31 protein-coding genes are annotated in these 40,398 nt (G+C 61.4%); 17 read left to right on the top strand and 14 right to left on the bottom strand.

Translation table 11 applies throughout. The features are described 5' to 3' along the window. Positions 1–25: 25 nt before the first annotated feature. On the bottom strand, positions 26–2,131 hold the full coding sequence (locus ROSMUC_RS09005) for a ParB/RepB/Spo0J family partition protein (protein ID WP_037272038.1): 2,106 nt from the start codon (positions 2,129–2,131) through the stop codon (positions 26–28). A 426-nt stretch (positions 2,132–2,557) separates the two neighbouring features. On the opposite strand from ROSMUC_RS09005, the gene ROSMUC_RS09000 reads away from it, so the two are divergent. The 6 genes from ROSMUC_RS09000 (at position 2,558) to qatD (ending at position 10,327) form a co-directional block, all read left to right on the top strand. Then, entirely contained in the window at positions 2,558–3,595 is a 1,038-nt protein-coding gene (locus tag ROSMUC_RS09000) for an SIR2 family protein (RefSeq protein ID WP_037271932.1), read from the top strand. Next, the gene (locus ROSMUC_RS08995; RefSeq protein WP_037271929.1) at positions 3,592–5,343 is read left to right on the top strand and encodes an ATP-binding protein; all 1,752 of its coding nucleotides are present in this window, start codon (positions 3,592–3,594) and stop codon (positions 5,341–5,343) included. Before ROSMUC_RS09000 ends, ROSMUC_RS08995 begins: the two co-directional genes overlap by 4 nt. A 30-nt stretch (positions 5,344–5,373) precedes the next feature. Beyond that, on the top strand, positions 5,374–7,332 hold the full coding sequence (qatA, locus tag ROSMUC_RS08990; RefSeq protein WP_037271926.1) for a Qat anti-phage system ATPase QatA: 1,959 nt from the start codon (positions 5,374–5,376) through the stop codon (positions 7,330–7,332). A 290-nt stretch (positions 7,333–7,622) separates the two neighbouring features. After that, positions 7,623–8,216, top strand: coding sequence for a Qat anti-phage system associated protein QatB (qatB, locus tag ROSMUC_RS08985; RefSeq protein ID WP_206018436.1), 594 nt, complete (start codon positions 7,623–7,625; stop codon positions 8,214–8,216). After that, the gene (qatC, locus tag ROSMUC_RS08980; protein WP_037271924.1) at positions 8,213–9,562 is read left to right on the top strand and encodes a Qat anti-phage system QueC-like protein QatC; all 1,350 of its coding nucleotides are present in this window, start codon (positions 8,213–8,215) and stop codon (positions 9,560–9,562) included. The genes qatB and qatC overlap by 4 nt, the downstream gene beginning before the upstream one ends. A gap of 9 nt (positions 9,563–9,571) precedes the next feature. After that, positions 9,572–10,327: a Qat anti-phage system TatD family nuclease QatD gene (qatD, locus tag ROSMUC_RS08975; protein ID WP_037271921.1), complete on the top strand. Its 756-nt coding sequence runs from the start codon at positions 9,572–9,574 to the stop codon at positions 10,325–10,327. On the opposite strand, the gene ROSMUC_RS08970 is transcribed toward qatD, so the two are convergent. Then, the gene (locus ROSMUC_RS08970) at positions 10,320–10,967 is read right to left on the bottom strand and encodes a hypothetical protein (protein ID WP_102105906.1); all 648 of its coding nucleotides are present in this window, start codon (positions 10,965–10,967) and stop codon (positions 10,320–10,322) included. The two genes, qatD and ROSMUC_RS08970, sit on opposite strands and share 8 nt — an antisense overlap. Positions 10,968–12,130: 1,163 nt before the next feature. On the opposite strand from ROSMUC_RS08970, the gene ROSMUC_RS08965 reads away from it, so the two are divergent. The 6 genes from ROSMUC_RS08965 to ROSMUC_RS08940 all read left to right on the top strand — a co-directional run bounded on the left by ROSMUC_RS08965 (position 12,131) and on the right by ROSMUC_RS08940 (position 19,165). Further along, a complete protein-coding gene (locus ROSMUC_RS08965; RefSeq protein ID WP_037272033.1) occupies positions 12,131–13,936 on the top strand; it encodes a fatty acyl-AMP ligase in 1,806 nt (601 codons plus the stop codon). After that, positions 13,933–14,892, top strand: coding sequence for an NAD-dependent epimerase/dehydratase family protein (locus tag ROSMUC_RS08960; protein WP_037271915.1), 960 nt, complete (start codon positions 13,933–13,935; stop codon positions 14,890–14,892). The genes ROSMUC_RS08965 and ROSMUC_RS08960 overlap by 4 nt, the downstream gene beginning before the upstream one ends. Continuing rightward, positions 14,882–15,148, top strand: a complete 267-nt coding sequence (locus tag ROSMUC_RS08955) for an acyl carrier protein (RefSeq protein WP_037271912.1) — start codon at positions 14,882–14,884, stop codon at positions 15,146–15,148. The genes ROSMUC_RS08960 and ROSMUC_RS08955 overlap by 11 nt, the downstream gene beginning before the upstream one ends. Then, positions 15,145–16,359 (top strand): serine palmitoyltransferase, encoded by a 1,215-nt coding sequence (spt, locus tag ROSMUC_RS08950; protein WP_037271909.1) that lies wholly within the window; start codon positions 15,145–15,147, stop codon positions 16,357–16,359. Before ROSMUC_RS08955 ends, spt begins: the two co-directional genes overlap by 4 nt. Positions 16,360–16,413: 54 nt before the next feature. Continuing rightward, entirely contained in the window at positions 16,414–17,376 is a 963-nt protein-coding gene (locus ROSMUC_RS08945; protein ID WP_037271907.1) for a metallophosphoesterase family protein, read from the top strand. Between the two features lie 73 nt (positions 17,377–17,449). Continuing rightward, positions 17,450–19,165, top strand: coding sequence for an ABC transporter ATP-binding protein (locus ROSMUC_RS08940; protein WP_052115293.1), 1,716 nt, complete (start codon positions 17,450–17,452; stop codon positions 19,163–19,165). 119 nt (positions 19,166–19,284) lie between these two features. Here the strand turns inward: ROSMUC_RS08940 and ROSMUC_RS08935 are convergent, their stop codons facing one another. The 4 genes from ROSMUC_RS08935 to ROSMUC_RS08920 are packed head-to-tail and all read right to left on the bottom strand — an operon-like array spanning position 19,285 to position 23,044. Further along, a complete protein-coding gene (locus ROSMUC_RS08935) occupies positions 19,285–20,412 on the bottom strand; it encodes a mitochondrial fission ELM1 family protein (protein ID WP_037271904.1) in 1,128 nt (375 codons plus the stop codon). Continuing rightward, complete coding sequence (locus tag ROSMUC_RS08930; protein WP_037271901.1) at positions 20,405–21,358, bottom strand: lysophospholipid acyltransferase family protein; 954 nt, start codon at positions 21,356–21,358, stop codon at positions 20,405–20,407. Before ROSMUC_RS08930 ends, ROSMUC_RS08935 begins: the two co-directional genes overlap by 8 nt. A gap of 43 nt (positions 21,359–21,401) precedes the next feature. Beyond that, entirely contained in the window at positions 21,402–22,049 is a 648-nt protein-coding gene (locus ROSMUC_RS08925) for a sterol desaturase family protein (protein ID WP_037271898.1), read from the bottom strand. 26 nt (positions 22,050–22,075) lie between these two features. Continuing rightward, positions 22,076–23,044, bottom strand: a complete 969-nt coding sequence (locus tag ROSMUC_RS08920) for a lysophospholipid acyltransferase family protein (protein WP_037271895.1) — start codon at positions 23,042–23,044, stop codon at positions 22,076–22,078. 163 nt (positions 23,045–23,207) lie between these two features. Between ROSMUC_RS08920 and ROSMUC_RS08915 the strand changes: the two genes are divergently transcribed. Continuing rightward, a complete protein-coding gene (locus tag ROSMUC_RS08915; protein WP_102105905.1) occupies positions 23,208–24,359 on the top strand; it encodes a GNAT family N-acetyltransferase in 1,152 nt (383 codons plus the stop codon). Positions 24,360–24,400: 41 nt separating this feature from the next. Next, complete coding sequence (locus tag ROSMUC_RS08910; RefSeq protein ID WP_037271892.1) at positions 24,401–25,198, top strand: nucleotidyltransferase family protein; 798 nt, start codon at positions 24,401–24,403, stop codon at positions 25,196–25,198. A 228-nt stretch (positions 25,199–25,426) separates the two neighbouring features. On the opposite strand, the gene ROSMUC_RS08905 is transcribed toward ROSMUC_RS08910, so the two are convergent. Beyond that, positions 25,427–26,356: a sulfotransferase domain-containing protein gene (locus tag ROSMUC_RS08905; RefSeq protein ID WP_245875145.1), complete on the bottom strand. Its 930-nt coding sequence runs from the start codon at positions 26,354–26,356 to the stop codon at positions 25,427–25,429. A gap of 137 nt (positions 26,357–26,493) precedes the next feature. Between ROSMUC_RS08905 and ROSMUC_RS08900 the strand changes: the two genes are divergently transcribed. Beyond that, positions 26,494–27,591: a mitochondrial fission ELM1 family protein gene (locus tag ROSMUC_RS08900; RefSeq protein WP_245875144.1), complete on the top strand. Its 1,098-nt coding sequence runs from the start codon at positions 26,494–26,496 to the stop codon at positions 27,589–27,591. A 12-nt stretch (positions 27,592–27,603) separates the two neighbouring features. Here the strand turns inward: ROSMUC_RS08900 and ROSMUC_RS08895 are convergent, their stop codons facing one another. The 7 genes from ROSMUC_RS08895 to ROSMUC_RS08865 form a co-directional block, all read right to left on the bottom strand. Continuing rightward, positions 27,604–28,554 (bottom strand): hypothetical protein, encoded by a 951-nt coding sequence (locus ROSMUC_RS08895; RefSeq protein ID WP_037271886.1) that lies wholly within the window; start codon positions 28,552–28,554, stop codon positions 27,604–27,606. 188 nt (positions 28,555–28,742) lie between these two features. Further along, entirely contained in the window at positions 28,743–29,690 is a 948-nt protein-coding gene (locus ROSMUC_RS08890; protein ID WP_037271883.1) for a hypothetical protein, read from the bottom strand. Between the two features lie 71 nt (positions 29,691–29,761). After that, complete coding sequence (locus ROSMUC_RS08885; protein WP_037271880.1) at positions 29,762–30,760, bottom strand: diacylglycerol/lipid kinase family protein; 999 nt, start codon at positions 30,758–30,760, stop codon at positions 29,762–29,764. Position 30,761: 1 nt separating this feature from the next. After that, on the bottom strand, positions 30,762–31,913 hold the full coding sequence (locus ROSMUC_RS08880; protein WP_037271877.1) for a mitochondrial fission ELM1 family protein: 1,152 nt from the start codon (positions 31,911–31,913) through the stop codon (positions 30,762–30,764). Continuing rightward, positions 31,914–32,894, bottom strand: coding sequence for a sulfotransferase domain-containing protein (locus ROSMUC_RS08875; protein WP_037271874.1), 981 nt, complete (start codon positions 32,892–32,894; stop codon positions 31,914–31,916). Positions 32,895–32,996: 102 nt separating this feature from the next. After that, positions 32,997–34,946 (bottom strand): acyltransferase family protein, encoded by a 1,950-nt coding sequence (locus ROSMUC_RS08870; protein WP_037271871.1) that lies wholly within the window; start codon positions 34,944–34,946, stop codon positions 32,997–32,999. Between the two features lie 47 nt (positions 34,947–34,993). Next, the gene (locus tag ROSMUC_RS08865) at positions 34,994–35,671 is read right to left on the bottom strand and encodes a class I SAM-dependent methyltransferase (protein WP_037271867.1); all 678 of its coding nucleotides are present in this window, start codon (positions 35,669–35,671) and stop codon (positions 34,994–34,996) included. Between the two features lie 567 nt (positions 35,672–36,238). Between ROSMUC_RS08865 and ROSMUC_RS08855 the strand changes: the two genes are divergently transcribed. Further along, complete coding sequence (locus tag ROSMUC_RS08855; protein ID WP_037271861.1) at positions 36,239–39,151, top strand: calcium-binding protein; 2,913 nt, start codon at positions 36,239–36,241, stop codon at positions 39,149–39,151. 152 nt (positions 39,152–39,303) lie between these two features. Next, the coding region (locus tag ROSMUC_RS08850) for a calcium-binding protein (protein ID WP_037271857.1) at positions 39,304–40,398 on the top strand (1,095 nt) is incomplete at its 3' end.

Raw genomic sequence — 40,398 nt, 5'->3', positions numbered from 1 at the left:
CCGCTGGCGCGGCCCCGGTTCGTCATCATTCCGCCGCGACGGCGAATGGCTCGTCTTCCATGGTCCCGGCGCTGTCGGCTTCCGGCATGGCGTCCGCCATGGCGGGGACCTGCGGCTGCTCGTCGGCCAGCCATGCGGGCGGCTCGGTGCGCAGCACGGGCGGCAGCCAGCCGGTTCCGGCCAGAAGTTGCTCGGCTGCTTCCGCCATTTCCTGCTTCTTCTTACCCGCGATCCGCTCCGCCGCCTCGTCGCCAAGGGCATCGCGCACGGCGGCGAGGATGTGCGCCTTGGTGACGCGCCCGAGATAGGCGCGAACCGTGGGCGTCCAGTGCGCCGTCATGTCGAGCGCAACCGCCGTCGCCAGCCTGTCGGCGGTGGCGAGGGCATGGCGCTTGTGGGTTTCCCACGGCTGCTTGACGGCATTGACGGTCAGCGACACGCAATGCGCGAACAGCGCCATGACGCTCGCCTGATCCAGCCCGGCGATGAAGCCCCACAGGTCCGCCACGTCGCGCGGCATGTCCGCCGCCCATCCGGCATGACGGTCCTCCAATGCCTTCGCCGTCGCCGTGTCCTCGATCCCGTCCGCGTGGCTGGCGAGATAGGCGCTCGTCGGGCGGATTTCGAGGCAATGGGCATCCCCGCCGCCGCGATAGAAGGTCTGCGCGGCGAGCGCATGGGCGACGGCGATCAGCGCCATGTCCGGCTGCTCGCCAAGGGCGAGACGCAGGGCAAGGGTGCGATGCGCGGTCAGGTCGCGGATGAGCGAGTCCGACAGCGGCTTGCCGTCTTCCTCCGCGTCCTCGTCCTCGGGCTCATGGTCGCAAGCGGGATGGCCGTCCCCGCCATGTTCGCCACCGTCCATGACTTCGCCATGGGCGTTGACGCGCACCCCGTCGATAACGGCGCTGCCGTCCGGGCTTTCGTCGTCCTCCGGCTCCGGTGCCTCATCCTCGGGGCGGATGAACCCGCGCTCGATCCGGGCTTCCCCGTCATGGTTCAGAACCACGAACACGCCACCGCGCGCGATCTCGTCGGCCTCATAGGCATGGCGCTTGGCGTCGATGCGCTCGATTTCGGCTTCAAGTTCCGCGAAGCGCTGATCCACTTCCGGCGGCAGGTCTACGTCCGCGTCCTCCCATTCCACCGACAGGCGTTCAAGTTCCTCCTGCGCGGCGTCGTGGGCGGTTTCGTCTTCCTCCGAAAGCTCCACCGGCTGCGGATAGATGCGGCGCAGGCCGTGGGCGTGGGGCCAGTCGATATGGGCCGAAACCCATTTCCACCCCTCGGCCTCCTGAACCTCGGCGGCGATCCTTTCCAGCTTTTCCAGCACAAGCCGGTCCAGCAGCGCGGCGTCCTCATAGAAGCCGCCGCGATCCTCGGTGAACAGGTCGCGGATGATGGTGCCGCCTGCCTCCGTATAGGCTTCCGCGCCGACAAGGATCGCGCGCCGGTCGGTCGCCGCCACGTTGCTGGCGGTCAGGTCGCGGCGGATGGTCCACGGCTCGCGGTTATAGGACAGGTTTTCGTAAACCTGTTCCTGCCGGGCATGGTCCTCGGTGATGGCGAAAGCCATCAACTGATCCAATGTCAGATCGCCGTCGCGATAGACCTGCATCAGCTTGGGGCTGACCGCGCCAAGGCGAAGCCGCTGCTTCACCACATGAGCGGTGACGCCGAAGCGGGCGGCGATTTCCTCCGCGCCCCATCCGCGCGTTTCCGCAAGCTCGCGGAAGCGCTCGAACTGGTCGGCGGGGTGCAGGTCTTCGCGGGTCACGTTCTCGTCAAGGCTGATCTCGGCGGGATCGTTCGCCGTGTCGATGACGCAGCGGATCGGCTCGGTCCGCTTGATCTCCTTGCGCTTGGCGCGCAGCAACTGCGCCAGCCTGCGGCCTTCTCCGACGCTGACGAGATAGCAGCCGGTTGGCTCGCCCTCCGCGTCAAGTTCCGGCTCCACCACCAGATTTTGCAGGATGCCCTTGGCCGCGATGCTCGCCGCCTTCGCCTCAATGGACGCCTCGCTGTGCGGGGTCTTGCGGGCGTTCTGCGGGTGCTTCTTGAGCTTGTTGAGCGGGATGAAAACCGTTTCGCCATGCTCGGGAACGGTGGGGGTCTGTGTCTTCGTCGTCATGGTCTTTCCTTTCATGGGCTTGGGTTGGAGCGCAGCGCTGCGCTGCAACCCTGCCCGTCGGCGAGACCGGGGGGTGCAAGGTGCAAGGGCGGATGGGTGGAGGGGGATCACCCGGCCTGCACAAGCGGATCGAAGTCATGACGAAGGTGCGAGAGCACGCATCCGCACGGAAGGCTGGGGATACCGCCCGGCCGCCCTTGTGCCGCGCCAGGGGGCAGCGCCCCCAAGCCACCGGCCCGGTAAGACGCGAAGCGGCGGCCGGGCACATGGACTGGATCAGGATATGAGAAACCGAATGGCCGAAAGCCCTGTCATCCTGATCGCCATTCTTGTTATGTTGCAGAGATATATTCGGTATCGATTGGCATTTGAACTTCAGACATATTGGCCGAATCGGTCCTCTGAGAAGCTGGTGAGAAGAAACGCTTGGATATCCACGAACTTAAACTGCTGCTGCAACAGCATCTGACAGACGGGCTGGTGACGATCGTTGGCTCTGGTCTGTCATGCGCTGAAGGACTTCCGGGCATGGTCGAGTTGGCGACCCACCTTGATGCAACAGTGACAACCGACTTGGCGGCGGCGGATGTCGATCGGTGGAACGCGATTTCACCGCACTTGCCGGCAAAGGGTCTCGAAGCGGCTCTTCTGGAGACGCCTCCGACACCGGGACTGGAATTAGCGATCGTCGCGCGCACGGCCGAACTAATTGCTATGCGGGAGCGCCAAATCGTTGCCGAGGTATTTTCGCGGACACGGACCTTGCGCTTCACCCGGCTCGTTAAGCAGTTGTTGAAACCTTCCACCGGGCTTCCTGTCGTTACGACGAACTATGATCGTTTACTTGAGGTTGCCGTAGAGGAAGCATGTCTCGGCGTTGATACATTGTTTGTCGGCCAATTTGCCGGAGAGTTGAACGAGCAGGAAAGCCGCCTTAGCTTCTGCCGGGAAGTAACCCTTAAGGGTGGGCGAGTGCAGTATCGCTACCGTCCCCGCGCCAATATCTTCAAACCGCACGGCAGTCTCGATTGGTATCACCGGGAAGGGAAGCCCGTCCGCTATTCCGGCGACCTCGATCTACCGCGGCTCATTATCACGCCCGGGTTGAACAAGTTCCGTAACGGCTACGAAAGCCCGTTTGATCGTCATCGAGAACGGGCAAATTCAGCGATAGACCGTGCCAGTCGGTTTCTCGTGATCGGCTATGGCTTCAACGACGATCATCTGGAAACGCACCTCACGCCTCGCATTCGCAGTGGCGTGCCCACACTCCTGTTGACTTATGGGCTTTCGGATAACGCGGTAAAGCTCGTCCACGAGTGCAGCAATGTCATCGCGATTCAGCGTACCGAACAAGGTGGCGCTTCCGGCTCCGGTGTTTTTGTCGCCGGCGTCGAGACTTTCTTTCCCGGCCTGGATCTGTGGGATCTAGGCTCATTCGTTGCCGAGGTGCTTGAACCATGACTGAAGCCGCTCTCCAATTTTCCGAAGACGACAATATCGGCCGCGTCGCATCGGTCGATACGAGCCGTGTCGCGATCGACGTGACCAACTCTGTTCTTCTCACGCGGATCGGTATCGGACAGCTTGTTGCCATTCGCGGCGCGACGGAGCGAGAATATCTTATCGCTATGACCGAGCGCGTTACCCGCAACATCAGGGAGGAATTACCCAGCCCGGACGATGAAGATGCCGATGGCGCGCTTTTGGCAACTGTGCCAACCGATTTGATCCAGGGTGTATTGATCGGCACATTCAGGACGGTGGAGGGTGATCGGCGGAATACCTTCAAACGCGGCGCCGATAGTTTTCCGCAGATTGACCGAGACTGCTTCGTCATCGAAGGCGGAAACCTTCAGCGCTTCATGGGCATCTTGGGCGCGGGCTTCTCTGCCGATGAAAGACTCAAGTTGGGCACTTTCGTCGCAGATCGGACGGCCGACGCAATCGCCAGTGGCGACAAATTCTTTCAACGACACGCAGCGATCCTCGGAAGCACCGGATCAGGCAAAAGCTGGGCGGTTGCGCTGATACTCGAACGAGCTGCCAAGCTGAAGTTTCCGAACATCATCGTATTCGACATGCACGGTGAATACGCCCCCTTGGCGAATAAGTCGAACGGAGGATTTGCTACGCGCTTCCGCATCGCTGGCCCCGGCGACCTAGAGAATCCGGGTGATGACACGTTGTTCCTGCCATATTGGCTGCTCAATCGCGATGAAATGCTGTCGATGATCCTTGATCGCAGCGACCAGAACGCGCCCAATCAAGCATCACGGTTCACATTGCATGTCCGCTCTCTAAAGGGGCAGACGCTCGATGCCGAGGGTAAGGCGGACATCAAGAAAACGTACACTGTCGATTCACCGATACCTTACGATGTGAAGGAGTTGGTAGGACTACTGAACAGAGACAATACGACAAAGGGGGTGGGTAAATCCGGACCGATAAAGGGCGAATGGGAAGACAAGCTGACACGCTTTCTGTCTCGCCTCGAAGCGAAGTTGGATGATCGTCGCTACGGCTTCATGTTCGCACCTCCACCCGCTGCGATGAAATACGACTGGCTTGCAGCGCAGGTGCTTAAGTTGCTGCAATCTGGCGACAACACGGGGATCAAGGTTATCGACTTCTCGGAAGTGCCGGCCGATGTGCTTCCCGTGGTGACCGGGACATTGGCCAGACTGCTCTACGATGTTCAGTTCTGGATGAACGGGAAGGCCCGGACGCCTGTTACGCTGCTGTGTGACGAGGCGCATCTCTATCTTCCGGTTCGCGATGACGCCGATGTGGTTCAGCGCCAGGCCCTCGGATCGTTCGAACGGATCGCCAAGGAAGGCCGAAAATATGGCTTCTCGCTGCTCGTCGTGAGCCAGCGCCCGTCGGATGTCAGCCGGACGATACTCAGCCAGTGCAATAATTTTCTTGCATTGCGTCTGACGAACGAAACCGATCAGGGCGTCATCAAACGCCTGATGCCGGACTCGTTGGCGGGGCTGACAAGTATCTTGCCATTGCTCGATACGGGTGAGGCGCTGTTGTTGGGCGATGCAGTCCTGCTTCCGACGCGGATCAAGCTCGACATGCCCAAGGTGGCGCCGGATAGCGCCACGCGAGATTTTTGGAAGGAATGGGGATCGGCCAAACCGGACGATGCAGCCATTGCATCGGCAATCGAATGCTTGCGTGGTCAATCGCGCAACGGCGGCTGAAGCTCGCCGGGAGCAAATGGGGGAGGCACAGTGATTCTAACGGACAATGAGACAAAGGTTGATCTCCTCAACAACGAGGCTATCGCCAAGACCATCATCGAGTTGCTGCGCGAAAAGCCCGAGCGCGCCTTGACGATCGGAGTTCATGGCGATTGGGGCGCCGGCAAATCAAGCATCCTGGAGATGATCGAAAACGGCCTCAGTTCTGATGAGGACGCGCTCTGCATCAAATTCAACGGCTGGCGCTTCCAGGGTTTTGAAGATGCCAAGATCGCGCTGATCGAGGGTATCGTCACCGGCCTTATCGAGAAGCGTCCCCTGCTCACTCAGGCCGGCCTAGCCGTAAAGGACATCTTCAAGCGGATCAACTGGCTCAAGATCGCGCGGCACGGAGGCGGTCTCGCTTTAACCTCATTCACTGGCATCCCCACAGCCGATCAGGTCGGCGCGGTGGTTGGCACCTTGAAGGGAATCTTCTCTGATCCCTCGAAACTCGCCACGCAGGAGAATTGCGACAAGGCCATCGACGGTGTGCAGGGTCTCCTGGAACAAGGAGAGTCGAAGAACGTCCCCGAAGAGATCGAGGCGTTCCGCAAGGCTTTTGACGACCTGCTCAAGCAGGCGGGCGTCACACAACTAATCGTCCTCATTGACGATCTCGACCGCTGCCTGCCGGACACCGCGATTGAAACCCTCGAAGCCGTCCGGCTGTTCGTCTTTACCGATCGCACCGCGTTCATCGTCGCGGCCGACGAGGCGATGATCGAATATTCGGTGCGCAAGCATTTTCCCGAGCTACCGGATACGACCGGTCCTCGTGACTACGCGCGGAACTATCTCGAAAAGCTGATCCAGATACCATTTCGCATCCCAGCTTTGGGAGAGACCGAAACCCGTATCTATGTCACGCTGTTGCTCATTGGCTCCGAGCTGGGGGAGGACGATTCCGCTTACTCGGCGCTCATCACCGTCGCGCGTGAATTGCTGAAACGACCTTGGCAGACGGCCGGGCTCGATGCGCAGACAGTCAAGACCGCCTTGAGGGAGAAAGCCGGCAAGGTCCAGAACGCGCTCACCCTGAGCGATCAGATCGGTCCGATCCTGGCCAGCGGCACTCAGGGAAATCCGCGGCAGATCAAACGCTTCCTAAACACCCTACTGCTGCGCCATCAGACTGCGCTCGCTCGCGGCTTCGGGGAGGAGGTCAAGTTGCCCGTTCTGGCGAAGCTTATGCTTGCCGAGCGATTCCTCTCCAGATTGTTCGACCAGATCGCCAGTGCCGCCGCTCGCGATCCGGACGGGCGCTGTGCAGATTTGGCGGCGCTCGAAGCCACCGCGTCGGAGGAGAAGCCAGTTCGCAAAGCGAAGCGGTCAGGGTCGAAGATTCGTTCCACCGATGACACCAAGCCGACTGCTTTGCTGGACTTCAAGGACAGCGCCATCCTGACTGAATGGAAGGCGGCCGACGCGATACGGGCCTGGGCGCGATTGTCTCCGGCCTTGGCCGAGGTCGACCTGCGTCCCTATCTGTTCGTGACCAAGGATCGGAAGGATTATTTCGGCGCGGCATCGGTCCTCGGGCGCCTCGCCGCGGTGGTCGAAAAATTGCTCGGCCCAAAACTAGCCGTTCAGGCGTTCGAAGGTGAACTCAAGCAGCTCGTTCCGGCTGAAGCCGCTCAGGTCTTCGAAGAGCTGCGCGGGCGCGTCATGGGAGGCGATGCCTTCGATACGGCGCCTCCCGGCATAGATGGCCTCGCCGTGCTGGTTCGCGCGCACCCGACACTTCAAGCCAATCTTCTCGACCTGCTAGAAGCCTTACCGGCCGATCGGTGCGGGCCGTGGCCCGCGTCGGGTTGGGAGGGCGTCGTCAAGGATTCCGACGCCGTGGTGCGCTTCGAGAAGCTACTCCAGGGATGGTCAACCTCCGGTTCGTCCTTCTTGAAGCCGACGGCGAGCGCCGCGCTCCGCACGCGGAAGGGTGGGCGCTGATGGGCACCTCGAACGCCTATGGGGGTGCGGGCGGAGGCACGCCGCTCATTCCGAGTTGGTTGCAGGGCGACGGCGACGGCGGGTCCGGCTCGGGCGCGGGGGATGGCGACGGGCCGCTACCCTCGTCACCTGATGGAACACCCCCGGCAGTTCCTCCGGCACCAGCGCCTCGGCCCACCGCGCCAGCAGGTGCATCGGATCGGTTCACGTCGGCGCGAAACAATTTCACGCGCTTCGTAAGCTCGGGTGGCAGCGACCATCGGAGCCTCGGTCGCGCGGTCTCGCAATATGTGTCCAAATCGGCAGGCGGTTCGCGCCAGGCTGCGCAGCGTATGGGCTCATCGCGCGGCGCCGGCGCCGGGCTCGTCCGGTTCCTCAACGACGCTAGCGCCAATGGCGTTCGCAAAGCGCTGCGAACGCTTAATCTGGAAAGCCTCGCCGGGCGGCCGATCGAGGAAGTGTTCGCCGGCCTCGCCGACTATATTTGCCCCGAAGGCGGGTCGATCGATGAGGGCATCGCACGAGACGCCTTCGTAGAGACGATCGCCGACCTCGCTGGCGCGGGCATCACCGACATTGACGCGCTCACGCCGGGCCAGATTCAGACTGTCTTCGAGCTATACGCCACCCATGCGATCGAGGCCCGCATCTGCAACGACATCGGCACAAAGGTCGTGACCTTGCCCGCTGATCCGCGCGCGGCCGAGAGGGTTCAGGCGCAACTGCGTGATTTCATCCAGCGTGGTGTCAGCGACGCGATCAACGCCGCAGGTGTCAACATCCAGTCGCTGACCCCTGATGCGGTGATGGACTTCGTGACCGACGTCTATCAATCCGCCTTCGACGTGTTGCAGACGATGGGCGACGGGGAGGCAGCGAAATGAGGCGCCATGTCATCATCGGCCGTTTCGGGCCGGACGATAAGACCCGCGTCCCGAAGGCACGCGACGAGGTTGCATCAACCTTGCAGCTGGTGGCGGGCAAGCGTCTCGATCACGGGATCAGTCGCGCCTTGGCCGACCTTAAGGCGCTGCATCTGACCCCGAGCGAGATCGGCGCGGATATGCTCGTGGTCGCTGCCCATGTTCACGCAGCGGACACCCGCATCTCCCGCTCAACAGAATCGCAGGATGCCTGGACGCGCGAGATCCGTTTGGTCGTCCCCGTGAGCGATCCCGTGCGATGGACGGCCGCCGCGCCGATCCTGGTCCGCGCCCTGAATTTCCTGACAGGCGACAGATGGGATGTCGGATTCCGCAAGCGGACGAAGGGTTATGCAAAGCTGGTTTCTCCTGCCGCGCCCACCCTCATTCCCGCCCCGTTCGACGGAGTGAGCTTGTTCTCCGGCGGCTTGGACAGTTTGATCGGCGCGATCGATAGCCTGAATGTCGGCGAGACGCCGCTTCTGGTCAGCCATGCCGGGGAAGGACTGGTAAGCAAATCACAGGAGCAGTGCTTCGACGGTTTGAAAGCCGCTTACAAATCATCCGCCTTCGATCGGCTGCGGGTGTGGATGAGCTTCGATAGCGGGCTGGTCGAGGATGTCGGATCGGAGGACACCACGCGCGGCCGCTCCTTCTTGTTCTTCTCCCTGGGCGTCGCGGCAGGCACCGCGCTCGGCCGCGACTTCGTGCTCAAGGTTCCGGAAAATGGCCTGATTGCGCTCAATGTGCCGCTCGATCGGCTCCGGCTCGGCGCGCTCAGCACCCGGACGACGCATCCTTTCTACATGGCCCGGTGGAACGATCTGCTGCGCTCGCTCCGTATCGGAGGGAAGGTCGAGAATCCCTATTGGGACAAGACCAAGGGGGAGATGGTTGCCCAATGCGCCAATCCGGCCCTGTTGAAGCAGCTCGCCCCGCTGTCGCTATCATGTTCGTCACCGACGAAGGGGCGCTGGACGAAGAAACCGCAGGGACATTGCGGATATTGCCTGCCGTGTCTCATCCGGAGAGCATCGCTACGAGGCAAGGATGCGACAGCTTACGGAGTGCCCGATCTGAAGGCTGCCACGTTGGATACCAGGCAGGCCGAGGGACAACAGGTCCGATCCTTCCAGATCGCTATCGCACGCCTGTCGAAACGCCCAGAACTCGCCAAGACCCTCATCCATAAGCCGGGTCCGCTTTACGATGATCCTTCGCGGCACGATGCTCTGGCCGATGTCTATCGTCGCGGGTTGGAGGAGGTTGGGCGGTTGCTGACTGGCGTTCGCGCCACACCGTCGTAAGAGGCCCCCATGGGACCGGCTCTCGTTGATTTTCATTGCCACCTCGATCTCTACCCCGACCACGCGGCCGCGGTGGAGCGTTGCGAGCGCGACGGAGTGTTCACCCTCACGGTCACCACCACGCCCAAGGCTTGGCCTCGGAACCACGAACTTGCGGCCGCCACCCGTCACGTTCGCGTGGCTCTCGGCCTGCACCCGCAGTTAGTTGCCGACCGCGCTCATGAGATCGGGCTGTGGGAAGAATATCTGCCGCGAACCCGCTATGTTGGGGAGGTCGGGCTGGATGCTAGCCCACGGTTCTATAAGTCCTTCGACACCCAAAAAGAGGTCTTCGCTCGCATACTATCGCTCTGTGCGGCGGCGGGGAACAAGATCGTGTCGACGCATAGTGTCCGTGCGACTAAAGCTGTGCTCGATATGATCGAGCAATACATGCCGCCCTCGCGCGGACGGGTAGTGCTTCATTGGTTCACCGGCACCGCAGCGGAGGCCAGGAGAGCCGTCGATCTCGGTTGCTATTTTTCGGTGAACGCGGAAATGCTCGCGAATGAGAAGCGCGCGGCGATAACCAAGGTGCTGCCGCTGCATCGTGTTCTAACCGAGACCGATGGGCCGTTCACACAAACTGGCGGTCATCCCGCCACGCCGAGCGACGTTAGGGTAGCTGTAGAGGGATTGGCACGTCTCCACGGAATTTCATTTAACGATATGTCCGCGACGATCCTGAGCAACCTCAAAGGCCTACTTGCGGAGGGGATTAGATAGGCTGCTCATCGTTACATCCGGTGACATTGGGTTGCACTGCATCGCTGGCGATTGCGGGCGCGGGAAACCAGGGCTCGATTTGCAAAGCAGCCCGTAGAGGAGTTTGGATTAAGTCCGGTGCGTTCCAAACATAAGTTGCGGCCATAGACCTGCCGTCCTTAGTCAGAGATTGGAGGTGACTGATTGCCTCTGCGACTGAGAATTCCCTGCCGGTTTCATCCCTGAAGTTGCTGGGCAGCCCTGTCCAGACCACCACATCATACCCTTTGTCGGCGGCCCATGCGGCCATTGTTTCGGGCACAGGCGGAACGCAAGTCCGGCTGCCATCGCGAAAATAGAAGCCCATCCGCCTCATGACCGTACCTTCGCGGCAGCGCAGATCGGCAATCGCGTCGTCGGGGGCGCTGCGTGCACTGAGTGAGTAGGCGACTCTGCACGGCGCACCATGCTGAGAGTCGATGACGAGTGTGAGTGCACCCTTGCGGCTTTCCGATATGCGTGAGAACTCAAGTGGCAGGACCGGACCGTCAGGTAGCCACTCATCGTGATACCTATCGAATTCAGGCCGCACATCCCAGATCAACGAACCCCATCCCAAAATGGCTATTTGAGGCGGCTTCCCATTTTTCCGTCCCGTCATTGACCATCTCCGCCCAGCACGTAGCGAGAGTATATCGGTATTAATCTACAGGCGACAGACAAGAAGGTTCGTGCCCATCTCTCATTTGCGATTCTGGGGCGCTATGCCCGCAATTGAAGTGTGGGGGCGACTAACTCGTTTCAAGTAAGCGAGCGCCGGAGCGGCATACACCAATGTCGACCTCCCGAGTAAAGCACAAATGAAGTACCGTCCATTTCCGCAAGATAGTAAATATTAATTTATTTTCAATAAGTTGAACGTCGTCAGGAAGGCTCAATCGGTAGGGCTATAGAGTAGATGTCGTGCCCACCGGTATCCCGCATGCCCCGCCACAGATCAGCCCTGAGGTCATACCACGGAACCCGCAAGGGTATTTCGGGTCAGTCTAAGGTTAGAGTGCTTTCGTCCGAGGGGCAGGGCCGGTACCGTGGGATTGATCGCGTTCGGCGTGCTAAGTCTGACCCGACTGCTGCATCTTGTGAAGATGTTACGACTTGGAAACCAAATGTGACATCAGGGGCAAGTTGTTGCCGATCCTGTTTTCGCGCCGTCCGGGGTGAATTCAAGCGGTTCCGCCGCACCGGCACAAGGGCAGGAATCCTCGGGCGGCCTTGTCTCGGAACAGGGGCGCGCGATAGGGCAGGTGGAAGAGGATTGAGGATCAAATCGCATGGGCGCCCGCCGATCGTGCAAGGGTGATCGTGTCAGGCGCGCGCGCGTGGCTCCGGCGCGATGAGAGGCGTGCAGGACTTGTCAGCAATGCGCTGTAATCTATTATTATTAATGGATTAATTGTGAAATCTCGCAAAGCATGCGGCGCCGGGTCACGCCCGCATCGCGCACTGAATACGATCGCAGGCAGCAGCAGGGGCACACTGGCGGGGCGTGCAACACGCGCCGCAGAGTGCTGCCGCATCTCGATGCTTAACCTGCACTCGAACAAAGGCGAGACTATGGCCCTGATCCCGGCCATCACGAGGGCGCAATTGGCACTGGTTGAGGCTCTCGGAGCCAAGCCAGAGCGCCTTTGCGAGGCACGGCGGCGGCTGGCCAAGTCCTTGACCTGAAACGCCAGCTTGTGCCATCAGACCGCCAAATGCCATATACTTGGTATGGAAAAGGGCAAACCGACAACAGTCGGAAGCGAAACAAGGAAAAATGGGATGCAGGCGACAGGCAGTTCGCACAGTCTCGCGCTGCGGCGCGGAGAGTTCACGACGTTGATCGAGGCGCTCGACTATGCCGCCGAGGGCGACACAGGCGTCAACTTTTACAATGCGCGTGGCGAGCTTTATGCAACCTCCACCTATGCCGATTTGCAGACCGATGTGATCGCACTCGCGCAGCGGCTGCTGGGGCTTGGTCTTGAGCCGGGCGCGCGGGTTGGTCTTGTGGCCGAAACCTCGCCGCATTTCGTGCGGTTCTTCTGGGCTTGCCAATATGCCGGGCTGGTGCCGGTGCCGCTGCCGGCCACGATGCATATCGGTGGCCACGCGGGCTATGTCGCGCAGCTGCGCGGCCTGATCGAGAATTGCGGCGCGGCGGTGGCGATGGCCCCCGTGGAATGGATGAGCTTTCTGGAAGAGGCGACCACTGGTTTGACGCTGAGCTTTGTCGGCGCGCCCGAGGATTTCGACCATCTGTCGCCTTCGACCGCGACCTTGCCGACTGTAACACCGGACAGCATTGCCTATATCCAGTACACTTCCGGCAGCACCCGCTTTCCGCGCGGTGTGGTAATTGATCACAAGACCGTGCTGGCCAACATCAACGACATGGCGACCAACGGTCTCAAGATGACCGATCTGGATCGTTTCGGATCTTGGCTGCCGTTCTATCATGACATGGGCCTTGTGGCCTTTATCATGATGCCGATGGCAACACAGCGCTCTGTCGATTTCCTCGGTACGCAGGACTTTGCGATGCGTCCGCGCAAGTGGCTGGAAATGATGTCGGCCAATCGTACCACGATCACCTCCGGCCCGCCCTTCGGCTATGACCTCGCCGCGATGCGCGTGCGCCCGAGCGACGCCGCGCAATGGGACCTCAGCGCGCTGCGCGTGGCCTGTGTGGGGGCCGAAATGATCAACCCCGAGCCGCTCAAGCGTTTTGCCGAGGCGTTGGCACCCTCGGGTTTCAAATCCACCGCATTCCTGCCTTGCTATGGCATGGCCGAATGTTCGCTGGGCATCAGCTTTGCCGGGCTCGATGAAGAGTTGCAGATTGACTATGTCGATGCCGAACAGATGCAGGAAGATAGCGTCGCCGCGCCGCTCGACCCGGAAGAGGCGCAGAAATCCAAGCGCCGCGTTGCCCGTTACGTGGATTGTGGCGCGTTGCTGCCGACCTTCGAGATTTCGATCCGAGATGAGCATGGCAACGACCTGCCCGAGCGTCAGGCCGGTGTGATCCACCTGCGCGGCCCCAGTGTGATGAGCCACTACTTTCAGGAAGAGGCGATCACGCGCGAATGTCTCAGCGCGGATGGCTGGTTGGATACCGGCGATATCGGCTATCTCGCCAACGGGCGGCTCTTTGTCACCGGACGGCGCAAGGACATGATCATCATCCATGGGCGCAACATCTGGCCCGAGGATCTGGAATATCTGGCCAAGACGCAGCCGGGTGTGAACTATACCGACGCTGCTGCCTTCTCGGTGCCCTCTGATGTGGATCAACAGGAAACCGCCGTGCTGGTGGTGCAATGCCGCGAGCGTGACGAGATCAAGCGCGCGCGTCTGGTCAAGACCATCGCGGGCCTTGTCCGGTCGGAATTCGGGATCGACGTCATTGTCGAACTGGTGCCGACCCGCACGTTGCCGCGCACCTCGTCGGGTAAACTGGCGCGTGCACGGGCGCGGCTCGATTACCTTGGGCGGCGTCAGGCGGCCAAGATGCAGCATAAGCCAGAACCGGCCAATAGCCTGCCCGTGGACGAGGCGATGCCGCAGGTCCGTTACATCGCATGACCGACCCGGTGGCGGTCACGGGCGCCTCCGGCTTTGTCGGGCGCGCCCTGATCGGACAAATGCTGGAGGCGGGCCGTCCGGTGCGGGCACTGGTGCATCGTCAGGGGCTGGGAATCTCGCATCCTCTGCTGGAAACAGTGACGGGGGGGCTGTCGGATAAGGCGGCGTTGGCCAAGCTTATGGCAGGCGCACATGCGGTCATTCATGTGGCGGGGCAGGTGCGGGGACGCGATCTGGCGGATTTTCTGGGGGTCAATGCCGATGGCGTGACCCATGTTGCAAAGGCCGCGCAGGCGGCTGGCGTGCGCCGCGTGATCCTCATTTCCTCGCTTGCGGCACGGGAGCCGCATCTGTCGCCCTATGCTGCCAGCAAACGCGCGGGCGAAGACCGGCTGGCGCAAGCGGCGCAGGGCGCAGATTTCACCTCTGCTATATTGCGCCCGCCTGCGATCTACGGCCCCGAGGACCGCGAACTTGTGCCGCTCTTTCAGACCATGGCGCGGGGCATCGTGCCATTGCCGGGTGTGGCCGGTGCACGGGCGTCACTCTTGCATGTCGATGACCTTGCGTGTGCCATCGTCAAACTTCTGGACAGCGCGGCAGAGGCTACCTATGAACTCGACGACGGGCATGAGGCAGGTTACAGCTGGGACGAGATCGCGACCATTGTCGAACGGGTTGCGGGGCGCGGGCGCGGCTGGCGCGTCAAACTGCCGGGCGGCATTTTGCGGGCGGTGGCCACAGGCAATCTGATGGCCTCAAAGATCTTGGGTTACAGCCCGATGCTCACGCCCGGCAAAGTCAATGAACTGCGCCACCCCGACTGGGTGTGCGACAACACCGAAATCAGCCGCGATACCGGATGGAAGCCGCTGATTTCTCTGGAAAATGGGCTATCCTCGATCTTGCGCGGGACGCCGTTGAAATCTGATAGGGGCATCACCAATGTCACATGACACCCAAGACCTTGAACAGGAAATCCTCGACGTGCTGTTCGAGCGTCTGTCGAAGTTTCCGGTGAAATCCGGCGCTTTGACCGCTGAAACCAGTCTTGTCGCCGATATGAGCCTCGATTCCGTCAACATGATGGAACTGCTGATGGAGGTGGAGGACACGTTCGACGTGAGCTTTCCGCTCAACATGATGGCCAATGTCGACACGGTCCAGAACCTAGCCGATCAGATCAAACTGCTTGTGGAGAAAAAATCATGAGCATTGCAGACCGTTTTGCCGAACTGGCGCATCTGCGCGATGCACTGGGCGCCGAAGAGGCCGATCCAACCCGGATCGTGATGGACCGCATCCTGTCGCCGACAGAGGCGATGATCGGCAACCGCCCGACCATCCTTGTGGGCACCAACAACTATCTCGGCCTGACCTTTGATCCGGCCGTGTTGGAGGCTGCAAGCGCCGCGCTGCACGAGCAGGGCAGCGGCACGACGGGATCGCGCATGGCCAATGGCAGCTTTGCCTGCCACGCGGCGCTAGAGCGATCCTTTGCCGAGTTCTACGGCGTGCCGTCGGCCATGGTGTTTTCCACCGGCTATCAGACCAATCTGGGCCTTTTGATGGGCATCCTGCGCCCCGGCGACAAGGTCGTGCTGGATAGCCATAGCCATGCCTGCATCTATGACGGCTGCCGCATCAGCGGGGCCGATTTCCTTGCCTTCCGCCACAATGACCCCGAGGACCTGCGCAAGCGGTTGCGGCGCCTGGGCGAAGAGGCCAAGGGCGCGCTGGTGATTGCCGAAGGGCTCTACAGCATGTTGGGCGATACCGCCCCTCTGGCCGAGCTTTGCGCCATCGCCAAGGAATATGGCGCGTGGTTCATGGTGGATGAGGCCCATTCCTTTGGCGTCTACGGCGAGCGCGGTTTGGGTCTCTGCGAAGAGGCGGGCATTCTAGATCAGGTGGATTTCATCACCGGCACCTTCTCCAAGAGCCTCGCCTCGCTGGGCGGCTTCTGTGTGAGCCGCCATCCGGAGCTGCAATTGCTGCGCTATGGCAGCCGTCCCTATATCTTTACCGCCTCGCCCAGCCCTGCCAGTATCGGGGCTGCGGCTGCGGCGCTGGAGGCGATCCGCACGCGGCCCGAACTCAAGGCAAGCCTCTGGGCCAATGCCACCCGTCTGCATGATGGGCTGAGTGCGGCGGGCTATGAGTTGGCCGCGCCGGTGAGCCCGGTCATCGCGGTGCGCGTGCCTTCGCGCGAAGAGGGCGCGCGGATCTGGAACGCACTGATGGAGCATGGCGTTTACGTCAACCTCGTGCTGCCGCCTGCGGCACCCGAAGGGGCCGCGCTCTTGCGGTGCAGCCTGAGCGCGGCGCATAGCTTTGACCAGATTGACGCCATCATCACGGCCTTCAAGACGGTCGCGCCCGAGGCGGCCACGGGCGGTGCCCAGAGCACGGCGGCACAATAGAATGGCGGGCCGGGTCCTGCCCGGCGTGCCCAACCCAAGACGGACATCAGATACATGACAGGGCAGGGGCGATCCGACCCAGAGACATGTGGCGCCCTCACGCTGGCACATCTGTCCGACCCGCATCTGCCGCTACCTGCGCCGGTGCCGTGGCGCGCCGTGCTGAACAAGCGGGTGCTCAGCCTCTTGTCGTGGCACCGCAAGCGCCGACATCACCACCGGCCTGAAATCCTGGCATCGCTCATTGCCGATCTAAAGACGCATCATCCTGATATGATCGCGGTGACGGGGGATTTGACCAACCTTGGACTGGCGCAGGAATATCGCGCGGCGCGGCTCTGGCTGGAAAGCTTGGGCGAACCGGGGCGGGTGATGGTCATTCCCGGCAATCACGAGGCATTGATTGCGGGCGCGTGGGAGGCGGGTGCGCCCGAGTGGCGGCCCTATTGGCAGGGGGATGACGCGTCTCAGGGGGCGAGTTTACCCGATGCCTTTCCGGCGCTGCGCCGACGCGGAGGATTGGCGCTTATCAGCCTATCCAGCGCCATCGCCACGGCCCCGGCCTTGGCCAGCGGGGCGGTGGGAGCGGGGCAATTGGCACGGTTGGCCCCCATGCTGCGCGCGGCGCGCGATGCGGGCCTGTGCCGGGTGCTGATGATCCATCACCCGCCGCTTGATGGCACGGTCTCGCCACGCAAGGCCTTGCGGGACGGGGCCGCCCTGCGCGCGGTGTTGCAGGCGGAAGGCGTTGAACTGGTGCTGCACGGTCATAGCCACCGCAGTCACCATCAAACGCTTGAAACCCGCGATGGACCGGTGCCGATCATCGGCGTGCCCTCTGCCTCGTCGCGGCATCCCGAGGCGGCGGCCTATCATCTTTATCACATCCATCCCATCGCGGGGGGGTGGGAAATTGACGTTGCGGCACGAAGGCTGGGACCGGCAGGCGAGATGGAGCCGGGGCTTCGGACCCGGTTGACACTGCCACGTGCGCATGCAGATTGCGCGCCGCTATGATAGACAACACCCAAGACCTCGGCCCGGCGTATCCATCGCGCATACCGTCCTGCAAGACTATGAAAGACTGCCAATGCGTTTGATGCTGAACCTCTTTCGCGCCTATCCGATGGCCAGTTTCCTCATGGTGCTGGCACTGTTCTTTTCGGGTCTGGCCGAGGGGTTGGGCCTGTCGGCGATGTTGCCGATGCTCAAGATCGTGCTCAATGCCGATCCCAATGCCACCTCGACAGAGCCGCCGGGGCAAATGGAACAGACGGTGCTCGACGTGCTCGACTGGGCCGGGATTCCTGTCACGTTGGGCGCCTTGCTGATCCTGATCGTGATTGCGGCCACGTTCAAGGCGGTGCTTCTCCTGATTGCGCAGCGGCAGGTGGGCTATACAGCGGCCCGTGTCGCCACCGATCTGCGTCTACAGATCCTGCGCAACATGATGCGTAGCCGCTGGCATTTCTTTCTGCATCAACCGGCGGGCAAGCTGGCCAACACGCTGGCCACCGAGGCGCAGCGCGCGGCGGATGCCTATATGAATGGCGCAACCGCGCTCACCTTTTTCATTCAGGCGCTGGTCTATACCTCGGTGGCGTTGGTGATCTCGTGGCAAGCGACTCTGCTCAGCGTGATTGGCGGCATCGTGATCATTGGTCTGTCGCATTTTCTGGTGCGCATGACCCGCAAGGCGGGCAAGAAACAGACCGAGCTTATGGTTTCGCTCATGTCGCATCTGACCGACACGCTGCAATCGGTGAAACCGCTCAAGGCGATGGCGCGCGAACACCTGGCGGACGAACTGCTCAAGCACGAGACTAACCGCCTCAACAAGGCGCTGCGCCGTCAGGTTCTGGCCAGCGCCGCGCTCAACTCTGGTCAGGACCTGATGTTCATCATGGTCATTGCCTTTGGCGTCTATCTGGCGCTTGGCGTGCTGTCGATGGATTTCGCCATCGTGCTGATGCTGGCGGTGACGCTGGGGCGCGGATATAATTTCCTCGGCAAGGTGCAAAAGCAGTATCAAAAGATGGTGCAGAGCGAGAGCGCCTATTGGTCGCTCATCGAAACCAACCGACGCGCCGAGGCGGAGCAAGAGCATCTGGGCGGCCATGTCACGCCCGCGCTGACCCGTGGCATCACCTTGCGCGACATCGGGTTTTCCTATGATGGCAACACGGTGCTCTCTGGTCTTGACCTTGAAATCCCGGCGCATCAGATGACCACGCTTGTCGGCCCTTCCGGCTCGGGCAAGACCACGATCATCGATCTGGTGATCGGTCTCTTGCGGCCCGACGCAGGTCAGATCACCATTGACGAGCGCCCGTTCGAAGAAATCGACCTCAAGGCGTGGCGGCGGATGGTGGGCTATGTGCCGCAGGAAACCGTGCTGCTGCATGACAGCATCCTGCACAACGTCGGGCTGGGGGATCCACAGATTTCCGAGGAGCGCGTGGTGGCGGCGCTGAAACAGGCCGGGGCGTGGGATTTCGTGCAGGACCTGCCCGAGGGCATTCATACCCTCGTGGGCGAGCGTGGTGGGCGGCTATCGGGCGGCCAACGGCAACGGGTTGCCATCGCGCGGGCATTGATCAACGGGCCGCAACTCTTGATCCTCGACGAGGCGACCAGCGCGCTTGACCCCGAGAGCGAAGCCGCGATCATCGAAACGCTGCGCGGCTTGCGGGAACAGCTGACAATTCTTGCCATCACCCACAACAGCAGCCTCTCGGATGCCGCTGATCTGGTTCACCGGCTGGAACCCGTGGCAACGGTCAGGACTGAGGCCGCTGAGATCTAGAGCGTTTTGTGCCCCACCGAAACCACAACCGTCCAGGACTTGATCCGGGACCTCGCCAAGGCAGGGCATAGGCTCCGGCTCGGGGACCAGGGCGGTGGGACCTTGATCGGGCGCGGCGGTTAATCCCGTCCCAAAAGCGCTTTGATCCGCGCCACGGCGCGGGTCATGTCGCTGGGCGGGGGCGTGTCGGACGCGGGGCGCGCGGCCTCTCCCAGCCAAGTCATACGGCCCGAGCGCGCCAGCCGCAGATGCATCTGGCTTATGTCGCGCGACAAATGCTTCCATCCCCATCGCATCAGCGCGCGATAGGCCAAAGAACCTAGGCTCAAGTCAGAGCGATCAGTGTCCTTCCGCGCCAAGGCGCGCGCCTGTGCGCTTTCTCCGACGGCCACCAAGGCATCGTGCCGCATACTCAGCGATCCGGCACCCAGATCGAACATATGCACCGGCTTGCCGGTGGCATAGGCCTCGGACAACATGGAGATACTGTCGGCGGTCACGATGATCTCATCCGCGACCGCCAGAAACCCCAGATAGGGGTTGTCCGGATCATTGGGTTGAAAGCGATAGAACTGCATCGGCACGTCCGTTTGCGCGGCAAAGGCGGCGATGGCCTCGGGCGGGGTCCGCGCGCTGGAACTGACAAGCAGCGATCCACCCCGCGCCCGCGCCAGAGCCAGCGTATCGCGCAAGAGCCGCGCAGAGGCCCGTGCGCCAAAGGCATAGGGCCCGCTTGGCCCCCCGATGTTCAGGGTGAGATACGGGCGGGGCAGGTGGGCCAGCTTCGGCTCCCAATGCTCCCGCGCCACCTCCAGCCGCTCGAGGGTCAGGGGATGCAAGGGCAGGGCGTTGCGCAGCACGTTAGGTCGTTCGGGAACCCGGTATTGCGGTGTCGTGATGACCAGATCAAAATGCTCAGGGTCCGCCCAGAGCCGCCCCAAAAACACCAGCTTGGTCCGCCCGCCGGACTGATCCCGGACCCAGCGCGCCACAGGTTCGTTGCGCATTCCCATGGAAATCACCAGATCAGGCCAAGGGGCCGTCAATGGGTCAGAGTGGGGCAGGTCCACCCCGCGCAAATCGCGCCCACGAAAGAGCGTCGTGCGGATTTCGGCCTTGCGATAGGTTAGGCTCTTTATCTCATAGGGCCAGCCCAGCCCCTGCGCCAGCGCGCGCACCTGCGTTTTCTCGCCAGAGCGGTAGGCGTCCAGCACCCAGACACGCGGGCTTTGATCCGGTTCAGGCATCGGGCGACTGCGGATCGGTGGCGCGGACCTTGGCCCAGCGGCGTTTCATGCAGATCCATTCGCCGGGATATTCGCGTATCCAGTCTTCGAAAATCAGGTTCAGACGATGCGTCATGTCGATAATGCGGTCCTTGCGCGGCAAGTCAGGATCGGGTGGCGCGAGAGGGGCGAGAACCTCGATCCGGAAACGCGCCTTGGGCAGGCGCACGGTGCGAATGGGCACAAGCGGATGACCACGCAACGCCAGCATGGCGGGCAGGGTGCTGGTGGGTGTGGGCGTGCCGAAAAAGGGCACCATCTCGCCCTGGTCGATGCGCGTGTCAAAGGCCGCGCCAACCGAGTGGCCCTTGCCCAATTCGTGCAAGAGTTCGCGCGCGCCACCCGCGCTTTGAACCAGCGGTCCGCCAAAGGCGCGACGGAGCGAGAGAAAGAATCCATGCAGCCAGGGGTTCGGTTCGGGCGTGTAGATCACCGAAATCGGGAGATCCCGCTCGCGCCCGATGAAATTGCAAAGTTGCCATGCGCTGACATGAGCGGTGGCAAAGACGATCGCCTCTTTGCGCGCAATGAGTGCCTCGGCCTCGGGGTGCACGGAAAATTCCAGATGGCGTGCGCGGTGCCGCCAGAGGCGTTCAAGCAGGAACAATTCCGCCGCGGCAAGCCCTGTCGAGCGAAAGATGCTGCGCATGATCGCGTCGCGCTCTTCCTCGGTTGCCTCGGGTAGCACGTGCAACAGGTTGCGCCCGACCGTGCGGCGCTTTTGTGCCTTGCGATAGCCCAGCCATCCCAGTCCTCGTCCAAAAGTTGCGGCCACGACGGAAAAGGGCAAAAGCCGCGCAAACCCGAGCAAGAGATAGAAAACGCCCGCCTCAATCATCCAAGCCGGGGTCTGAACCCACGGAAACCGCGCGATCAGCCCCTTGGGCGTGAGGAAAAACTTGGCCATGCGCTATTCGGTCCCGGACTGAGGGCGCGGAGAGACCCCGCGCCTAGGACCGTTCGGACCGCTCCGGCTTGGTCGGGTAGGTGCGAAAGATCATGTCCCAGAGCGGCGAGCTGACCCCATAGCGTCCGGCGTCATCCGAGAAATGGTGCCGCATGTGGTAGTGCTTGAGGAATTTCAGCGCCGGATGCCGCATCGGGAAATGATGCGTGGCATAGTGGATGTAGTCGTAGATCAGATAACCCACGATGAAAAAGCCGGTGAACGGCTCGGCCCAAGGGTAGGGCAACACCAGGTAGAACATGAGATAGAGCACTGCGATGATCGGCAGCGCGCCCGCGGGCGGCATCAAGAGGCGTGTCTTGTCCTGCGGCGTGTCATGGTGCACGCCGTGAAAGAGATAAATGAACCGGCGGCCCATGTCGGTCTTGGGCTCAAAATGAAACAGGTAGCGATGCAGCAGGTATTCGGCCAGCGTCCAGGTAAAGAGACCGGCCACACCGATCACCGCCATCCCGCCCCAGCCGATGCCATGCACCGTTGCCGCGCGCGCGATCAACCAGATCGCAACCGGCCCCCAGACCAGCAAGGGAACGATGGGGTGCACATGGCTCAGCTTCTCAAGAAGCGGGTTCTCGAACAGCCGAACCGACTCGTCGACGCGATGCGTGCGACTGGGTTGATGACTTGTCATTTTAGGCACTCCTGATCTGCGCCGATTTATACGTCTTCATATATGTCGGTTCTTGCCCGAAGAATAGAAGACGGCCAGATTTTGCTCGTGCAAAGCCAATCACCGGGCTTTGCCGTTATCCATTGCTCGAACTTTTCGTTGATCTGGCGTGCAAGGTCAACTGTCTGATTGTCGCGGTCCATCGTCGGATCACTGGGCACAAGCGGCGGATGAAAGCGGACACGAAAGCGCGCGCCGGGCAGTCGTTCGGCCTGAACGGGCACCAGCGGCACGCCAAACCGCAGCGCCAGTCGTGCGGGCAGCAGCGAGGAATCCTTCTCCTCGTCAAAGAACGGGATCGGCTTGCCGCCGTCTACACGCCTGTCGGTCAGCATGATCGGCGAGCGGCCCGATTTCAGCGCATCGACAAAGGCACGCAGCCCTTCGGTGCGCGACACCAACTCGGCCCCCAACATGCCCCGGTAATGCAGCATCGTGCGATCAAGCCACGGGTTTGTCAGCGGCGCATACATGGCGCAGGGGCGAACGCCCAAGCGTGCAATGGCACAGGCCATCATCTCCCAGTTTGCCAGGTGCGCAGACACGAACACCGCCGGCTGATTGGGGTCGGAATAGGCAGGAATGTGTTCAAGAACCTCGATTTCCAGCGTGTCCCGCCCGGGATTGCAGAGCTTGGCAAGATTTGGATACTCGCCCAGCACCGCCCCGGCATTGGCCCAGACCTCACCCGCCAGCGCGTCAATCTCGGCGGGGGATTTCTCGGGCAGCGAAACCGTGAGATTGGCGCGTACGTGCTGGTTGCGCCGGGTAAAGATGCGGCCGAACACCCGCCCCAGACGCGCCCCAAGCGCAGAGGCCCATGTCACCGGCAACAAACGGAAAAATCCCATGACCGAGGCTACGACGACATAATCGACGAACCAAAGGAAGTTGCGTGCAACGCGGTTGTTGAACAGCCTGTCACGATGGGCATTGGCGAGAATGAATTTGGCCAAGGGGGACTCGACTTCTTCTGATGCAGTGTGGATACTTACGACGTTAATTGAGGCAAGGTGCCGGAATTGCAAGCAGTTTCCATGGTTGGTTCCGCCACTCTGGCATGCGTGCCACGCAAGGCCGCGTGCCGCGCAGCCCCTATGATCGCAAGAAAGGCCCAAGATGTCGCCAACACAGCCTGAGGGCACCGGGATTAGGCTGGTCGAGGCCAAGGATGGACCAACGATCCGGGATTTCCTGCACCTGCCCGAGCGGATCTATGCCGATGATACGGCTTGGGTGGCGCCGCTTGTCTTTGAACAAAAACAGCGCGTGTTCGAGAATGCGCCGCTCTTTGCCCATTGCGCGGTTGCCCGTTGGGTCGCCTATCGTGGTACCGAGCCGGTGGGACGGATCACGGCGCAGCTCGACACGCTTCAGCCCGAGGCCGAGGAGGGCGGCAAGATCGGCTATTTCGGAATGCTTGAGGCGATTGATGACGGGACCGTGTTCGATGCGCTGTTTGGTGCGGCAGAGGATTGGTTGCGCGATCACGGTGCCGCGCATATCCGCGGGCCGTACAATCTCTCGATCAACGAAGACCTTGGCCTCTTGGTCGAGAATTTCGACGATCCGCCCTTTGTGATGATGGGCCATGCGCGGCCCTATTATCAGGCGCAGATCGAAGCGCGTGGTTTTGCCACGATCAAGGATCTGCTGACCTACAAGGTGCGCCCCGATTTCGTTGCCCCCGAGGTGATGACAAAACTGGCCCAGCGTGCCAGCCGCACCGTGACCATCCGCCCCCTTAACAGCAAGGGCAAGGCGGCGGATTACGAGGCGATGCGCGACATCTTCAATGATGCGTGGTCGGACAATTGGGGATTTGTGCCCTTCACGCGCGAAGAATTCGCCGAGACCGCCAAGGTTCTGTCGTTTCTGCTCTCAGACGATTACATCCAGTTCGCCGAGATCGACGGGCGCCCGGTGGCCTTCATCACGGCCTTTCCCAACCTCAACGAATTGATCGGCGATCTGCGCGGGCGCCTCTTGCCCTTTGGCTGGGCCAAACTGCTGTGGCGGCTCAAGGTGCGGGGCCCCAAGAGCGCGCGGGTAGCGCTGATGGGGGTGCGCAAGGAACACCAGAATTCCCGTCTCGGGCCGACGCTGGCCTTTTTGGTGATCGACGCGGTACGCAAGGCCATGCAACAACGAGGCGTCACTTCGGTCGAGATGGGCTGGATACTCGAGGATAATCATGGCATGCGGCATATCATCGAGGCCATCGGCAGCACGATCTACAAGCGTTATCGCGTCTATCAGAAACCCCTGTAGCGCGACCGATGACCGGACCAAGGCACTGAGAAAGTGAGACCGTGACAGACTTTGCTTCCGTAATCCTTGCGGGCGAACGGGACAGCCGTGACGCCCTGCGTGATGAGACCGGTGTGGCCTGCAAGGCGTTGCTCGACATTGGTGGCACACCGATGATCCGCCGCGTGATCGACGCGCTGCGGTCTGCGAAGACCATCGGTTCAATCAATCTGAGCGGGCCGACCGAGGCTTGCGTGCAAAGCGATGCCGGTCTGGCCGGGATGGTCGCCCGTCAAGAGGTGACCTGGGCCCCCTCCGGCCCATCCCCCAGCACCAGCGCCCATCAGATGCTCAGCCGCTTTCCCGCCACGCAGCCGGTGCTGATCACCACTGCAGACCATCCGCTTTTGACCGGCGAAATCGTCGATCATTTTTGCCAAGGCGCGGCGCAGAGCGGCTGTGATGTGGTGATCGGCCTGGCCCCCTATGATCTGGTGCGCGCAACCTATCCTGAATTGAAGAAAACCGTCCTGCGATTTCGCGATGGCGGCTATTGCGGCTGCAACCTCTTTGGCTTTCTGACCGAGGATGGGCGGCGCGTGGCGGACTTCTGGCGGCAGGTCGAAAAGGACCGCAAGAAACCGCTGGTGGTGATCCGGCTCTTGGGGCTGTGGTCCCTGCTCAGCTATCGCATGGGCTGGCTCACGCTGGACCGGGCGCTGGCGCGCCTGTCTCGACGGGTGGGCGTGCGGATTGGCGTTGTGATCCTGCCCTATGCCCACGCCTCGGTCGATGTGGATTCCGTGTCCGACTATGTTCTGGTGCAGCAGTATAGCGCTGAGGGGCGCGGCGGGGCGTAGGGGGGGATTTCCTAGTTCAGGATGTTAGTCCCAACCGTCCCGCGCGGAACAAGGCGCGTAGCGCCGCCGCGCGGATCGCTGGGCCGTCCCGCGGCCTAGCGATTCTGAGAGGGATCAACTTACTGAAAGGTCACACGTACTTGGCTGGCATAAAGTGACAGCCACGACTGTTGCTTCGCTAGTCCCCGGCCCAGCGACCGCGCAGCTCATCGCGAGGGGTCTACTCCCTCACGCCTCGTTATACCCGAACACCGGGTCAAGTTTGCCCTCAACCAGCCCATCGACCACCGCCACTTCTTCGGGTGTGAAATAGTCGCGATAGCCGCCCACCTTGCCGCGCCGCACCTTGAAGGAATCCGGGTTGCTCTCATCCCCCGGCTTCACACGCTGGCCACTGCCGCGCATGCCCTCATTCGCGGCCTCGCGTTTTTTCATGTTTTCATAGGCGGCGTAGTCCTTGGCCGCCTCGATATGCGCAGGGTCGGGATCGACGCCGGTAAAGCTTACAACCTGCCGCAACACTTCGGCCGGATCCCGGCGCAAATCCTCATACCGCACCACCAGCACATCCGCGCCCAATTCCGGCAGGGACCGCGCCCAAGCGTTGAAGGCGGCGACAATGCGCGGGATGCCGCAGTCGGGATTACGGACGAAATCGTAAATCGCCACCTCGCTGCCATGGGCGGGATAGGCGTTCAGCGCCTTCTTGCGCGGCCGCATGCGATAGGACCATTGAAAATATTGCGACACCGCCACATCGCGCGGATCGCGCACCAAGAGCACCAGTTTCTTGCCGCGATACTGGTCCAGATCGTCGCCATGGTTGTAATGGTCGCGGATGTAGTTGTTATGGCTGAAAAGCACCTTGGGTGCAGCCGGGTTCAGCGCGTGAAAGTTGTCGAACTCCAGCATGTAGTCGGTCTCGAGCCCGTAATGCAGCTGATAGAACCGCGACAGCATTACCCGAAACCACGTCCGTCCGCTCTTGCCCCAGGACACCAGCGCCCAATCCGCCTCTTGCAGCTTGGCATTCTCCTGACGTCCGCGCAGGCGGCGCTCAAGGGCGATCTTCTTGCCCTTTGGTAGAAAGAACAGGGCAGAGAGGATGAGGTGACGCGAGGCCACGTCCCGGATCTCGCGGTAGGATAAATTGGTCATGGGCGTCATTCTGGTCAGGTATCGGGGTTTCGTGCAGTCCTCATAGAGGGTATCGCTCGGTCTTTGTATCGGTAATTTTGTCCCGGAACGCATCGGGCGTGATTCCGCGCCCAGGCAGAGCAGCAGGGGAGAGGCGTTTGCAGCGTCGCAACACAACGCAAGAACCAAAGGTCTGGTGCCTCCTGGGCCGCAAGGCGGGGGACAACACGCAAGTGTTGGCCTTGGCCGACGCCCTTGGCTGGCCGATGGAGCGGAAAACCATTCTTGTACGCGGCTGGGAACTCTTGCCGCATCTTCTCTTGCGGATAACCCTTCTGGGCATCGACCGGCAGGCATCCAGCCCGCTCGACCCGCCTTGGCCTGATCTGGTAATCAGTGCAGGACGACGCAACGAGCCTGTGGCGCGCTGGATCAAGCAGCAGTCGGGGGGGCACACAAGGCTGGTGCATCTGGGGCGCCCCTGGGCCCCAGTGGACAGCTACGATCTGATCGTCAGCACGCCGCAGTATTTTCTCACGCCCGGCCCAAATGTCCTGATCAATCCGCTGCCCTTGCACCAATTCACCCGCGCAGGTGTGGATCAGGCGGCGCAAGAGGCGACCCCGGCGGTGGCCCATCTGCCGCGCCCCTATACCAGCGTGCTCATTGGCGGTGACAGCGGCCCCTTCGTCTTTACCCCGGAAAAGGGGCGGCTTTTGGCGCAAGGGATCAACCGCCTCGTGCAGCAGACCGGCGGCACCGCGCTTGTCAGCGGTAGCCCCCGCACCCCGCGTGCCGTGGCCGAGGCCGTCAGCGCCACGCTGGATGTGCCGGCCCGGTGCTATTGGTGGCATGACCGCGACCCCGCCGCGCCCAATCCCTACGCCGCCTATCTGGGCCTTGCAGATCGTTTCGTCGTCACCGGCGAGAGCATGTCGATGCTGGCCGAGGCCGCGAGCCTCGGGCGGCCGCTCTATGTCTTTGATCCGGGCGACGCACCGGGGTCTTGGTGGACACACTCACATAATTTCCGCCCCAAACCACTTAGCCACGCGCTTGCCATGCGCCTTGCGCCGCGGCGGATGCGGCGGGATGTATCGCGTATCCAGCAGGCGCTGGTGCAGGCGGGGCAGGCGCGCTGGCTGGACGAGGCCCCCGCCTTGATCGGCGCAGGTGAGACTTGGGCAAAGAAAATGCGCCCCGACCCTTCGGTCGGAGCGCAGATTGCGGCGGAACGTATCCGTGCGTTGTTTTGAACGTCTAGGCGCTTAGGCGGCCTTGGCCAGATTGCCGGTGCTCAGCGGATGCGCCGGTGCGGGCGGCAGGCTCGGCACACGCGCGATCACCTCGAGCGCATCGTGGCGCACGTGGTTCTCTTCCATTTCCTTGCGCAGGAACTCTTCGGTCAGCTTGCCTTGCTCCACGCATTCCTTGACCAGACCCCAGAAGAAGTTTTCCTGGTTCTTGTCCGGATGCTCCTTGTAATTGCCCATGAGGCCGTATTCGCCGAAAATCTTGCGGCGCAGACGCAGCACCCATGCGGCTGGCGGGAACAGGCGGAAACGCTCTGCGGGGCGCCAATCCACCGGCAGGCCGGTTTTCCACGGCTGGGTCTTGCGGCGGGTCGTGTGCAGCATCTTGGTCTCAGTGGTAAACTTGTCAAAGTCGTTCCACTCGTTCTCGATGAATTCGATCGTGTTCGGGTCCTCGTTACGCAGACCGATCCAGCGGGAATAGTCGTGGTCGCCGTCGAACATCGCGTTGAACTGCTCTTCGACCTTCCAATGCTTGAGCTGCGCGCAGTCGAGCAGCATCACCGAGCTGGCATAGGCCTTGTCGATCAGACCCTTGGTGCCAGAGCGCATGCGCGCCATGATCGCGTTGCCCTTCATGTCGCGGTTCAGCAATTCCCAGATGTCAGAGCAGGCAAACACATCGGGGTCGATGACCACAGCGCGGCCCTCATAGCCCATGAGCTCCGGGGGCATGAAGCGAGTGGGGGTAAAGGATTGCAAATCCTCGTTCAGCCAGACCCGCTTGACGCCGTCGCGCATGTATTCCTGACCTTCACGGGCAAGGAAGAAGGGGTAATCGCGGCTGTTGACGATATGCACCTCGAACTTGTCATTGTTGGTGGAGTAGCGACGCAGCGCATGTTCAGCGACGATGGCGCCGACAATCTGCTTGTGGTTCGTCTGGATGAATACAGCGTGTTTCATGATGAGTGATCCGCAACCTCGGTTTTTGTTCTGAGCGGCTCTATACAGCAGAATTTGCAGAGACGCCATGTCCAGAAACACAATAAAAACTGTCGTGTATTGATCTGGATCAGAGAATAGCCCCAATCTTACACGTTTGTAACGCAAGATGATCGCGATACGCGGGTTCTCGCCCAAGGTGGGCGCCCCTAGCGGAACACACCCCTGCGGTAGAGATGACGCATGAAGCCCCAGATGTGGATCAGCGGGCGGCGGCGCACCTTGTCCGGGATTTCCACCACCTGACCCGAATGGCGCGAGAGCTTCCACGCAAGATAATCCAATCCGCCCTCGAAGGTGAACAACCCCTTGATGAGCCGCGCCACCGACAACGCCTTGCCTTGCACCCGCCGCAGCGCCCAGAGCGCGGGGGCAAAACGACGTGCGCGGGCTGTAACCGTGCCGCGATAGGTCAGGCTGCCATCGGCGTGTATTTCAAGGCGCAGAACATCGCCCATGCGCGGCAAGAGCGCCTGCGTCATCGCCGCATAGAATGCGCGCCCATGGCCTGCCAGTTCCGCCGCGCGGCCTTGCTTTTCGGCGCGCAGTTCCGTGGCATAGCTCAGCGCCAGCGCCCCCTGCCATAGTTCATCAAGTGACCCCTCAGGCGGCAGGGCGGGCAGGGCGCGGCGCAAGAGCGTTTCGCCCGACCGGAAAAAAGCAGCGTGCAAACGATGCTCCACGTCCGTTGACTGGCACCAGACGGGTTTGACCGGCTGCGCAAAGCGCCCCCAGAGATAGGATTGAAACCAGCCGGGTCCGGTCCCGCGTTCGAACTGCCGCAGACTGAGGACGGCATATTTGCAGCGCACCGTTTCCGCGCCCACCGGGGTCTCGAGGTAATAGACATTGGGCGGCAAGATGCGCCCGGCCAGTCGCAGCCACAGCCGCGGTTCGGCCTTGGGCGTGCTCTCGACCAAAACGTAGAAATCGACCAGCCCGTCAAGCAGATCGGTGCTCCGCAGGCACGATCCATAGAGGATCACCGCCTGTAACCCATCGCCGAACCGGGCGCTCAGCGCGTCCATCAACGCCCGGAGCGGCGCAGAGCTTTCCAGCGTGGGGCCGTCCGGGGTCGGATACTGCGCGGCTGTCATGGAGTTGTTGCCTCATGTCGGGTCTTGGCCGTGGTTTTATACGCGCGAGATGCCCGCGCCAACAGCCCGCGCTATTTTGCGCGCAGAAAGCGGATCGGCCCTTCCGCCTCGATCACCAGCGGCACATCGCCCCCGGCGGTGGCGAACAACTCGCCATCAAGGTTCAATTCGCCGTCAAAGCGCAGTTCGATCCTCGCTCCGCGAAAGCTCTCATAGCCATTCTCGACCGTGACATGGCGGTTGGGACGCCCGCGCAGCACCGAAGGAAAGGCGCGGGCAAAGCGCCGCGCGCCGCCTTGGATTGCTGTCAGGCCAATGGGGGCCTCGTCCTTGGCCCAAAACGGTCGAATGCCCAGAAACAGCCGCCCCAGCGTGCTGGCCACAAGGATCAGCATCGGGGCGGTGTCGCGCGTGACCTCTACCCCCGATCCATTCTCCACCGCTATCGCGACATGGGTCGGTTGATAAAACTTCGGGTCTTGCCGGATCAACCCCCAGACGGACCGAACCAACACCATACCAAGGCTCAGCTCTCCGCCCAGCCCGCGGGAATGTACATTCTTGTGGGCAAAGCGGGTGGCCTGCATGATGGCACCCGTGCCCAGAAACATCCCGTGGCGGACATGGCCATCTGCCGCCCCCGTGACCCGCATGATATGGCGCGTGCGAATATCCCCCGTCAGCGGCGCGCCGCGATCCAGCCAGCGGAAAAAGCGCTTGAGCGCCTGTTTGTGCGACGACGCAACGCCAATATCCCCCGCCGTCATATTCGCGGTGCCACCGGGCAAGAGCACGATGAGCGGTAGCTCGTCTTGGGCCCAGTGGCGCAGGATCATGCCCAAAGCCGCGGCAATCGTGCCATCGCCGCCATTGATCACCACCACATCCGGGCAAGACGCGGCCAGTTGCGGAACCAGTTCTTCGGCCTCATGCGGCGAGCGGGTGACGTGATGCGCGACCTGCGGATAGGCCGCCAGCCGCGCCTCGATGCGCGCCTGCCATTTGCGGTTGTTGCCGCTGGTTGGATTGCTGATCATGCAAATGCGGGTCGCGCCGCCGGTGTTGCCCATGTCAGCGCCCCGACAAGAGCGGATCAATCCGCGCAAGGATACGCGCCACATCGGCATCCGTTGCCGACAGCGCCGGACGCTCGCCCCTGCTGGCATTCTCGCTTTCGCCCATCCATGTGGCCAGACCGCGATCAATCAGGATCTGGTGAAATCGGGGGAAATGCCGGGTCTGTTGCAACATCCGCATGTGATAGAGCCCGCGCGCCAGAGCAAGGCGCAGACGCTCGGCCAGCCCCGCGTTGCGGCGGTTCTGAAACATCCACGCGGCCGCCCGCCGTCGTGCATCGTCGAATTTGCCCAAGGGACCATAGGGCAGGGCCACGATTTCCAGCGCCTTGCCCAGGCGCGCCACCTCGACCAGCATCGAAATGCTGTCGCCTGTCACGACGAAACGATCCGCCAGCGCCAGAAGGCCGGTATAGGGGTTTTCATCGTCGGACTGACCCCAGTCAAAGCGCTGCACCCCCTCGGGCAGACCGGCCGTCACGCGGTCGAGAAATCCCTTGGGCGTGCGGCGCGACCCCACGATATAGGGCGTGCCGCCCGTCGCCAGCACCTGCGCCATACGCGCGCGCACCTGCGCCTCCATCTCGGCGTTATAGACAAAGGGGCTGGTTGGCCCACCGATCAGGAACACGACCAAGGGACGGGGCAGGGCATCCAGCCTTGCCTGCCAGGCCTTGCGCCCCGCCTCCAGCCGCTCGGGGCTGATCTTCATCAAGGGCAGGTCGATCTGCATCACATTGTCAAAGGGCGCGGGCAGGGTTTCCGTACTGGTCACGATCAGGTCGAACTGCGCCATCTGATGCGAGAACCAGCCCGCAGGCTTGCCCACAAGGACGATCCGCGTGCGCCCACCCGATTGCTTCTTGATCCAGAGCGCGACATTGGCCGGGCGACGGCCCCGCGTCAGGATCAGGTCCGGCCATGGCGGCTCGATCGGATCACTCAGGCTCTGGTCGATATGATAGAGCGTCGGGCCCACGCGCGGCTTGCCCACGACGAATTTCGGCAGCATTTCGAGATGCCGCAGTTCCGACACCCAGCCACGTTCGCGCGCCAGGGCCTCGGCCACGATCTCGACCTGGGCATTATCGCCGCGCTTGTCGCCCAGAACCCGCCAGATGCGGGGCGCTGCGTCAGGCTGGTGCATTTAACCCGCGCTATCCGGTTTGACGGACGCGCCGTAGCGATAGACGGGATCAAGCCGCGCCTCGACCAGCGCGTCGATCACCGCCACTTGGGCGTCGTCGAAATAATCGCGATACCCGCCCACCTTGGCACGCCGGGTCTTGTAGCTGTCCGGGTTGCTCTTGTCTCCGGGGGCGACGCGCGCGCCACTCAGACGGAATCCGCTGTCGGCCTCTTTCTTCTTCATGTTCTCGAAATCCGCATACTCCACGGCCTCCTGGATCACGGCGGCATCGGCGGGAATCTCGAGAAACTGTGCGACCTCGGTCAGCACCGTTTGGGGATTGGCGCGCATGTCCTCATAGCGGATGAGGCAGAGCGCGTGCATCTTGTTCATTTCCCGCGCCCAGAGGTTCATGAAGTCGATGATCTTGGGCAGGCCACCGCCCTCGTGCAGCACAAAGTCGTAAATCGGCGTATCTTCGTCATGGGCCGGGTATTCGTTGAGCAGTTTCTTTTCCGACGGCATGCGATAACGCCATTGAAAGAATTGCGACACCGCGACATCGCGCGGGTCGCGCATCATCAAGAGCACTTTCTTGTCGTAGAAATCCGCCTTGTTGTCGGTGTTTCCGGTGAAATCGCCGATGTAATTGTCATGGGTAAAGAACAGGCGCGGTGCGCGGCGGTCCATGTTGTGGAAATTGTCAAAGCCGATGAGAATATCCTCGGGCAGATCATAGACCTGTTGATAGAGCCGCGAGATCATGACCCTCAGCCATGTGCGCCCGCTCTTGCCAAAGGATACGACCACCGCATCGGCGCGTTGCAGGCTGGCGAATTGCTCGCGCCCGCGCATCTGGCGTTCAGCGCGGATGCGCGTCTGCTGATCCGCTCCCGTCATGTCCATCTTTAGCTTGAGCAGGCGTCGGCTGGCCTTGCGCCAGACGACCTTGCTGGCCTCGGGAAAGGAGGCACGAAGAAGACGGAGGGTGTCACGCATGGTTTTGGGCCTTTTCTGCCGGTGTCACGACAGACCTGTGCGCCGTGACCGGTTTTGGGGGTCGCATACCCATTCTACCTCCAATTTGCCATATCAAAAGCATCACTGCGTCAGCGGAGCCTTGCCCAACACCAGATCCGCGATGGTCGGGCCAAAGATATGCTCGCCGCAGGGGCTGAAGTGGTCCACGTCCCAGAAGGTCAGGCAGTCGCCCTGCAAAAGCGCGTCCTGATCGAAATCGAGCGCGTTGATCAGCGAGACATAACGATAAGCATTCTGTGCTTTGGCTTCGGCTTCGATCCGTGCTTCCAACACGTCAAAATGCGCCAGTGACACCGGGTTGAAGCGCAGCCGCTCGGGGCTGTAATTGCCGGGATTGCTCAGATCCACGCGCGCCTCGGCAAAGGGGCCAAGCCAGAGCACATCAAGCTCTTCTGGCAGCCGTGCCAGATAGGCAGAGGTGAGGGTGATATTCTCGTCTGCAATGCGCGCCTCGCTGCCCGGTTCAAAGGCTGCGTCACTGTCGCCCTCGTTGCGATGATCGAGGATGTAATGCGAGCCGGAGACATGAAAAACCACCTGCGCCACCGCGTCGCGATGCGCCTCTAGAAACGCAATCGCCGCCTCATAGGAACATTTGGCCTTGTATTGATAGGGCCGGCATCCTCCGCGCGTCAGGCCCACGAGGAACGGAAAACGCTCGGTGCTGCGCAGGGCGTTATAGACATTCTCGGCGTGCGAGTCGCCCAGGACGAAAATCCCCGGCCCATGCTGTGCTGCGCACTGCTGCAACCGCGCACCGAAATCCTCTTTCAGCTCTTCGTCGCGAAAGCGGCAGCCGTCATCGGCCACGCGCGAACGGGTCGCGGTCGGGCTGAACCGCTCGTAATTGGCGCGTGTTTCAGGATCGAGCCTATTGGCGAGGTAATGCGCGCGAAACCCGTCGGTTTCCTGCCCCAATAGACCAAGTCCGCCCAGCACGGCCATGCACACCGCCGCCGTTCCGAAAAGACGCAGGGGCGGCAGCGCGTGCATGCGCCGAAATGGCCGCTCTACATGGCGCCAACTGAGCACGGCCAAGGCAAAAGCCAGCACGCAGGCGGCAAGCATGAGCCAGAGATCATCGCGCCCCGTGCCGATGCGGGTGAACACCAGCGCAGGCACATGCCAGAGATAGAGCGAATAGCTGACCAGCCCCACAAAGACCACCGGGCGCCAACCCAGCAGTCGGCCCGTCATGCTCTGCCCCGTGGCACAGGCGATGACCAGCGCCGCGCCCACACAGGGCAAAAGCGCAGCCAAACCCGGAAACGGGGTTTCAGTATCATACGTGAACACCGCCCAGAGAATGAGCGCCAACCCCAAGAGCGCGCCGTGCCGCAACCGCCCTCCATCGCGCAGGGCCGCCCCCTGCGGCGTAGCCAGCCAGTAGGCCACGAGAACGCCCACCATCAATTCCCACAGCCGCGCATAGAGCAGAAAGAACGCGCGCGCCTCATTGCCCCGCGCGATCTGCCACTGCGCGAGGCCAAGGCTGATGAGCGCCACCGCCAGGAAAATGCGGCCCTGCCACTTTGCCCCGGCTCGCCATGTCAGCAACACCGCCATGGGGAAAAGCAAGTAGAACTGCTCCTCAACCGACAGGCTCCAATTGTGCAAGAGCGGCTTGAACTCTGCCGCCGTCGCGAAATAGCCGCTCACCTCGAGGAAATAGACATTCGCGAAGAACACGGTCGAGGCGGCGATGCTGCCGGAAAACTCGGCCATCGCCGAAGGGTCCAGCAACGCCCAGGCGACCGGATAGCTGATACCCATCATCACGAAAAGCGCCGGAAAGATGCGCCGGATCCTGCGGCCATAAAAGCCAACCAATGTAAAGCTGCCCGCCGCGCGCTCGCCCAGAATGATCGAGGTGATCAGATAGCCCGAGATGACAAAGAATACATCGACGCCGACGAACCCGCCGGGGAACCATGACACCCCCGCGTGATAGAGCACCACAGGCAGGATTGCCACGGCACGCAGACCGTCAATTTCGGGGCGATATTTCATAAGATCACTACTCGGGACACGTCAAGCTCTGACATCGCGGGCGCGGATCAGGCCATCCGCTCGACAGTTTGGTATTCTTTCTTGCGGTTCTTGGCGAAGCCGAACTTTTTCTTGCGCCCCGTCGCGGTCGAGGTGATCAGCCGGTATGAAACATCCGTATGCCGCATGGCGATGGCATGAAAGAGACCGGCCCACCATTCGGGCGATTTCACCGTGCAATGCACGTTCTGCCCATTGGGCAAAACCTTGACCGCCGGATAGCAGGCGACATTGGCGTAGAGAAACTTGCGCGCATAGCCAAACATCTCGTCCACGATCCAGGGCACATCGGGCGTGGTGATATGTTCCAGCACATCGGTGCAGATCACCCCGTCATATTGCCGGTCTGGCAGTTCCTTGAACGGCTCGTGACCGGGATCATAGCAACGGATATCGGCAACGCCCCAATAGTCCTGAATGCTGGGCACCACCTTGTCTTTGCTCAGCGCCACATCGCGCAGGTCATAGGCCACAGCCTTGCCCGCGCCATAATCCAAAATGTCGGCAGCCCCCGTCCGGTCGATCATCTCCTTGATACCCGGGGCATGACGGATCAGCATCTTGCCCGGAAAGGTCTGCGTGCCGGACTTGCCCGCCGCCGCTTCGCCCTCTTCGTGCAGCCGCTCATACATGGCCACCATGTCGAGATATTCGGGGCTGGGATTGCCGCGTCCGTAAGAGGTCATGCTGTCTGTCCGTTCTTGCAAAGAGATGTGCCATCGAGATTTTGACGCCCTCTTAATCCCAAAGGCGCGGCGTTTCGACATGAAAATTGTCGCGGCCGCGTCAAATATGGCGAGGGACCGCGCATTCTTTCAGGAAAATTCGAGGGTTACTCTTGTCACAACGGAGGATGACCTAGGTCGTTTTGACGAGGAACAGGATAACCGCAATGATCCCGAGGGGAATGGGCCATGCAGAAAATTCCCTTAAAACAAAGGCATGTGTTTGATCGAAGGCCCTCGAGACCCGTTTGAACGCGCCGCGCGACTTGTTTTTCCCGATCACTTTGGTGCTGCGCCTGAACAGCACCGGTTTGTTTGATGCCCCCGAAGCTTTAAGGGATAAGTGAGATACCCCGAAATGGGTGTTTCGCCGTATAGTTGGCACGTATTTTGCACGATTTCCTCGGAGCCTACCCCATTAGGATAGGTATCCGTAAGCACAGAAATAAACTACTGGTTGTTTCCCCGGTTGTGTCCTTGGCCGTGTGTCGTTTTGTACCCTGACTCTCATTTTCTGAGGATTTCTGAATGATACGCGTTGTTGATCAGACGGATGAAAACACGGGCACTGTCGTGACCCCCGAGATGTTTGGCGCCAATCTGACGATCACGACCGATATCTCCTTGCGCGATCAGGTGATCGACCGGTTCACAGAGGCGAATATCACAACCTTGCGGTTTCCCGGCGGCTCGATCACAGAGAGCCATTTCGACATTTCCGACATCGCGGGCGGTAGCCACGAGCGCACGGTAGGCACGTTCCAGAATGGCGGCGAGCTTGATCTGATCCCCTTTTCCGACTTTCTCGATTTTGCGGCGGATCTTGGCACCAGCACGACCCTCGTCATTCCCACGGCTGTAGGTTTTACGCAAACCGCTGGACAAGCCTTGCTGACAGGCAGCTATGGTGGTCGGCTGGTGTCGGCCAGCTATCTTCAGGATGTGGCCGATTTTGTCACCATGGCGGCGCAGGATGCTGCGGCGGCCGGCGTGCAGATTGATGCCTTCGAGATCGGCAATGAATTCTGGGGCTCTGGCCGGATGACCGCGCGAGAATACGGCAGGGTGGCCGCAGCCGTGTCCCAAACGGTCGAGGCCACGCTGTTGGATTTGGGTATCGACCGCGCCGATCAACCCGATATCGTTGTGCAGACCCTCAGCGCGGCCGGGGTTTACTCCCCGAATGGCGATGGTCTGCTCTACGTCGATCCGGTCACGCAGTTTGTTTATCAACCAACCGAGATCGGCGACGAAGGTGTGCCCCCGCTCTCGCAACTTACTCAGGTCGTCGTTCCCTCGCAGGGGAACGCCCGATCTCAGAACACCGGAATCATTTCCGCCTTTGCCCAGCAATCGATGCTGGTGCAAACGGCCAATGGCGACATTTTCTCGATTGACGTATCAGATGCGGCCAGTGCGGTCGACGCGGTGAGCGAGCACTATTACCTTGATGGTGGTCTGGGTGCTGTCGACACACAGGAACAGTTCGGTTTCAGCCAACTCGAATTCTGGCGTGCTAATTTGGGCAACCGCAGTGCGTCCTTGCCAGAACTGGACTATTACATCACCGAATGGAACGTCAGCCGCACCGGGGACGTGAATGAGGCCAACAACCGCGGGCTTCAGCACGCCATTCTTGATGTGGCGATGTTCTACGAGATGGTGACGCATGACGTGACCACGGCGCATTTCTGGCCTTCACTCTTCAACAATAGCCGGTCTGTCACCTTGGTCTGCACCTGTCGCGGACATCTGACCATTGCGGGCGAATCCTATGCTTTGCTGAGCCACGCCATCGGCATGACGCCCACGGTAGATTTTCTCGAAGCGGGCAATGTAACGATCCACGGGTTCGAAAACGGCCCCGAGTCGTTTTTCGTCGTTGCAGAGTTGAGCGGTGCGGAAAATGAGATGACGCTCGATTTCAGTGCCGTGCGCGATCCCGCCGCAACACTCTATCGGGTGTCCTATAGCGAGCTTTGGGATGGCGGGGCAGGCGGACAAGACGAGAAAGCGGCGCAGGTCGTGATCGAAACCGAGTTTCTCGATCTCATTTCCGCGGACGAGCTGGATGCCTTCCTCATCACGATGCAGGCGTGGTCGCTGGTCTACATGAACCTCGAGGCCGTGACCGAAGGCACCGCCGCCGCTCCCGGACAGGCGCGCCGGACCGTCACCGTCACTGTCGGCGATGACCCGCTCAGCCTTGGCGATGTGCCCGGCGAAGAAGATCACCATACGCGGTTGGATGGTCCACGATTCATCCTCAACGGCGGCGCAGGGAATGACACGCTCAATGGCGGGGCCGGCGATGACCGGCTCATCGGCAACGCGGGCGATGATTTCATCCTTGGCGGCATTGGTGAGGATGTCGCTGTTTTCGACACGATTACAAGGGCATCCGTCACGTTCAGCGTTATCCCGAATGGTCTAAGGGTGACCTCTGCGCTTGGCGTTGACGATCTGATCGGTGTGGAATGGATCGAATTCGCGGATCAGACTGTTTCCGCCGCGTCGGTGCTGACGGGATTGCCCAGTTTCGGCGGGGATTTCGTAGTGGGTGAAGACTCGGGGCAGTCCTTGATCGGCACAGATGAGAACGACACTTTGATCGGTGGCACCGGCGCTGACACGATGTCCGGCGCTCTGGGTAATGACAGCCTCGACGGGGACGCAGGTAATGACCGTATTTCCGCCTCGGGCGGCGATGATTTCGTGCTCGGGGGGCTTGGGCACGACAACATCGGCGGCGGTCTGGGCAATGACAGCATCGACGGCGGGGATGGGGATGATACCATCGGAGGGGGCTTTGGCCAGGATAGCATCTCGGGCGGCAACGGCAATGACGTGGTCGCGGGCGGCGCGGACGATGACACGCTCTCGGGCGGCGCAGGCAATGACAGCATGTCCGGCAGCTTCGGCAATGATCTCATTTTCGGCAATGATGGCACCGATGACATTGGCGGCGGGACGGGTCAGGACACGATCAACGCGGGCACGGGGGATGACCGCGTGGGCGGTGGCGAAGGCAATGACAACATCCTTGGCGGCGACGGCAACGATTTCCTCGCCGGGGGTGGCCGCGACGATGTCATCAGTGGCGGCGCGGGCAATGACACGATCAATGGTGGTGCGGGCAATGACCGCATGAATGGCGGTGGGGACGCCGATCAATTCGTGTTCTCGTCCTTCTTCGAGGGAGAGGTGGATGTGATCACCGATTTCGAGGATGGCATCGACAGCTTTTTCATCCGCCGGTTTGATCCGGATACCGGATTTGAGAACATCAACAACGGCGGCAATGGTCTGGCGGGCTTTGTTGCGGCGATGAATATCATCGACACCACAGAGGGCGTAGAGATGCGCGTCAACGGCAACATCATCCTTGTCGAAGACATCACAGCGGCGCAACTGACGGTCGAGGATTTTCAGTTCCTCTGACAATTTCGCGCAGAGACACCCTGCCACGCTCAGGGTGCCTTTGACCCCTGTCGATCTGACTGGCGCAGAACCGCTCGGAGGCCGAAGATTCTGTGCTTGAAACTGACGGTGTTCGGTTCTACCGAACGGATGAATCTTCGGTAGGTGAGTTTATGAATCTTTTTACAGTCAACGGTTTCGCCGCGCGCATTGATGACTTTTTCTTGTTACCGAATGGCACGATCTCGGTTGTCGCAGGCAACTTCAGGACAGTGTCGCTGGAGCTGTCAGTTCCGACCGATCAATTCTCTTATCGGTTCGCGGAACCCGCCACCGCCGGAGACGTGCCAGACGTCATCATCAACAACCTCCGTGACTTTCAGATCGCGCGTCTTGAGGGCATCGACCTGACGCGGGAAGATAACCCGATTGATCAGCCGTCTCTGGGTCAGCTTACGACCACATCCGGCTCCGCTGTCATGCTGTCGTTCTTTAATTTCGAGACCAATGACAATTACTTCTTCCAGCTTGGCAGCTCTACCCTGACGCAGCCCACGGATCTTACGTCTTTCCGGCAGTTCGTGTCTTCGATCGTCGCGGGCAACCCTGTGACCCAAGGGCCTTTTGGCGCAAACCAGCCCATCTCTCTGGCTGTGTTCGCGAACACGACGGTGTCGGAACTCTCTGTCGACGACCTCGTGATCGGCACCATCGGTCCGGACCTTCTCACAGGCGGAGAGGGGCAGGATACCTTGCAGGGGCTTGACGGCGATGACGTGCTGAACGGCGGCGATGGTGATGACCTGTTGGACGGCGGCGACGGTTTCGATACGGTCACATATGACGTTGGCTCGCGGAGCGAGTTTCAGATCACTCTGACCGACACCGGCTTGCGTCTCGCCTCGCCCTTTGATGGCGTGGATGATCTGATCAACATCGAGCAAATCGAATTTCCGGATCAAACCGTTCTGGTCAGCGATCTGATCGAGGAAATCGTCGGGCGTCCGGGCGTGTTTCTTGTGGCCGCAGAGGGGGGCGATACCCTGATTGGCACCGATGACAACGATACGTTGATCGGGGAACAAGGCAATGACGGGCTCGCGGGCGGGCCCGGCAACGACGTGCTCGAGGGCAACGGCGGCAACGACTCCATTTCCGGCTCGGATGGCAATGACCTGATCTCCGGCGGCCCCGGCAACGACAACATCGGCGGCGGTCTGGGGAATGACACCATCGACGGTGGCGACGGCGATGATATCATCGGCGGT

The sequence above is a fragment of the Roseovarius mucosus DSM 17069 genome, from assembly GCF_000768555.3.
GTDB classification, from domain to species: Bacteria; Pseudomonadota; Alphaproteobacteria; order Rhodobacterales; family Rhodobacteraceae; genus Roseovarius; species Roseovarius mucosus.
Note: the sequence above shows the minus strand (reverse complement) of the source record. Positions and strands in the feature narration are given on the sequence as shown.

Bases quoted from the DNA above. Each gene is read 5' to 3' on its own strand.
- ROSMUC_RS08995 (WP_037271929.1), top strand. From the start codon at position 3,592: ATGACTGAAGCCGCTCTCCAATTTTCCGAAGACGACAATATCGGCCGC.
- ROSMUC_RS08890 (WP_037271883.1), bottom strand. From the start codon at position 29,690: ATGACAGCCGCGCAGTATCCGACCCCGGACGGCCCCACGCTGGAAAGC.
- ROSMUC_RS08970 (WP_102105906.1), bottom strand. From the start codon at position 10,967: ATGACGGGACGGAAAAATGGGAAGCCGCCTCAAATAGCCATTTTGGGA.
- qatD (WP_037271921.1), top strand. From the start codon at position 9,572: ATGGGACCGGCTCTCGTTGATTTTCATTGCCACCTCGATCTCTACCCC.
- ROSMUC_RS08930 (WP_037271901.1), bottom strand. From the start codon at position 21,358: ATGGCCAAGTTTTTCCTCACGCCCAAGGGGCTGATCGCGCGGTTTCCG.
- ROSMUC_RS08965 (WP_037272033.1), top strand. From the start codon at position 12,131: ATGCAGGCGACAGGCAGTTCGCACAGTCTCGCGCTGCGGCGCGGAGAG.
- ROSMUC_RS08940 (WP_052115293.1), top strand. From the start codon at position 17,450: ATGCGTTTGATGCTGAACCTCTTTCGCGCCTATCCGATGGCCAGTTTC.
- ROSMUC_RS08955 (WP_037271912.1), top strand. From the start codon at position 14,882: ATGTCACATGACACCCAAGACCTTGAACAGGAAATCCTCGACGTGCTG.
- ROSMUC_RS08945 (WP_037271907.1), top strand. From the start codon at position 16,414: ATGACAGGGCAGGGGCGATCCGACCCAGAGACATGTGGCGCCCTCACG.
- spt (WP_037271909.1), top strand. From the start codon at position 15,145: ATGAGCATTGCAGACCGTTTTGCCGAACTGGCGCATCTGCGCGATGCA.
- ROSMUC_RS08880 (WP_037271877.1), bottom strand. From the start codon at position 31,913: ATGCACCAGCCTGACGCAGCGCCCCGCATCTGGCGGGTTCTGGGCGAC.
- ROSMUC_RS08915 (WP_102105905.1), top strand. From the start codon at position 23,208: ATGTCGCCAACACAGCCTGAGGGCACCGGGATTAGGCTGGTCGAGGCC.
- ROSMUC_RS08865 (WP_037271867.1), bottom strand. From the start codon at position 35,671: ATGACCTCTTACGGACGCGGCAATCCCAGCCCCGAATATCTCGACATG.
- ROSMUC_RS08925 (WP_037271898.1), bottom strand. From the start codon at position 22,049: ATGACAAGTCATCAACCCAGTCGCACGCATCGCGTCGACGAGTCGGTT.
- ROSMUC_RS09005 (WP_037272038.1), bottom strand. From the start codon at position 2,131: ATGACGACGAAGACACAGACCCCCACCGTTCCCGAGCATGGCGAAACG.
- ROSMUC_RS08905 (WP_245875145.1), bottom strand. From the start codon at position 26,356: ATGACCAATTTATCCTACCGCGAGATCCGGGACGTGGCCTCGCGTCAC.
- ROSMUC_RS08895 (WP_037271886.1), bottom strand. From the start codon at position 28,554: ATGAAACACGCTGTATTCATCCAGACGAACCACAAGCAGATTGTCGGC.
- ROSMUC_RS08935 (WP_037271904.1), bottom strand. From the start codon at position 20,412: ATGCCTGAACCGGATCAAAGCCCGCGTGTCTGGGTGCTGGACGCCTAC.
- qatC (WP_037271924.1), top strand. From the start codon at position 8,213: ATGAGGCGCCATGTCATCATCGGCCGTTTCGGGCCGGACGATAAGACC.
- ROSMUC_RS08960 (WP_037271915.1), top strand. From the start codon at position 13,933: ATGACCGACCCGGTGGCGGTCACGGGCGCCTCCGGCTTTGTCGGGCGC.
- ROSMUC_RS08875 (WP_037271874.1), bottom strand. From the start codon at position 32,894: ATGCGTGACACCCTCCGTCTTCTTCGTGCCTCCTTTCCCGAGGCCAGC.
- ROSMUC_RS08885 (WP_037271880.1), bottom strand. From the start codon at position 30,760: ATGGGCAACACCGGCGGCGCGACCCGCATTTGCATGATCAGCAATCCA.
- ROSMUC_RS08855 (WP_037271861.1), top strand. From the start codon at position 36,239: ATGATACGCGTTGTTGATCAGACGGATGAAAACACGGGCACTGTCGTG.
- ROSMUC_RS08870 (WP_037271871.1), bottom strand. From the start codon at position 34,946: ATGAAATATCGCCCCGAAATTGACGGTCTGCGTGCCGTGGCAATCCTG.